We start from the raw sequence: 57,671 nt of genomic DNA on the forward strand, positions 1-57,671 counted from the left end.
CGCGGCCTGATGGAGCAGGAAGTGAATGCCGCGATTGACGGCGCGTTCGCGGGTGGCGCAACAGAAGTCGTCGTTGCCGACAGCCACGCGGCGATGGTCAACCTGCGCGCAGAGAACATCGACCCTCGCGCCCGGCTGGTACAGGGCAAACCGCGCGGCTATTCGATGATTGAAGGGCTGGAACAGCAGCAATTCGACGGCCTGATGTTCATCGGCTACCACAGCGCGGCGGGCGAGTTTGGCGTGCTGTCGCATACCATCAACGGTCGTGCATTCTACCGCGTGCGCATCAACGGTGAAATCATGGGCGAGAGCGACATCTACGCTGCCGCTGGCGTAGAACAGAAGACACCACTGTGGCTGGTTAGCGGAGACGACACGCTCCAGAGCTGGATCGCCCGCTACTACCCCGCCACTGACTACGCCTGCGTCAAACGCGCCATCTCGCAGCACGCGGCTGAATCCCTCAGCACCGAGCAAGCGCGTCAGGTGATTCGTGACGCGGCAAAAGCGGCGGTAGAAAAAGCCCACCAGACGCTGAATTCGCGGATTCAGGCGCCCTATCGTCTCGAACTGATGGTGGCAAAACCGGTACTGGCCGATCTATTCTGTCTGCTGCCGAGCGTTGAACGTTTGGATGCCATAACCGTAGGTTATACGGCGCAGAGCATGCGGGAAATCACCAGCCTGCTGGGCGCGTTTTCCTATCTGGCGACAACGCAAAACTGATTCCGGTCTATCCGCCTCTTTTAGAGAGCCGTAAACCGACTGAAAAGAGAATTTATCGCATGACGAAACCCGTGATTGTGATCCACGGTGGCGCTGGTGCGCTGACCCGCTCGGCCATGAGCCCTGAAAAAGAACAGCGCTATCTGGCCGCGCTGTCCGAGATTGTCGCCAGCGGACAACGCATTCTGGCCGAAAACGGCAGTGCGCTGGATGCCGTGACGGAGGCCGTCCGTCTGCTGGAAGAGTGCCCGCTGTTCAACGCCGGACACGGCTCAGTCTTCACCCACGCGGAAACCCACGAACTGGACGCCAGCATCATGGACGGACGTTCGCTGGATGCTGGCGCGGTGAGCTGCGTCAGCCATATCCGTAACCCGATTCTGGCAGCCCGTACCGTTCTCGAAGCCAGTCCGCACGTGATGTTTACCGCTGACGGCGCGGAAGCATTTGCAGAACAGCACGGTCTGGAAAAGGTTGACCCTGCATTTTTCTCCACCGACGAACGCCGCCAACAGTTGTATAACGCGCAGGCAGGCGCAGGCCGCGTCATTCTCGACCATGACGGCCAGAGCGACCCTATCGATCCCGACCGTAAATTTGGTACCGTCGGCGCGGTCGCGCTCGACAGCGCAGGAAATCTTGCGGCAGCCACCTCAACGGGCGGCATGACCAACAAACAGGCCGGACGCGTGGGCGACAGCCCGATTATCGGCGCAGGCTGCTACGCCAATAACCAGACGGTCGCCGTTTCCTGCACCGGTACGGGCGAAGTCTTTATGCGTGCTGTCGCCGCCTATGATGTCTCGGCGCTGATGGAATACGCCGGACTCACGCTACAGCAGGCCAGCGATCGCGTCGTGATGGAGAAACTGGTGCGGATGGACGGCAGCGGTGGGCTGATTGCCGTCGACAAAGCGGGCAATATCGCCCTGCCGTTTAACAGTGAAGGCATGTACCGCGGCTACGGCTACGTGGGAGAAGCCCCCATCGCCGATATCTATCGTTAAGCTATCAGCAGTCGAAACAGAGCCAAATCGCCCAATATCGGTGCAATCGCACCATTATTGGGCATCAAAATAGTGCACAAAGCGCCCTCATCGCTTATCTATCGACCATTCATCGCGGCCTTATACCCTAAATAATTCGAGTTTCAGGAAGGCGGCAAGAGAAGGAATCCCGATGAGCTTACTCAGGTAAGTGATTCGGGTGACTGAACGTAGCCAACGCACATGCAACTTGAAGTATGACGGGTATATAATCTGGCGTAATAATTGCAGAACTTTTGGTTATTACTCATACGATGCTCATCAGAAAGCGTCAGCCGGAGCCTGCACCATGCGATTACGCCATATTGAAATCTTCCAGGCCATTGTTCAGGCAGGCACCATCAGCGGCGCCGCCCGTTTGCTCAACGTTTCACAGCCCAACGTCAGTCGGGTATTGAACCACGCGGAACAGCAGCTCGGTTTTTCCCTGTTTGAACGTCGAACTCAGGGGATGGTCGCCACCGAAGAAGGGCTGCGCCTCATCCCGAAAGTGCAGGAGCTTTTCAGCCATCTGCAAAGCATCAGTTCCCTTACCGAACAAATCAAAACCAGCAAGGCACACTCCGTACGGCTGGGTGCAGCACACGCGTTCGGGCAGATGATCGTGGCGCCAACGCTGGTGGAATTTCATAAGCAAGCAGCCTCGGTTAACGTCGAACTCGTCACCGAACACTTCAGCACGCTGTGCCAGAACATCCTGCAAAACCAGCTCGATTTCGCGCTGATCTTTGGTCAGCAGGTGCCGTCCGAGCTACTGGCTGAACCACTGTTCCAATCCACGATGGTTGCCCTGCTGCCAAAAAACAGCCCGATAAACGGCCCGGTATCGCTGGAATGGCTGTGCAACAACAACCTGCTGATGATGCAGCATCAGGACCCGCTCGGTCAGGTGGTACACCGTGCGCTGCGCGACAAAGCGCTACAGCCGGCGGCGTCGCTCTATATCAAAACCTACTCGGTGATCGCCGACATGGTGCTGGCGGGCGGCGGTGCGGGCATTGTCGATCTCTTTACCGCCTGCCGCTATGCCGACCAGCTCAAAATCGTCCCTATCGACCAGCCGCTGCCTTTTGAAGTCACGCTGATCAGCCGTCGTGATAACCCGCAGTCACAGGCGACGCTGCAACTGAAACAGATGATGAAAAATCGCTGTCGCGACATCGCCAGACAAAACGAAGCCCTGCTTAACGCCGCCTGATTCACGACAGATACCACGGACGGTTTTTTCTATCCCCTGCGGGAGCCCAACGCTATAATCCCCTCATCATTTGCTTAACAGGTATGCACCAATGATTCGCAGCATGACCGCTTACGCCCGCCGAGAAATCAAGGGCAACTGGGGAAGCGCAGCCTGGGAACTTCGTTCCGTTAACCAGCGCTATCTGGAAACCTATCTTCGTTTACCGGAACAATTCCGCAGCCTCGAACCCGTCGCCCGTGAGCGCATTCGCGCCCGTTTGACCCGTGGCAAAATCGAATGCAACCTGCGTTTTGAGCTCGACCCGAGTGCGCAAAGTGCGCTGATTCTGAACGAGAAACTGGCGAAGCAACTTGTTGAGGCCGCCAACTGGGTCAAAATGCAGAGCGACGAAGGGGAAATCAACCCGGTTGATATTCTGCGCTGGCCCGGCGTAATGTCGGCGGAAGAGCAGGATTTGGACGCTATTAGCGCCGAACTGCTGACCGCACTGGAAGGCGCGCTGGATGACTTCATCGCCGCGCGTGAAAGCGAAGGCAACGCGCTGAAAGCGCTGATCGAACAGCGTCTGGCGGGTGTCAGCGCCGAAGTCGTCAAAGTACGTGCCCAAATGCCGAACATCCTGCTCTGGCAGCGCGAACGTCTGCAAAGCAAGCTGGAAGATGCGCAGGTACAGCTGGAAAATAACCGTCTGGAACAGGAACTGGTGCTGATGGCGCAGCGTGTCGACGTCGCCGAAGAACTCGACCGCCTCGACGCTCACGTCAAAGAAACCTACAAAATCCTGAAAAAAGAAGAAGCCGTCGGCCGCCGCCTCGACTTCATGATGCAGGAATTCAACCGCGAGTCGAACACGCTGGCCTCGAAATCCATCAACGCCGACGTCACCGCGTCAGCGATTGAATTGAAGGTGCTAATCGAGCAAATGCGGGAACAGATTCAGAATATTGAGTAACGTTTCACGCGATCTCGCGTTGTCTCGTCAAGATAAAAAGGCCATTGTAAATCATGGCCTTTTTTGTTTTATAGTGTCTTATAAAGTATCACTACAGCGCGTGTTTTATGTGTACATAGACGTGTACATACCGGCCGGATAACTCACCATCATATTTAAATCATAGAAGCAATAAACGGAATTATAAAAAATGGGCTTAAAGAAAATATTTTCGTATGTAGTTAAAGAATTTATTAACACATATACCACGATGGCTCTAATGATTGGTTTAGGTGTTTTATTCTACGAATTCATCCCTGAGCATTGGGGAAAACTGACTATTCTTACCATTGTCATTATTATCTATGTTGACGTGAAATTCTTTTCAAAAAAATCAGACCGAAAGTAAATTAGCCTTAATTATCAGTAGACAACATATCAAAGCATGCTTGTTCGCGTATGAACATAAACTCGCTCTGTTCTCCCACCGTTATTCATAATCAGACGGATAATGTCACGACCCATTTTTCTTTTCGTTACAGAAACACGCTACGAAACTCGTAGTATCTGAACTCGTAAAAAGCATCGACAATTGGCGGCACTGACTTTCAAGGAGGATCGCCAATGACCACGATAAATACTGCCGCTACCGAGAGTTCCATTACCATTTTCCGAGACCTGATCGCTTCGTTACCCGTTGAGCACCTTAGTCGTGCTCAACGCGACGATCTCAGCGCAATCGCCACAGAGTCAGTTGAAGGATTGTGCCACGGTCTGCAATATGCCAGCGAATCACTGGCGACAGAAACCACCACAGAAAATCTTCAACAACTCAGCGCCTATTTCAACGCATGTGCACACCTGATTCCGGCATTGCTGGTAATCAGCGAACAGGCCAAAAATCTGTTCATTTCACACCAACAAGCTGCTGTATTATCCGTTGAATGACGGAACCACCGAAACATACGGTTGAGGTGTGAATTCAGGAGAACACAGATGCAAATCGATACCTCAACCAACATCAGTAATACGGCATCTTCCAAACTGGATAACACAGTGGAAGCCACCCACAAAGGCATGAAACCTGCCGCTGCGGTTGGTAAAGAGGGCATAGAGGCGTACCAGAATGCCAAGTTAGACGCCGAATTTGCTCTCATCATGCGGCGCCACAGCCATACCATTGAAGCGCTGAACGACCGATGATGCATGCAACAAAATAGGACTGTATTCCTACAATAGCGCCAAAATCTACCCACGCTTTCATCGGTCACAGATTGACCAATTCTTAAATGACCAGTAGACTCAACCCATGTAGACCAACTTTTTTGAAGAATTTGACCAACTCTTCGGAGGACCTGTGCAAAAAATCAATCTCTACGAGGCAAAGACCAATTTCTCTAAAATTATCAACCATGTATCTGAAACGGGAGAATCCTATGTCATCGCCCGCAACGGTAAACCCGTAGCGAAGATCGTTCCCCTTACCGTTACTGAGAAAACGCCACGCATTGGTTTCATGAAGGGCCAAGTTTCAGCCCCAGATAATTTTAATGATTTGAATAAAGAAGAAATTATCGACATGTTTAATGGGAAATCATGATGACAATCAACAAGGACGATGTACCAAAACGACGCTCTGCTGGCTACTTGTTAGATACGCATGCGTTGATTTGGTTAGCAGGAGAGCCGGAAAAACTTAGCAGCGACGCCATCGCCATTCTTTCCGATGACAATAACCGTTTTTACTTTTCTTCCATCAGCATACAAGAGATAGCAATCAAAACTGCGTTGAACAAACCCCGCTTTAGCATTGATGCAGAGGCTATGACGAAAGGTTTATTATCAGCGGGTTATCTTGAGCTTCCTATGCAGGCAACTCACGCCTATAACCTCGCTGACTTACCAGAAATGCACCAAGACCCGTTTGACCGAATGTTAGTCTCTCAGGCAAAAATAGAAGGTCTGGCATTAATAACGAACGATGGAAATATCATCAAGTATTGCTCAGGGTACATCAACGTGATCGAGTGCTGTTAGTACACCAGTGAAAAACAGGGGAAAAACAACCGCCATGCGTTACCTCGTCCTCCCCGCCATTCTTCTTGTGTTAACCGGCTGCAAGGCGCTCACCACCTTCGATAAATACGCCACGATGCGTCTTTATGAAGTTTATGAAGCCGAGAATCTTTCTGCCTGTGATTACAAACCACAGTTTCGTGACTGCACCGTGGATAAGCGATCTTTTAACGTCAGAATTACTGACGATAAGAGCAAAATTGCGTTAGTGGTAGGAAAGCGTTATGCCTATTTCGGCTTCACGCGTGATGATTTTTCGCGCCAGACGCAGCCGCTTCGTGATTTCCTGATTTGGGCGGAAGATCCGAATGCGCAAGATAAACAGATCAAGCAATTACGTAAGGCCGGAAACGTTGGCGGAAGTCTGTTTTACAACACGGAGGTGGAATATCAGTTCGATTACCTGCACACGCGTGCCGATATTCCGCTGCTCGTCGTTAAACCGCATGAAAACGCGAATTCTTACGGTCTGACCGTCGAAGAAGTGAAAAACCTGCTGTCGGTGATGGATGCCTGGTATGCCAGCACGTTTTCCGGGAAACAGCTCACCTAAACATAGTGAAGGCGGCCAGACAGATCGCGTCTGGCCGAGTAGCAGCATTAAAACTTATGCACTCTGGAATCAAATCCACCGCAGTTTTTCAGCATCAAATCTTTGACGGGGCGGCGGTCGTAGTAGCCTTTTTCCGTCTTGAACACTTCGTAGACTTCAATGCGGCGTGGCGAATAAATATCAACAAATTTACCAGTAACATAATAGTAATTCCCCACCACGGGCTTAAAGGTCACGGAACTAAATCCACCATTCGCAGCAATCATTCTGACTGCAATATTGTGTTGCGCGCTGACCCAAAATTCACGAATCATCGTTGGTGTTTCTGGAATAGCTGGGAAGCCGAGTTCTTTATTATTGAGTTTAGTTTGGAACCCAAATGCATTATTGGTATAGCCATTTTCTGGCGCATCAATATTAATACATCTGTCAGTCGTCGGATAAACGCGAATATAGTCGAGATTGCGATTATCGAACGTGATACCTACACGGTCATCGCCCTGATAATCTTCCAGCTTATGGCTATAGGTTGCGACCGAACATCCGCTAAGTAATACCGCGCCCATTCCAATCAGAAGCATTTTCCCCAACATAACTATCCCTTACCTTTATAAAATCAGAACATCCTGATTATTTTACGTCGTTTTTTATTCGAAAATTTATTCTGTATTACCTCACCTTAAACACTATTAATAAACGAGGCAACATGGCAATTTCGCTCTATTACACCGCGCGACGCAAAAAATCCCTGAGCCCACAAGAGATCTCTGCCGTAAAGGAGATTATCCGACGCCATTCCGTTGACGAAAAAATTGAGAAATACCTGACGACCGGCGAGGGCCTGAATTGGGAATCCTTTGATTTCGCCCTCAACGTGAAAACCGGTAACGTATTCAGAAAAGGGATCGTGTTTTCTGGCTCAACCACACTTCCCGATAACGACGAGGAAGCCACCTGGGTTGGCGTGCAGCACTGGTGCCAGTGTTTATCCGAAATACGCCTCGCCCTGACACACTGTGAATGGTACGTCGCGGTCGACGACCACAGCATACCGTGGGACGTCGAGGCAAAGGCGTATGACCCCACGCGCTGAAATCTGAGCCTCTGACGCGTGCTGAAGAGGGGACGAAAGACGAATTTGGCCTGTGGTTCTTAGCCAAAGCCCCCGCAGGCGTGGTGTGGATCACGCCCGAGGGGCAAGAGATTTGGACTTAGCGCAGGCGGCTTACTCAGCCTTCTTATTCTCCACACTCTGAGGTTCTACAGCCCGATCATCTGCCGTTTGGTTCACCGCGGCATCGGCCTCTTCGGGAGTGATCGTACTCGCGTAAAGACGGCCTTCCTCGATAAAATCTTCGTCGATACCTTCAATATTTTCCTGATTGTCACGCCCGGACAGGATGTTCCAGCAGGCGATGAACAGCGCAGCAATCAGCGGACCAATCACAAAACCGTTAATCCCGTAGATTTCCATGCCGCCCAGCGTGGCGATCAGAATCAGGTAATCCGGCATTTTGGTGTCTTTCCCCACCAGAAGCGGACGCAGAATGTTATCCACCAGCCCAATCACCAGCACGAAGAACGCGACAATGAAGATCGCCTGCCAGAGCATATCCGTGGCGAACAGGAAGACCGCAGCAGGCACCCAGATAATCGCCGAGCCCACGGCAGGAATCAGCGACAGGAACGCCATCAGCGAGCCCCACAGCAGGCTACCTTCTATCCCTGCGATGGAGAACGCAATGCCGCCCAGCGTCCCCTGCACAATCGCCACCACGGCGGTGCCCTTTACGGTCGCCCGGGATACCGCGGCAAACTTCACCAGCAGGTGGTGCTTCACATGGGTGGAAAGCGGCAGCGATTCCAGAATCAGGTTTACCAGATAGGAACCGTCTTTCAGGAGGAAGAACAGCAGGTAGAGCATCACCCCGAAACCGATGAAGAAGGTGAAGGTGCCTTTGCCGATCAGTAACACGCTGCCCGCCAGATATTGCCCGCCTTTCAGCGCAACCTGAGACAGCTCTTGCTGTATTTTGGCGGCGTTATCCAGATTGTGCTCCGCCAAGAAATGCCGCGCCCACTTCGGCAGATGTTGAAGCAGCTCCGCCAGCACCACCGGGAATTGCGTATTGCTGTCCTGCAATCGGGTATAAACCCCGTTAATCTCAACCACCAGCGAGGAGACAATGACCCCCAATGGAATGAAGACGATCAGGAAGATGATCAGCACCGTCAGCAGCGAGGCAACACCGTTGCGATCGTTCAGTTTTTGCCGAATTTTGCTTTTCAGCGGATGGAAGATGACGGCCAACACCGCCGCCCACAAGATGGCGGAATAATACGGTGCCAGTATGTCAAAAAACGCCAGCGTGACGACAAATAAGATAAGGATGAAGAATCCCTTCGTAAGCCCTTTAATATTCACAACGATTTCCCCTTCATTCAATCTGCTCTCGAAATATAGAACGAAGTGGGGCGTTTGCAATACCGGAAAGAGCGCATAGTGCTGAGGAAACGGCTAGGCGAGCGCCTCATGAGTGGCAATAAAGTCATTTTTTAACTGGCTATACACGGCGGCATCATCGTCGCACGCCAGTGCAGCGGCGCGTTTTATTGCCGTGTACTCGGCACATACGGCTGGGTTTGCCCGCAGATAATCCCGGAAAGCCAGGTGCCGCTGAATATGCCCATCACCGACAACAAAAGCGTGAAGATGGTGCGTGCGCGCATAGCCACCTTTGGTGTAGTAACGACGTCCCGCTATTCCGTTTTCGCCACGAGGACGATAGCCCAGATCGACCATGACATGATCGAAGCTGTCCAAAGCGGATAACGAAACCACTTCCAGCAGCATATCAATCACCGGCTTAGCGGATAGCCCCGGCACGGCCGTGCTGCCGATGTGATGCACATTTACCGCAACTTCGCCGAGCGCCTGCGTGAGTTCCCTTGCCGCCGTTGCATAATTTGTCGCCCACTGTGGATCGTAATCCACTACGGTAATTGTCCGTCCACCCATTCACTGCTCTCCCAACACGGCCTTATCGTGTAAAGGGTATCAACGTTCAGGGGACGATTCAAAAGCCATCGGGAAACGCGGCGAGAGGAAACGTCTCGCCGCTTGATGGGAGCTTACAGGCCATCCAAACGCCGCTGAGTCGCCTGCACCAGCGAATCGGTGGTGATATCAGCAATCGACTTAGCACCCGTGAGCGTCATCGCCACACGCATCTCTTTTTCGATCAGGTTCAGCAGGTTAACCACGCCCGCTTCGCCCGCCGCCGCTAACGCGTAGACAAACGCGCGCCCGAGCATGACGCTGTCCGCCCCCAGCGCAATCATGCGCACCACGTCCAGACCTGTTCGAATACCGGAATCCGCCAGAATGGTGATATCGCCTTTCACCGCATCCGCGATGGCTGGCAGCGCATGTGCCGTCGATAGCACGCCGTCCAACTGGCGACCGCCGTGGTTGGAGACCACGATGCCGTCTGCACCGAATTTCACGGCTTCTTTGGCATCTTCCGGGTCAAGAATACCTTTGATGATCATCGGCCCTTTCCACATCTCGCGGATCCACGCCAAATCCTGCCAGGAAATAGAGGAATCGAAATTCTCCGCCAGCCAGCCGATATAGTTTTCCAGCGTCGTCGGCGTGCCGCGATAGGCGGAAACGTTGCCCAGATCGTGCGGTTTACCGTTCAGGCCAACATCCCATGCCCACTGTGGATGCACCATCGCCTGCAAAACACGGCGTATCGCCGCATTCGGGCCGCTCATGCCAGAGTGCGCATCGCGATAGCGCGCGCCCGGCGTCGGCATATCCACGGTAAATACCAGCGTCTTGACTCCGGCGGCCTGCGCGCGCTCCAGCACGTTGCGCATAAAACCGCGATCTTTTAACACATAGAGCTGAAACCACAGCGGCCGCTCGATAGTCGGTGCCACCTCCTCAATCGGGCAGACAGAGACGGTAGACAGCGTAAAGGGAATGCCCTTTTGCGCCGCGGCACGGGCAGCCTGCACCTCGCCGCGTCGGGCGTACATTCCGGTCAGGCCAACAGGTGCCAGCACCACCGGCATCGCCAGTTTTTCGCCAAACAGCTGTGTTTCCAGACTGAGGTCGGAGACATTTTTCAGGATACGCTGACGCAGCGCGATATCCGCCAGATCGGCGGTATTACGCCTGAGCGTGTGCTCGCCATACGCACCGCCATCGACGTAGTGGAAAAGAAATGGCGGCAGCTTACGCTGCGCCGCCGCCCGGTAGTCCGTTGAAGCAGAGATGATCATCGTCCTTTCCCATCCTTCTTCTTGTTGGTGTCATTCTTGCGGTCAGTAATGACCGTTACTGGAGCTGCTTTTAGTGAAATTGAAGGTACGCGACATGCGTTTGCAGGTATTCCTGCAAGCCGTGTTTGCCATCAGCGCCACCTACACCGGATTTACGCCAGCCCGCATGGAAGCCCTGCATCGCCTCGAAATTCTCACGGTTGATGTAGGTTTCACCAAACTTCAACCCTTTCAGCGCCTTCATTGCGGTGTTGATGTTTTGAGTATAGATCGATGACGTCAGGCCGTATTCGCTGTCGTTTGCCATTTTAATCGCCTCTTCCAGCGTGTCGAAGGTGGCGACGGGCAGCACCGGACCAAACACCTCTTCGTGCATGATCGGCATCTCCTGTTTCACGTCCACCAGCAGCGTGGGCGGGTAGAAATAGCCCGTACCGCTTTCGCGCTTGCCACCAAGCAGCACTTTCGCGCCCTGCGATACCGCTTTTGCGACTTTGTCTTCCACACGCTGTAACGCCGCCGCGCTGATCAGTGGCCCCATATCCAGCGCTTTTTTCTCCGCCGTATTGCCGAAGGTCACCTGCTCCATCGCGGCTTTAATACGCGCGATAAATTCGTCGTAAATGCCTTTCTGTACGTAAACGCGCTCGGCGCAGTTACACACCTGCCCGCTGTTGATGACGCGGGAACTGACAATCGCTTTCACGGCCAGATCGAGATCGGCATCGTCCATCACGATGGCTGGCGCTTTACCGCCCAGTTCCAGCGACACTTTGGTGACGTTCTGCGCCGCCGCCGTCATGGTCGCAATCCCCGCCGCCACGCTGCCAGTCAGGCTAACCATGCCGACTTTCGGGTTAGCGGCCAGCTCTTGTCCGACCGTCGGGCCGTAGCCGGTCACGAAATTGATGACGCCTTTCGGCAGACCAATCTTGTGAATGATTTCGGCGAAAATCACCGCATTATTCGGTGTGATTTCGCTCGGTTTGATGACGATGGTATTGCCGGTGATCAGAGCAGGCGCCGCTTTACGCGCAATCAGGAAGAAGGGGAAGTTCCACGGCAGAATACCGGTCGTGACGCCAATCGCTTTGCGGAAAACGAAGATGTTTTCGTTCGGTCGGTCACTCTGAATAATTTCACCTTCATAACGGCGCGCCCACTCCGCCATGTAGTCGAGGTAGTCAGCGGTGAACAGCACTTCCGTCTGCGCCAGACCGTGCGTTTTACCACCTTCCGCAATGATGGTATCGGTCAGTTCGGCTTCGCGCTCGCGGATACCGTCGGCGATCTTGTGCAGCCAGACGCCGCGTTCAACCGCAGGCAGCGCTTCCCAGCCCGGCTGTGCGGCCTCTGCCGCGTCTATCGCTCTCTTCGCATCGTCAGCGGAGCCTTCCGGGATCTGCGAAATGACCTGCTCTGTGGCCGGATTCACCACATCAATCCACTTCCCGCTGCTGTTTTCAACAAACTCACCGTTGATGTACATACGTTTCTGGGTGGTGCTCATGTCAGGCGTCTCCAAAGTAGGGTAAGGGAATACAACGCATAAACGAGTTGTTAAAAAAACACGTTTTTTTTGTGAAGTTTTGCCATGCTGCGCGATTTGCGCGGCATTTACCTTTTCATGGCTGCCATCTCAGTCTAGCAAGTGGCAAAAAAGCCATGCTAAGCACGCCTGACGTAACACTTTTGCAAAGTCTCGGAGAACGCTGGGGAGTAACGGCAATGGGGGAATAGGCGAAGCAGTGACAGACGCCGCATTCAACGACGGCGCCGTCTCTCAAGCAGGAAAATCTTAGGGTTCGTCGGTTTTAACGATCTCTTCCTTCTCCTTCCACGTGCCGCCCACCAGTTCGCGAGTGGTGGCCACCATCGCCTGTTTCTCTTCAGAGTAGGCTTCCGTGGTTTCGGCAATCAGGACGGGGTTATTGTTAGCAATCTGGTAGGTTGACCATTGGTGCCAGCAGCAGCCGCTTTTGGTAAACGTGGTGATGGTCTTACTTTTTTCATCGATCTCGAACAGGCCGAGGTTGGAGCTGGCTAATTCGGTCAGCGGCGCATTCTGGGTGAACTGCTGCTTTTCCACATCGAACAGGAACACATCGTAAGACGGCCCGCCGTAAGCGCCGCTATTACCATTGCGCAGCATAATATCCGCGTGGTGATCGAAGTTAGCGTCATCAATCACCAGCCCACTGTTGTTCTCACCATAAACCTCGACCAGATTCGCCGTCACTTCGCCTTTATTGTTCAGTTCGATGAACATATTTTCCATCGTGATACGCTGGAACAGGTCGCCGCGTCCTTTCTTAAAGATATCCAGCGTGCCGGGGCCTTCACAGGTTGAATAAGAAGAGTCGAGATCGCACGTCGCCACACTGAGCACAAAGTCCCACTGGTCTGATGCCTGCGTAATCAGGGAGATATTTTCACTACCGGACAGCGCCTGAATACGGGAAACCATCTCATTCCCCAGACAAACGTCATCCTGACAGCGATCACGTTCGGCCAACCAGGCGCGCTGCTCCTGACGCGCCTGCGCTTTGTCTGCTTGTTTCACGTAACCCTGATAGGCCTTGTTCAATACCGCATCAAGCTGCTGTAGGCGGCTGCTGGCGCAAATCATTTTCTCGCTGTCTGTACTGGCCTTGCTGCAATCCATCGCCCAGACGGACGAGGTGAAAAGGCACAGCAGGGATGAAACGGCCAGAGATAAATAACGCATAACGTATCGCTCCTTGAAAAATAAAAAACCTAACTAGCTGATAAAATGGGTAATGGTTATTTTTCTCTGCCCTTTCCCATCTTTTTAAGAAACCGCTGCTGCTCAACCAAAATCACCTTCAACGTAATGCATTGATAATCAATGCCATAACGCGGGGCGACGTCCGCAATAATTTTGGATAGCGCAGGATAGTGCCGATGATTCCAGTTGGGGAAAATATGGTGGGTCAGGTGCATATTGAGCTGCCCTAGCCAATAACCAAGCCAGGCGGGACGGGTAGACCAATCCACCGTGGTAGCAAAGGTGTGCTGATAGCGACCATGTCGGAATAACCCATCTTCCGGTGCCTGATAGAACGTTCCTTTTGCCCAGTGCGACCCCAGAATCAGGACAACAAAAATCAGCGACGACAGCATCTGGCTCAGCAGATACACCAGCAGCAGCGAGCCGACGCTAATGATGGTCGGCGACAACAGCCAGTAAGGGATCGCCAGCGCCAGCAGGGCATGCAGTGCTTTTGAAAGCAGGAAAATGCCCCAGCCCTTCACACCCTGAAGCGTCATATTGCGCGTCACCTGCGTTTTCCCCGCGCGATCGATCCAGTCAAAAAACCAGATGATGCAGGGGAAGGTCAGCGATGCCACCAGCGGCCAGTAATAGCGCTGGGCGCGCATAAAAAAGCGAAACCGATGGTAGGGCGATTGCCGCAAGACACCGTTCTCTTCGATATCGAGGTCGTAGTACTGCACATTCACGTGTGCATGATGGAAAATCACATGCCTCACTCGCCAGCAGTCGGAATCCATACCGAGCGGAATACTCACCACGATATTGAGCAGGCGATTCGCCCACGGCTGCCGGAAAAAGACGTTATGCGAGGCGTCATGCACCACGTTCACCGCCAGAAACATAGCGGTAAAAATAAAGCCAAAATAGCAGCCAGCAAAACCCCATAGCGTCGTCTGCCGGAGGCTGAAGCCATAAAACGTCAGACACAGCGCCACCAGAAACAGCATCTTGCCGATAAATCCGGCGTTGGCAAAACGGTGATCGCCCGTTTCTGCCAGATAGTCATTCGCCGCCTTCATTAGCGCCCGATGTAACGCCAGATCGCGACCTTGTTCATAGCGGAGCGGCTTCAGCGGTGCGGGCATCATCCTTCCTCCCTTCCCTCTTCCTCGGCACGTTGCGCTGTGCGTTGATCGCGACCTTCCCCCATCGATTTTAAAAACCGACGCTGGCTTGCTAATAGCTCGCGATAGGTAATGCAGCGATAATCCATACCATGCTCGGCGGCAAGGCGCCGTAAAATAGCGGCGAGCGCAGGGTAATGACGATGGTGCCACCCCGGAAAAAGATGATGCGTCAGGTGTAAGTGCAGCCCTCCCGTCCAGTGCGCAAGCCAGCGCGGCGTCGGCAGCCAGTCGCAGGCGGTCGCAAAGTTGTGCTGATACCAGCCCAGAGGCATGACCTCCGTATCGGTCACAGCATAGAATTCCGTTTCCGCCCAGTGCGACCCCAGCAGTAAAAAGACCACCAGCAACGAGGCCAACATCTGGCCCAGCAAATAACTTAACAGCACGACGCCCGGGCTAATGCCCTGTGCCGCCCCCACCACGATGGGAATCACCAGTAGCAGCACGATATGACCGACTTTACTGCCGATAAAAATCATCCACCCACGGTAGCCTGACTGCACGGAACGAGCGTTAACGGGGGTTTTACCCAACCGATCGGCCCAGTCAAAAACCCAGGCGATATAGGGGAGCGACAGTGAGGCCACCAGCGGCCAGTAAAGATGCTGATAGCGCATGTAGGCACGGTGGCGCTGGAAAGGCGTTTGACGAAAAATCCCATTCTCTTCCGTATCCAGATCGTAATGCTCCACATTCGGGTAAATATGGTGGAAGTCCACATGGCGCAACCGCCAGTAGTCAGGATCGATGCCTAACGGCAGCGTCACGATCCGCCCGACGATGCGATTGAGCGTTCGATTACGGAAAAACGTATTATGGGAGGCGTCATGATTCACGATGATATTCAATACCATCGACAGCATGATGAAAGAAAAATAGCTCAGGAAGAATGCCCATGCCGTCTGCTGTATCAAGCTCAGGGAATAACAGGCGATGCAGCCTAAAAAGAGTAATCCGGCCTTCACGAACTGACCGCTATCGGCAAAGCGATGATCGTGATTAGCGCGCAGGTAGGCCGACGTTTCGCGCTGTAACGCCCGATGAAAGGCCTGTTCACCCTGCGCCGGATACGGCCTGGCGGGAAGGTCATTAGCCATTGTCATGCTCTCCAGTCAGAGGATGTCGACCCCAGCCGAACGCCATCGCCAACCCGTGCAGCGCCAGTGCCAACATGGCGATCTTCCAGTAAAGCGCTTCCCAGCCCAGATAGACAAGAAACACCGCAGGGAATAGCAACACCACGAATAACCAAACGTAAATGCCCCAGCGCCGCCCTTCGGAAATTCCGCCCAACGCGACCGCCCCGCTCACCAGCAGCAGGAAAAGCGCCACCTGCGGCAGATTAGCGGACTCATAACCGTAGCCATACAGGTAGACATAACCGACGACCAGCGCAAACAGCAGCATCGCACCGGTAAGCAACGCCACTGGCGTACAGTGAAACGTTGCCCGACGCGTACGGCGCACCGACAGCTTCAGGTACTGCATAAAAGGCAGGTTACTGGCCCAAAACGGATTGTTTGATGGTCTGTCTTTGCCTGCGCCATAGCGAAAAGGCGTGTCGGGCAGCTGTGGGCAAAAGCTGCCGAACAGTTTGTCCCAAAAAATAAAGGTGCCGCCGAAGTTCTTGTCGGAATAAGCGCGATCGTTCACGTGGTGGACGCGATGGTGTGCTGGCGTCACCAGCACCTTTTCCAGCCAGCCCAGTTTGGGCGTCATGGCGTTATGGTTAAAGAGCTGAACGCTGTAATGCAGAATGGAGACGGTGATAAACACGTACAGCGGCACACCAAGCAGCGCCAGAATCAGGAAGAACGGAATCGAGGTCAGCGAGGAATACCAGGAGTTACGCACGCCCAGCGACAGATTGAAATGTTCGCCCTGATGGTGCACCACATGTACCGCCCACAGCACGCCAAAGGTATGGTGCAGGCGATGTAGCCAATAAAAGCCGAAATCCCAGGCGAGTAGCGCGAACAACCACATCAGCACCGGCGGCCAGGTTTCCACCCAGCCCAAACTGAAATGCGCCGCGACATAGCCATAGCAAAAAATCTCCACGCTGCGAAACAGCCACAGCATGATATGCCCTGAGTTCAGGTTGAACACCACGTCATGCCAGTTCACCGTCTCACGCCGCATCCACTGTAGAACCAGCGCTTCACCAATCACTACAACCAGCATGAAGACAATGGGTAATGCCAAATCGATCATGATTTCATTCCTGATGGCGCTTATCGTTAGGCAGCGGGGCTCGTGGGGAAACCGCCGTCACCGTCTCCCGGCTACGCAGAAAAATCCATCCGGTTATGCCCGCCAGCATCGCCCCGGTCACCAGATCGATGAACAGATGCCGACGTAGTTGCAGGATGGAAAAGGCAATCGCCATCCCCCACAGCAGATACAAACCGGTTTTCACCTTCTGCTGGCTATCGCTCATCGCCCATACCGCCAGCACCGTTAGCGCAATATGCAGCGACGGCAGACAATTCTGCGGTGAGTCGATACGCTGCAAAAGCTGTAGCAAACGAGTGGAAAAATCGTCCCCGACAGCCTGAGGATAAACCATCGTGGTCGGGAAAATCAGGTACACCGCGCCCGCGATTAACGCAGTGAGCTGCGTTGCCCGGCGTAACCCCGCCAGACGTGCTATCGGGCAGGATAAATAAGACAGCGGCACGATGATGAAAAAGGAGAGATACAGCCAGATAGCCGAGGGGCTAAAGGGAATCCATTCATCAATGAATGACGTCGGCAGCACCGTTCCCTGCCCCTGAAACTGCGCGCTTAGTTGATACACCACGCCGACCGATCCCCAGCCGAAGAGCAGCGCTTTCAGCCGTAATAGCATCGTGCTTTGAGGAAGTCGCATTATACGTCCTCCTTCAGGCGGGCAATCCGTCTGCGCTTTTGCGTCAATGCTGGCGCAATCTCACCGGCGATTAACTGCCACTGCAGACGCGACACCTCAATGCCCTGCAACGCAAACTGCTGCGCCAGACTGTCCCGACAGGCCTCCAGCTCCGGCAGGCTGCACGCGGCGGACAAACGCAGCGTCGTTTCCCCCTGCTGCACCAGCCGATAATCGGCATGCAGCGGCAGCGCATTGGCAATAATCCGGCTACAGAGATCCGCAAACACGGTCTGAGGCTCACCGTGACTATCCGGCAGTCGCAGGCAGTCATCGCTGCGCCCTTCGATGCGGGCAATCGCCATCGTCACCCGGCCACACGCACAGGGTGTTTTTTGCTTCACCAATACATCGTCCAGCCGATAGCGCACAATCGGCTGCGTGCTGCGGGTGAAATCGGTAATGATGGGCGTAAAGCGTTCGTCATCCAGCCACTGCGGCTCAATGTGCACAAATTCCTCGTTGAGATGCAGCGTACCGTGTTCACAGGTCGATGCCAGAAAGCCTTCCGTCGCCTGATACACTTCCCCCACCTGCCCGAAAACCTGCTGGAGCAATTGTTTATCCTGCGGTTCCAGCACCTCGGCCACGGAAATCACCTTTTTGACAGACAGGCGCAGTTCACCGCGCTGCACCGCCAGCGCCAACTCGCGCAGCACCTGTGCAGGAGCAACGATAATCGACGGCGACCACATTTCCAGCCGCGGAACATGTTCGGAAAACGGCGCAAACAGATCGTAAAACGACAGGCTGAGCCAGCGGTTATCCACGCTGTGATACAGATTGTTATCCGCCCGCAGAAACAGCGCTACCCGCTCGCCAGCACGTAAGCCGTCCGGCAGCATTTTCGCCAACATGCCCCCCGCCCACACCTGCTGTTCACGAGGGCTAACGACAAACAGCCCACGCTGCCCGGAGGTGCCGGACGACAGCCCGACGCTGAACCCGTTCACATTCGGCGTGAAGTCACGATCCTCCTCACTGCGGCGCGCGCAGGCGAGCAGTTCATCCCGCTTAAGCCCCGCGGTGTTCATCCGATCGAATTCGGCCATCATCACGGCTTTATCCATCATCGGCCAGGAGGTAATCGGAAGCTGGCAGTACGGACGGAAATAGGGACTACGCGCCAGCACCCGCCGTGCAAAGCGAGCAAGCTGGCGCTGTTGATGGTGTTCAAGCCCCTGACGAGTAGAAAAGGTGAGGCGTCTGGCACGGAAATAGTGCCAGAGGGTCATCAGCGGAATCATAGGTCGCCCTCATGGCACAGCCGAATCTCAACCTGTCCGTTCAGGTGCAACTGATGTAGCTGATCCAACGTGTGGTAATAGGCTTTTGGATCGTCCATCACCAGATTCGCCAAACGCGACGGCCCGCGGCCTTCGCGATAACTGTGCGGCGACCAGGCGGCATCGCTTGCCAGCAGCACCCAGCCGTTTTCAGTCAGCACAAACGCGCCGAGGTGTCCGGCGGCATGACCGGGCAGCGACACCAGCACGATCTCTTTATCACTACCCGGCAGCGCATAGCCTTGCGTAAACGGCGCCAGCTCGGCTGGCAGATCGGTAAGCGGGAAATTTTCGACAAACTGAAGCGCCTGCTCGAAATGCTCAGGGATCAGGGCAGGCACAAACGCCCGTTTCAGAGCGGCGAAACCGCGCAGATTCCGCGTCTGCTGCCATCCCAGTCCCGAACAGATAAACGGGACGTCGGGGAAATCCCGCAACCCTGCAATATGGTCGCCATGAAAATGGGAAATAATCAGGCCGTCGATGTCCGCAGGCTGAATCCCCTGCCCATGTAGCTGGTGAATCAGCGCGTCTTTCGTCTCAAAATGCACCGGCGTCATTCTGCGGTACAGCTGGAACAGGCCGGATCGCGTGGCATCGGTAAAATGCTGGGCATAGCCGGTGTCCCACAGCCAGCGCTTGCCCCGACTCTCCAGCATCCAGACGCGTGCCGGAAAACGGCATACCTTCCACCCCGCGCCACGCAGCGCCATACAGCCTGGATGCAGGCAGTATCCGACTTCAAACGTTGAAATATTAGCCATGTCCGTCCGTGCTCCGCTGTGCAAGATGCGCCCTGAACCAGTCGCCGGTCAGCTCAATGCCCTGCTGAAGGGAGAAACGCGGCTGATATCCCAGCTCCTGTTTGGCTTTCTCCGCGCTGAGCGTCATATCAAAATTCACCGCTCCCGCACTGTAGCGCGTTAGCAGCGGCTCTTTCCGACTAAAGCACGAGAGCAGTTCCATTCCACCCGCTACCGTGTGCAGCAGCGGATACGGCACCGCTTTGACGCGATAATGCATCCCCAATTGCCCTGCCAGCAGTTGCTCCAGCATATCGACGAGGCGTGCGGGCTCATGATTGGTGATGTTGTACACCGAACCAGACACTAACCCCGTTCGCTCGCTGGCAAGCGCCATCGCTTCCACAACGTTGCCGACAAACGTGAGATCCAGCAGCGCCTCACCACCGCGCGGAAGTCGCAACACGCCGCCGCCCACCGCGATCTGCTCCAGCACTCGCGGCAGAATCACGCGGTCATGCGGGCCAAATAGGCCACGCGGACGCAGAATCACGTAGGTGGTTTGCAGGTAGCGCGACGTCAGCGCCTGAAGTCGCTCTTCCGCCAGAAATTTGGTCTGCGCATAGTGATTGGCAAAACGCGCCGCGCGGTAGCTTTCATCAATATTCAGGTGGTGCTGGTAATCGAAGTAAATCGCGGGCGTGGAGATGTGCACAAAACGCGGGATAGCCAGCTGCCCTGCGGCGTCGGCCAGACGTGCCGTCACCTCGGTATTATTCTGATAAAAATCGCGATATTGCCCCCACGGTGATGATTTCGCGGCACAGTGCCAGACCACGTCACAGCCCGCCATCAGCGATCGAAACAGGTCTACCGAGGTTTCCACCAAATCGATACCGATGAACTGTGCGCCCTGAGCTTCAAGCTGTTGGCCTACCGTGCGATCGCGCCCGCACGCCAGCACCTGATGCCCAGCCTTAAGTAGCCAGTCCACCGCGTTACGCCCCAATCCGCTGGTTGCACCCGTGACGAAGACTCTCATGGGATCAGAACCATCCCGCCCAGCGTCAACCCGGCAGCCGTGCCGACCAGCATGGCGGGCTCCCCCTCAGGCAGGCGTTGCGTCACGATGGCATGATGCAGCGCCGTTGGAATTGAGGCCGCCACCTGATTACCGTGATAGCGGTAAATATCAATCAGTCTTTCCGTCGGGATCGCCAGTCGCTTACGCATGTGTTCCAGCGACAGGTGGCTGGCCTGATGCGGAACCACCGCCGCCATCTGCTCAAGCGTGAAACCACTCGCTTCCAGCAGCCGTTGCAGATAGCCCTCAATCAGTGCAGAAGCCTGCCTGAACAGCCGTTTTCCCTGCATATGGAACAGAAAGTCATGCAGTTCCATCCCTGCACGCGGGTTACGCAAGGTGCCGCCTGCGCGGATCTGGCACAGTTCATTGCCCTTCGGATACGTTTCCAGCAGACACGCCGCAATACCGCTGTGGCCATCACCGCGTTCGACAATCGCGCACGCGGCACCATCACCAAAAATCAGCGACGATTCTTCGTCATCCCAATCAATACCGCGCGACGCAAGTTCGGTAGAAACAATGGCAATGCGTCGATAAGCGCCGGTATTTAACAGCCCAGCCGCCACCTGAAGCGCAGAAATAAAGCTGACGCAGCTGCTATTAATATCAAAACAGGCTGTCCCTTTCGGCAAAGACGACGCTTTTAATACATGGCTGGCGCTATAAGGCAGCGCCTGAATGGGAATCGCAGAAGCAAACAGCAGCAGGTCAATGGAAGCCGGAGAAATAACGCCACGCGTCAGCGCATCATTTAATGCCGCGACACCGAGTTCGGCCTGGCTGGCATGATTGTCCGCATGGTGGCGATAGAGAATACCGGAACGGCTTTCGACATAACCAGCAGGTTTATTGAGCCGCACATCTAATTCAGCCGAGGTCACCCGCTGCGCAGGAAGCGCACTGCCAGTAGAAATAATCTTTATTGGAACCAATCCCTTAGTGAATGCGTGACGTTGCATCTTCAATATCAATCCTTTCCAGATTTATTATCGTTTTACCTGCGTACGATAAGGCTATCGTGCGTAGTATTTATTCATTCTTCTGCTAAGAATAACGAAATCACCACGAATTGAAATCTTAAGCTGTGCGGTAGCACTATTCCATCCCGATACTTTTTCGCTATTCTCTGTGCATTCACGATGCTTAATTAAGCCAGAAGTTATACTTATGTCATTGTTTATCAAATCGGTTATTGGCGCGTTGATCGTATTGCTCATCAGCGTACTGGCGAAAAGTCGAAACTATTATATTGCCGGGTTGGTGCCGCTATTTCCCACATTCGCGCTGATTGCCCATTATATCGTTGGCACCGAGCGCGGGCTGGAGGCGCTGCGCGCCACTATCCTGTTTGGCATTTGGTCCGTTATTCCTTATCTGGTTTATCTCATCTCACTTTATTACTTTACCGCGTGGATGAAGTTGCCACAGGCGCTGCTCGCCGCGGTCGTGTGCTGGAGTGTGTCAGCGGCACTGCTGATCAAGGTCTGGACGTGGTATCAGGGGAATTAGCTTCTGACTTCTTTATTAGGATAGCGCAATGATAAAAACGACGTACCCCGGCACGGTTCATCGCCCCATTCTTTCCGAACAGGAAGCGAGTCGCTTCACGCGACTGCACTATTTTACTCCGCACCGCACTGATACTGACGTCTGGCTTCCCACGCCCATTGCGGTCGAACTGGCTACACCGTGGGTTGTCGGGCCACGGATCGGGGTGGATGGCGCAACACACACTCATGTTCAACAGGCGATCAACGCCGCGTTGCGGGCACCGCAGGGTCAGTCGCACATTACGATTAAATTGCTGCCAGGCATCTATACCGGCACGGTCTACATCCCCGCCGATGCGCCACCGCTGACGTTATTTGGAGCGGGAGAACAACCGAATGACGTGGTGATTCAACTCGCGCTTGATTCGATGTTTTCACCAGCAACCTACCGGGAAGCGGTGAATCCTCACGGTGAATATCAGCCCGGCGATCCCGCCTGGTATATGTACGATCTCTGTGCGTCAAAGCAGAACGCAACGATTGATACCATTTGTGCCGCCGTGGTCTGGTCGCAAAGCGACAACTTCCAGATGAAAAACCTGACGGTAGTGAATACCTTGCTGGATTCGGTAGATGGCCGCGCGCATCAGGCCGTCGCGCTGCGCACCGACGGCGATAAGGTGCAGCTTGAAAAGGTCCGCCTCATCGGTCGTCAGGATACGTTTTTCGTCAATACCAGCAACCTTCGCAACGAGTACGTCACGGATCGCTACAGCCGCGCCTACATTACAGACAGCTACATCGAGGGGGATGTCGACTACGTTTTTGGGCGGGCAACCGCAGTATTCGAGCATGTCCACTTTCATACGGTTTCCAGCCGTGGAGCGAAAGATATCCATGTCTTTGCGCCTGACAGCATGCCGTGGGTTCAATATGGTTTTCTGGCAACGCAGTGCCGCTTTACGGGTGACGAAGGCTTCAGCGGGGTAAGAAAGGCCAGATTAGGTCGCGCCTGGGATCAGGGTGCAAGGCAAACGGGATATCAGCCGGGTCAGACGGCAAATGGCCAGTTAGTGATTCGCGACAGCACGATTGACGCCAGCTATGACAGAGAACAGCCGTGGGGAGCGGCCGCAACCACTGCGCGTCCTTTCTCGGGTAATGCGGATTCAACCCGCAATCTCGACGATGTGCATTTCAACCGGCTGTGGGAATACAACAATATCAACGAAGCATGAGGGAGCGCGAAGGCGAGCACAACATGAAGAAAAATGTTGCAGGTGCAGAAATCAGATTAATCTTTCTAATGTGATGGAGCATAAGATCGCTCAGTAAAGCGTCACGGCTGTAGATAAAAAAAATCGCCGATTTTTATGATGTTATTGATGAAGTCGACTGAATTAACATTCCCTGATGTTAGCCAATCATCAACAGAATTTAAATGCATATGAATTATGTTAATTACGTCTGCAGACTTATCTTATAATTGTACGTTTTTTCACTCACCAATAACAATTAGACTTAGGTACAGGTGTAGGTATATACTTTTCTATTACAAGGATGTTGATTCTTCAGACTGAGGTCATGAGATGTCGCCATTATTCACCGATAGCGAAATAATAAGCAGGGTAATTAAAAAGCATTTCAACAAAAACCTGGATCGCTACGACGGCATAAAATTCTCTTTTATGGTTCTCAATAAGAAGAACCCTTCTCAAATGATCATCATTTCCAGTTATCCCGATGAATGGGTTAACCTCTATAAAGAAAACAAATACCAGCATATCGACCCTGTTGTTCTTGCATCATTTAATAAGATATCGCCTTTCTCTTGGGAGAAAAGTCTCGTTATTAACACCCGGTTGCAACTGGCCAAGATATTTGATCTCTCTAAAAAATATAATATTATTAACGGATATACTTTTGTGCTTCACGATCATGGTGACAATTTGGCTATGTTATCGATTATCGTAGACAGTTCATATCCAGATAATGTTGAAAAATTCATTGAAGAGAAGAAAGACACCTTTCAGATGCTGTTAATTGATGCATATGAAAAAATCATCTCTCTTTGCAGAGAGATGATTGAAAGTAAGAAACAATTAAATAATAAAGAAATGTTCTCTCAACGAGAAAATGAAATTCTTTACTGGGCCAGTATGGGTAAAACCTACTTGGAAGTTGCGATTATTCTCGGCATAAAAACCAGTACGGTAAAATTTCATATCGGCAATGTTGTGAAAAAACTTGGAGTCCTGAATGCCAAGCATGCCATCAGGCTCGGCGTTGAATTACAACTCATTAAGCCTGTACAATAGCGGCAGGCACTCGTAGAGGCCATTGCTTCAGTTCGTTGCCCATGAATGTTCCACTGCGGTTAATACGACGCGCCAATGCTTCCTGATTCTCATCATCAACGGGAAGGAAAACTAAATACACTCTTTCCTGCTTTTCTGATAAACCTTGCTCGACAACGCGGATTCCCCAGCCAGAACGTTTTAATATCGTTAGCATAGGGTGACTCACTATCGTATATATTCCATCATAACCTTTATCCCTTGAATAATTAATCATTGAAAGAAACAGCATAGAACTAATTGGATATTCATTGCCGAGGATATCTTTTGCTCGTGATTTATCCACAAAGAACCGGCTAGATTCCAGATAATTCCCTTCAGGAATATTGATCTCCTTGAAGTAAGGGAAAAATGTCCCGGTAATCATGTTAGGGTATTTTGTTTCGATAAATCTCAGACTACAAATAACCGTGTTATCTTTTATGCCAAAAAGATAAGTCGTATTATTATTATCATACTGATCGAATTCCATTCCATCAGTACAATTCACAGCCCAATTCAGTCGATCTTTAAACGTCTCTTTTCTGAGGGTAAATAGCTCTTCTGATTTCGTTTCTGACAGCAAGGCGTGATTTACATCAAATATCTCTAACATTTTTCCTCCATTGAAAAGTTAATACATAACCCCAAAAACGACATCCCATCTCATAGATCCTTCGCCTTCAGACTATTACTCTGGCTGATTATTTATAGGTATTTTGTCCCTTTCCACGACGGTTGTACAGATGCAACCTGCATTGTCAGCAAGAGTTCATACATGAAAAAACGCCGCGAGAAAACCAAACATAAATATATGATAAACAGATAAAAAAAATCCGGAAACGCGAGACGATTCCGGATCCTTATATTACTCAATCTGCACGTTACTTCTCTGTTTTATCCTGCAGTTGGCCTACCTGTGGCAGACCCGTGCTGGCGGAGGAAGAGAGCAAGCCCGTTTCAACATAATTAAACAGTTTTTCACGCGTATCCGTGATATCCAGATTGCGCATGGTCAGCTGACCGATACGGTCATCCGGCGAGAAGACCGAGTCGCCTTTCTCCATGGTCAGACGCTCTGGTTTGTAGGTCAGATTGTCAGACACGGTATTCATGATGGAGTAATCATTGCCACGGCGCAGTTCCAGCGTCACTTCGCCAGTGATGGCGCTGGCGATCCAACGCTGAGAAGCATCACGCAGCATCAGCGCCTGGGAATCAAACCAGCGTCCCTGATACAGGAAGCGACCCAGCTGACGACCATTGGCGTGGTATTGCTCGATGGTATCTTCGTTGTGGATACCGGTAACCAGACGCTCATAGGCAATGTGCAACAGCGCCATTCCCGGGGCTTCATAGATGCCACGGCTTTTCGCTTCAATGATACGGTTTTCGATCTGATCGCTCATCCCCAGACCGTGGCGTCCACCGATACGGTTCGCTTCCAGCATCAGTTCGACATCATCAGCAAAGGTCTTGCCGTTCAGCGCGACCGGATGACCACGCTCAAAGCGAATGGTTACTTCTTCTGCCGGAACTTTGACATTCTCATCCCAGAATTTTACGCCCATAATCGGGTTAACGATTTTGACGCTGGAATTCAGGAATTCCAGATCCTTCGCTTCGTGCGTCGCACCCAGAATGTTGGAGTCGGTAGAATAGGCTTTCTCGGCAGACATTTTATAGCCGAACCCTGCCTGCGACATGAACTCGGACATCTCCTGACGGCCACCCAGTTCATCAATGAAATCGGTATCCAGCCACGGTTTATAAATCTTCAGTTCAGCATTGGTCAGCAGGCCGTAGCGATAGAAACGCTCAATATCGTTGCCTTTATAGGTGCTGCCGTCACCCCAGATGTTCACGCCATCTTCTTTCATCGCAGCAACCAGCATCGTACCGGTAACGGCACGGCCCAGCGGCGTAGTGTTGAAATAGGTCACGCCTGCCGTCGTGTTGTGGAATGCGCCACATTGAATCGCAGCGATACCTTCAGCAACCAGTTGCTTACGGCAATCGATAAGGCGGGCATTTTCTGCACCATATTCCATAGCCCGACGAGGGATTTCCTCGTAGTCATCCTCATCTGGCTGCCCCAGATTTGCGGTATACGCATAAGGAACCGCGCCCTTTTGACGCATCCAAAGCAGCGCGGCGCTGGTATCCAGACCACCCGAGAACGCAATACCAATACGCTGACCAACCGGAAGATGCTTGAGAATCGTTGTCATAAATATATCCCTGCTCGAAAGATCTATGGATAGAAGCCTCGCAGCCCACACCATTATGTTACGCCATGCATTAATGAGCGTTTGGGCCCTGTGCACATCCTACATCAAACGGGCCGGTCGATAACCAAAATCGACACACTCACAAATGCATATTTATGCAAAATAAGTGAGTGATAATTTAAACATCTTTTTGGCGGGACAGGAAGAGAAGAGTCATGCTTTCGTGTAAAAAAATTCGTGGCCGATTCACGACCAAGTTAGCAAGTATAGCGCTATCTTCGCTTCAGGCTAAGTAGCAAAAATCGTTTACGCGACCCACTCGACATTAATAAAACATCGTTTCATTTTGTCGGAATTTCTTTGCTATCCTCTTGCGGTTAACACCTTCCCTTGCATATTGCTGGAGATGCTATGTCTAAGAAAGTCGCCGTTCTGCTGGCTCCTGGGTTTGAAGAAGCAGAAGCGATCATGGTGATTGATGTACTGCACCGAATGAAGATAGAAGTCACCATGCTGTCATGCTATGACAGACTGGAACTGCACAGTTATCACAATATTCGTATGTTTGCCGATTCTCTGCTGGAAAGAAACCAGGACACGCTGTTTGATGCCGTGGTCATTCCCGGCGGCCCACAGGGAACGGTAAACCTGGCTGCCAACCCAATGGTCGTCGAGTTTATCCGTCGCCATGACGAGGCGGGAAAACTGATTTGCCCATTGTGCTCTGCGGCTGCACGCGTACTGGGTGGTAACAACCTGCTAAAAGGCCGTCGCTACGTTTGCTCCGGCAAGTTATGGCAGGATGTGACCGATGGCGTTTATGTTGACGAGAAAGTCGTGGAAGACGGCAATCTGATCAGCGGCAAGGGGTTAGGCGTGACATTCGATTTTGCCTTTACCATCGCCAGCCGTCTGACTGGAGACAAAGAGAACGCCAACTTCCAGGTTGAGCATATCGATTACGATTACTGGCGCGTGCCGGCGTAACCGCTCACCAGACTCTCCTTACTACTCCAATGATAAGGCGCGCACCGCCGCGCCTTCCTGAGCCAATCCATTTAATAACCTTCGCCATAACGCTCGCGGTACTCCTTCGGCGTGATGTCATACCCTTTCTTAAAGACGGCATAAAAATAGGGCAGCGAAGGGTAGCCGCACATTAGCGAGATCTCGCCAATCGAGAGTGAAGTCGATATCAGCAGGTTGCGCGCCCGATCCAGCTTCTCCGCGTGAATCACACCGTGAATCGTCTGGCCGACTTCATCTTTAAAGCGCTTTTCCAGATTCGAGCGGGAAATCCCGACCGCATCCAGCACCTGCTCGACCTTAATCCCTTTACAGGCGTGATAGCGGATAAAGTGCATGGCCTGAATAACAGCAGGATCGTGCACAGAGCGATAATCCGTTGAGCGACGTTCCACCACCCGAACCGGCGGTACCAAAATACGTTGCAGCGGCAAATCGGTCTGGTTCAACAACAGCTGATGCAGCAACTTCGCTGCGCGATATCCCATTTGGCGCGTGCCCTGCGCTACCGACGAGAGCGCGACGCGTGACAGGTAGCGAATCAGATCTTCGTTATCGATCCCGATGACGCACAGCTTTTCCGGTACGGCAATATTCAGGTGTTCGCAAACCTGCAACAGGTGGCGCGCGCGCGAATCGGTCACCGCGATAATCCCCGTCTGCGGCGGAAGCCCCTGCACCCAGTCGGCCAGTCGGTTTTGCGCGTATTGCCAGTTATCCGGCGACGTTTCCATTCCCTGATACACCACGCCTTGATACTTTTCTGCAGCAACTAGCTGCCGGAAAGCGTATTCCCGCTCCTGCGCCCAGCCTTTCCCGCCCGATACCGGCAGGCCATAAAAGGCAAAGCGGTTCAGCCCTTTCTCTTTGAGGTGCATAAACGCGCTTTCCACCAGTGCATAATTATCTGTCGCAATATAATGCACGGGCGGGTAATCCTCGGGACGATGGTAGGAGCCACCAACGCCTACCAGCGGTACATTCACATCCTGTAGCAGTTGCTTGATCTCACCATCGTCAAAATCGGCAATCACGCCGTCTCCCAGCCACTCTTTGATGTTATCAATGCGGCAACGGAAGTCCTCTTCGATGAAGATGTCCCAGTCACACTGAGAAGCCTGTAAATATTCGCCAACTCCTTCAACCACCTGACGGTCATACACTTTGTTGGCGTTGAACAGCAGCGTGATGCGATAGCGTTTTTCAAACATGGCAGTCGGCACTCATTAATCGCAAGTTCCTTGAAAGTCTTCTTCTTTGAATAGCACAGCGCCCCCAGAGGCCAAAATAATTTGCTGATTATTGCGAGCCGCCACGTATTTCCTCCACAACCACCACATCAGTCATACGCGCCGCTTTGTTGCGGTATCCATCCACACCGCCAATAGCAGGATTCCGCCTTTTACGACGTATTGCCAGAAGGTCGGTACATCCAGCATGCTCATCCCGTTATCCAGCGACGCCATGATAAATGCCCCCATCACCGCGCCCGCCACGCTGCCGATACCGCCCGCCAGACTGGTGCCACCAATCACGCAGGCGGCAATCGCATCCAGTTCGGCAATGTTCCCGGCGGATGGCGAACCAGCCCCCAATCGCGAGCTGAGAATCAGCCCGGCGACCGCGACCATCAGACCATTAATCGCGAACACCGCCATTTTGGTGCGCTCGACATTCACACCCGATAAGCGGGCAGCATCGATATTCCCGCCCACGGCATAAATGCGGCGGCCAAATGCGGTTCGCGTCGCCAGAAAAATACCGCCCAGCATCAACAGCGTCAGCACCAGAACCGGCGTTGGCACACCGCGATAGTCATTCAGCAGATAAATCGCCCCCAGCACCACGAGTGCCGTCACCGTCTGGCGGCCAATATCTCCCGCGGGTGGGTTTATCGGTAACCCTAATCGCGCACGGCTGCTGCGCCGACGCCACTGCCAGGCAATAAACACCATCAGCCCGATAGCACCGAACATAAAACCGATGCCGGAAGGCAGATAGCTCTGCCCAATCTGCGACATCGCTTCACTCGTCGGGGAAACCGTCGTCCCATTGGTAATGCCGATCAGAATGCCGCGAAAAGCCAGCATCCCCGCCAGCGTCACGATAAAAGAAGGGACTTTCCGGTAGGCGACCCACCAGCCATTCCACGCGCCAAGCAGCAATCCCAGCGCAAGTGTCACAACGATGGTCAACGGTAAAGGCCAGCCAAACCAGACATCAAAAATCGCCGCCGCGCCGCCCAATAGCCCCATCATCGAACCAACCGACAGATCGATCTCTGCGGAGATAATGACAAACACCATACCGACCGCCAGAATGCCGGTGATCGCCGTTTGCCTTAACAGGTTGGAGAGGTTACGCGCACTGAGATATGCCCCATCGGTCATGTAGGTGAAAAAGAGCATGATGGCGATGATGGCGGCAATCATCACGTAGACCTGAAGATTGATGCTTTTCAACCGTTGCAGCATCGAGACAGAGCCAGCGACATGTTGTTGTTCAGACTGTGATGTTTTCAGCACGATGTTCACTCCTCAATGCAGCTTCCATAACCTGTTCCTGGGTTAAATCACGATTGATCAAATCCGCTTTGATACGCCCCTGATGCATCACCAACACCCGATCGCTCAGCCCCAGCACTTCGGGCAGCTCAGAAGAGATGACAATGACGGCAATATGCTGTTTTACCAGCGCGTTAATGAGCTTGTAGATTTCATACTTGGCACCGATATCAATGCCGCGCGTGGGTTCATCGAGAATCAGAATGCGGGGTTTCAACAGCAGACATTTCGCCAGCACCGCTTTTTGCTGGTTACCGCCGCTAAGCCGGGCGATCGCCAGTTCCGGGCTGGAGGTTTTCACCTTCAGATTCGCTAGAGACTGCCGGATGATGTCCTGTTCACGCGCATCGTCCAGCATGGAAAATGCCCCAGTGAATTGATCGAGTGCCGCCAGCGTCATGTTCTGCGCGACGCTCATCACCGGAACAATGCCATCCTTCTTACGATCCTCCGGCACCATCGCAATACCCTGCGCCATCGCCTGCTGGCAATTGCTGATGGTCACCTGCTCGCCGTCAATAAAGATGTCGCCCTGCCAACGACCGTGATAGGCACCAAACAGGCATTGCACCGTTTCCGTACGCCCTGACCCCACCAGTCCGGCAATGCCGAGAATCTCACCTCGATGCAGTGCAAACGAGACATCATCCACCCGACGAATGTGGCGATTAACTGGGTGCCAGGCGGTAAGGTGTTCTACGCGCAGCACTTCTTCACCAATGGTATGCGGTTCATTGGGATAGAGTTCCGTCAGCTCCCGTCCCACCATCATGGCAATGATCTGGTCTTCGCTCAGCTCGACCGCAGGGCGCGTGCCAATAGGTTTCCCATCACGAATCACGCAAATCACATCGGAAATGGCTTTAACTTCGTTGAGCTTGTGCGAGATATAGATGCAGGCAATACCGTGATCGCGCAGATCCTGGATGATCTCCAGCAGGATTGCGGTTTCACGTTCGGTCAATGACGCAGTGGGCTCATCCAGCACCAACAGACGCACCTGCTTGTTCAGCGCCTTGGCAATTTCCACCAGCTGTTGCTGGCCTAATCCAAGCTCACCCACTTTGGTATTCGGATCGACGGCCAGCTTGACCTGCTCCAACATACGCTGGCAGCGAAGGTACATATTGTCGTAATCCATTACGCCAAAACGCGTCCATTCGTTACCCAAAAAGAGGTTCTCCAGCACCGTCATCTCTTTCACCAGCGCCAGTTCCTGATGAATAATCGCAATGCCTTTTTGCTCCGTATCGCGAATATGGCTAGCGCGCAGCTCGTCACCGGAAAACACGATCTGCCCCTCATAGCTGCCATGCGGATAGATGGCACACAACACCTTCATCAAGGTAGATTTCCCCGAGCCATTCTCGCCGCACAGCGACAAAACCTGACCTGCCTCCAGCGTCAAGCTGACATTATCGACGGCTTTCACCGCGCCAAACGCCTTGGTGATGTTTTTCATTTCCAACAGATGTGGCATCACGGCCTCCGTGATTCAGGTATCTCAGACCTCGTCTGCGACAGTGGCGAGCCACAACCTCGTGTCGTGGCTCGATGAACGTCTTTCCTGCATCCTGAACTCTAGTGGCTGCGACGTGCGTTAATACACGTCCGCTTTTTTGTGGAAGCCATCGGCAATGACGGTGGAATCGATATTGGATTTATCGACGGGAATCGGCGTCAGTAAGAAGGAAGAGATATCTTTCAACCCATTGTTTAATTTAGCATTAGACTCCGGCGTTTTGCCGGAACCCAGCGCCACAGCGATATCTGCGGCATCTTTGGCCAGCTTGCTGATCGGTTTATAGACCGTCATGGTTTGCGTGCCTGCCACAATACGTTTGATTGCGGCCAGATCGGCATCCTGACCGGAAATGGCGACTTTCCCAGCCAGTCCCTGTGCGGCAAGCGCCTGAATCGCCCCGCCCGCCGTCGCATCGTTCGATGCGACAACAGCATCAATCTTATTGCTGTTCGCCGTTAGCGCATTTTCCATAATTTTCAGCGCATTCTCTGGTAACCAGGCATCAACCCATTGGTCGCCGACCACTTTTATTTTCCCATTTTCGATCAGCGGCGTGAGCACTTTCATTTGCCCCTGACGAAACAGCTTCGCGTTATTATCAACAGGTGAGCCGCCCATTAAGAAATAGTTTCCGCCGGGCACCTTATCGACGAGATATTTCGCCTGTAGCTCACCAACCTTTTCATTATCAAATGAAATATAAAAATCCACATCCGCATTATTAATCATGCGGTCATAAGCAAGCACTTTTATTCCCTCACGTTTTGCTTCCGCAATAACATTGCCAAGCACTTGACCGTTATAAGGAATAATAACCAAGACATCGACACCGCGATTGATCATGTTTTCTATTTGAGAAATCTGCGTGGCCTCATTGCCGTTTGCTGATTGAACAAACACATCAGCACCCTGCTTTTTGGCTTGCTCAACAAAAAGATCGCGATCTTTCTGCCAGCGTTCAAGACGTAGATCGTCAATCGCCATGCCTATTTTAACGTCCTTCGCGAATCCGGGCTGACAAGCTAAAGTGAATACGGCACAAGCTGAGAGTAAAAAATGTTTAACTTTCATCATAGCGTACCTTTTTTTATTTAAGATGCAGGGCCTAAGACTCCAATAGCAATAGCCAGATGAGTATTGTCGCTAAACATCCCCCCATCAATTACAGATTTTTATCCTCCAATTATGTTTTTTGGTTTAATTTCCATTTTTTGATACGGGTCATATTTTATTGTCGAGTCACATTTTCACCTTGTTACACCTTGCGAAGCGTATTCAGAGTAAATACCGTTATTTTTTGCGACGCAGCGCACATTTAATAATTCTCTGAATTTCAGTGTGAAATAACGTAATTGAGGAAACCTTCATCCACTCCGAAAATTAATCCCATTCCCGTCTCTTCCGTCTGGGTGGTTTCTAAGGAGTTAACGATGCAAGCCTATTTTGAACAGATCGAAAAAGTCCGTTATGAAGGTAGTCAAAGCGACAATCCCTTCGCCTTTCGTCACTACAATCCCGATCAGGAAATTCTTGGGAAACGAATGGCAGACCATTTGCGTTTTGCCGTCGCGTATTGGCACACGTTCTGCTGGAACGGCGCGGATATGTTCGGCGTCGGCTCTTTTGCTCGGCCGTGGCAACAGTCAGGCGACGCGCTGGAGCTAGCGAAGCGCAAGGCGGACATCGCATTCGAATTCTTTCAAAAGCTGAGCGTGCCTTACTACTGCTTTCATGACGTCGATATCGCACCGGAAGGAAACTCACTGAAAGAGTATCTGCATAATTTTGCGGTTATCACCGATGTGCTGGCGGAAAAGCAGCAGGATAGCGGCGTGAAGCTGCTGTGGGGCACCGCCAACTGCTTTACCCATCCTCGCTATGGCGCAGGCGCGGCCACCAACCCTGACCCAGATGTCTTTGCCTTGGCGGCTACGCAGGTGTTCACGGCAATGAACGCGACCAAAAAACTGGGTGGCGAGAACTATGTGCTGTGGGGCGGGCGTGAAGGGTATGAAACCCTGCTTAATACCGACCTGCGTCAGGAGCGTGAACAAATCGGCCGCTTCATGCAGATGGTCGTCGAACATAAACACAAAATCGGCTTTCAGGGCACGCTGCTCATCGAGCCGAAGCCACAGGAGCCAACCAAGCACCAGTACGACTACGATGTCGCCACCGTTTATGGTTTCCTGAAACAGTTTGGGCTGGAAAAAGAGATTAAAGTCAACGTGGAAGCCAACCACGCTACGCTGGCAGGCCATTCATTCCATCATGAAATCGCCACCGCTGTCGCACTGGGCGTATTCGGATCTGTCGATGCGAACCGCGGCGATCCGCAGCTCGGCTGGGACACCGATCAGTTCCCTAACAGCGTGGAAGAGAACACGCTGATCATGTATGAAATTCTCAAGGCGGGTGGCTTCACGACGGGTGGGCTGAACTTTGACGCCAAAGTTCGTCGCCAAAGCACCGATCGCTATGACCTTTTCCACGCGCATATCGGCGCGATGGATACAATGGCACTGGCGCTCAAGGCCGCAGCCAGAATGATTGAAGATGATAAACTCAATCAGCTGGTTGCTAAACGCTACGCAGGCTGGAACGGAGAACTGGGTCAGCAAATCCTGCAAGGCAAGGCCTCGCTGGAATCACTTGCCCACTATGCAGAAAGCCATCAGTTGGCACCACAGCACCAGAGTGGTCAGCAGGAGTTGCTGGAAAACCTGGTTAACCGCCACCTCTTTGGTTAAAAACGATACGTTCATCTACTGCGGCAGGCTCAACCCTGTCGCAGAGGCTTATCAGGAGCCACTATGTATATCGGTATTGATCTGGGTACGTCCGGTGTGAAAGCCATCCTGCTGGATGAAGCAGGCGAGGTGATTGCCAGCCATAGCGCCGCATTGAACATTTCCCGCCCACATCCGCTCTGGTCAGAGCAAGCACCTGAAGATTGGTGGCAGGCAACCGATCGGGCGTTACAGGCATTGGCAGCGACGCACAACCTTCGCGCGGTGAAAGCACTGGGGCTAACCGGGCAAATGCACGGGGCGACCTTGCTGGACGCCCGCCAGAACGTGCTACGCCCCGCGATCCTCTGGAATGACGGACGTAGCGCGGCCCAATGCCGAACGCTGGAACAACAGGTGCCAACATCGCGCCAGATTACCGGTAACCTGATGATGCCGGGCTTTACCGCGCCCAAACTGAAATGGGTGCAGGAAAACGAAAGCGAGATCTTTCGCCAAATCGACAAAGTCCTGCTGCCAAAAGACTATCTGCGCTGGCGTCTGACGGGAGAGTTTGCCAGCGATATGTCCGATGCAGCCGGCACACTCTGGCTGGATGTCGCCAAACGAGACTGGAGCGACACGCTGCTGGAAGCCTGCGCGCTGAGCCGCGAACATATGCCCGCACTGTATGAAGGCAATCAGATTACCGGTTATCTGCGGCCTGATATCGCCAGCCGCTGGGGCATGGAACCCGTCCCCGTAATTGCTGGCGGTGGGGACAATGCGGCGGGAGCCATTGGCGTTGGGCTATATCAAGCTGGACAGGCAATGCTGTCTCTCGGCACATCCGGCGTTTACTTTGCTGTCAGCGACGGCTTTCTCAGCAACCCACAGCATGCCGTCCACAGTTTCTGCCACGCGCTGCCGAATACCTGGCACCTGATGTCCGTGATGTTAAGCGCTGCATCCTGCCTCGACTGGGTCGACCGTCTGACGCACGCAGAGAGCGTACCCGCGCTGTTGCAGGAAGTCGCCTCGACACCAGTCGATGACACAATAACGCCAGTGTGGTTCTTACCCTATCTCTCCGGCGAACGTACACCGCACAATAATCCCGATGCCAAAGGCGCATTCTGGGGGCTAACCCATCAACACGGTCGCCCGGAACTGGCAAAAGCGGTACTGGAAGGCGTGGGATTTGCGCTTGCCGATGGCATGGATGCACTGCATATGACCGGGCTAAAACCCGATAGCATCACGCTGATTGGCGGCGGTGCTCGCAGCTCCTACTGGCGACAAATGCTGGCGGATATCAGCGGTCAAACGCTGGAATACCGCACGGGAGGAGACGTTGGTCCGGCGCTGGGGGCAGCACGTCTGGCACAGATCGCCATGCATCCGCATACGCCACTGGCAGACCTGCTGCCGCCGCTACCGCTGGAACAGGTTCATCAACCCAATCCCCAACGCCATGACGACTATGCCGAGCGGAGACGCACATTTAAAGCTCTCTACCAACAGCTTAGCCCGCTGATGTGACACCGCTCGTCCGAATCGTCAGCTCACCCAGCGCCGCACATCGATTTTCTGTAGCGCCATCGACAGCAACAGGCTGGCACCTAGTGCGATGGCGAAAACATACAAAATGTCGAGAACTGGGTGGGATGGCAGTGCCACGTCATGCGTTCGCAGATAATGAATGATCAACGCGTGGAAGCCGTAAATTGCCAACGAATGGCGCGAAATAGTGGCAAATCCCGGTAAAATCCGCTGGCTACAGTAATGTTTAAACACCACGAGAAGGCTGACTGCAGCCAGAAACACCAGCGGGCCACAGTAAATGTAAAATGTCTGAGTAAACGTATCGTTCAATAATGTGTGGTGCTTCGTCCCCATTGCGACCAGCGCGACACAGGCAATAAAGAATGGGATAGCGGCCAGCACGACTTTCTTTGGCACATCCAACATCCCCAACGCACGCCCTAGCGCGGCATACAGCACATAGTAAAACGTATCGCCGTAAATATAGAGATTCACAGGCAGTAACTTAAACCCTTCAAATTCCACCCGCCCCGTATTGGGGTTAGCGACAACGGCCAATAAGACAATCAAGACCGCTAAATATTTGCCCGATACTGGCTTGATGGTAATAAGCGGGGAGAGCAGATAAATCACGATAATGGCGTAGAAAAACCATAAGTGATAAAAGACCGGTTTTTGCAGTGCATGGTGCAATGAATTCAAGCCATTAATCGGCGTGAGCGTCGCAATATAGATCAGCGCGACCGTACTATAAAAAAGCAGGCATAAACCGATACGCAGGAAATGCTTTTTCCCCGCGCTGCGCTCGCCAAAAAATAAGTAACCCGAGATCATGAAAAACAGCGGAACGCAGACGCGCGAGGCAGAGTTCAGGATATTCGCCACATCCCAGTGTCCGTCGCCCGGCGTGCCGCCCGCAGTAATATAGTAGGTGGTGCTATGAATCAGAACGACCATCATGCAGGCCAACGCCCGCAGGTTATCAATCCAGCCGATCTTATCCGTCATGCACAACCTCTTGAAAGCAAAGCGCTATTCAAAACAGCGTAGCCGTTGTTAAGCGTTGAGACAATCTATTATCAACGACCCGCTATTATCAACGACTTGCTACTATCAACTACCAGCGCTCAACAATCGGGCAAATCTGAGTGATAAGGACGGATTCATACGGGAAACCCGCATCAATTACGCTATGTCTGCGCACCTACACAGGCAGGCGCGCAGGATTTGAAGGACGTATGCCGTTAGAACAGCCCCATCGGCTTATCAGAGTAACTCACCAGCAGGCACTTGGTTTGCTGGTAATGTTCCAGCATCATTTTATGGTTTTCACGCCCGATACCGGACTGTTTGTAACCCCCGAACGCCGCATGCGCCGGATAGGCGTGATAACAGTTGGTCCAGACGCGTCCGGCCTGAATACCACGCCCCATTCGGTAGGCGATGTTACCGTTACGGCTCCACACGCCAGCCCCCAGACCGTATTCCGTGTCGTTGGCTATCTCCAGTGCGTCATCCATCGTTTTGAAGGTCGTGACCGCCAATACCGGTCCAAAAATTTCCTCCTGGAAGACGCGCATGCTGTTTTTACCGAACAATATCGTCGGTTCCAGATAGTACCCCTCTGCCAGCCCACCAGGCATCGCCTTGCGCTGACCGCCCGTGAGCACCCGTGCGCCCTCTTTCTTACCAATATCAATGTAGTTAAGGATGGTGTCGAGCTGGCCTGCTGACACCTGTGCACCCATCATGGTGTTGCTGTCCAGCGGGTTGCCGATGCGGATAGCCTCAACGCGCTTGATTGCCCGTTCCATAAAGCGATCGTAGATCGATTCCTGCACCAGCGCGCGACTCGGGCAGGTGCAAACCTCTCCCTGATTGAAGGCAAACAGCGTGAAACCTTCGAGCACTTTGTCAAAGAAGCTGTCTTCTTTATCCATCACATCAGCAAAGAAGATGTTCGGCGATTTGCCGCCCAGTTCCAGCGTTACCGGCGTCACGTTCTGCGCCGCATAGCTCATGATCTGCTGGCCCACTTCAGTCGACCCGGTGAAAGCAACTTTCGCAACGCGTTTCGACGTCGCCAGGTATTCACCAATTTCACTTCCCGACCCGTTAACGACATTAATGACACCCGGCGGTAGCAGATCCTGAATCAGTTCCATCAAAATCAGCACCGACATCGGCGTCAGTTTGGCGGGTTTCAGCACAATACAGTTACCGGCGGCCAGCGCAGGCGCCATTTTCCAACAGGCCATCAGCAGCGGGAAATTCCAGGGAATGATTTGCCCGACAACGCCGAGAGGTTCATGAAAATGGTAGGCCACGGTATCGCCGTCAATTTCACTGATCGCCCCTTCCTGCGCCCGGATACAGGCCGCGAAATAGCGAAAGTGATCAATCGCCAGCGGCACATCCGCTCCGCTGGTTTCGCGTATCGGTTTGCCGTTATCCCAGGTTTCCACCTTCGCCAGAAGCTCAAGGTTTTGTTCCATTCGGTCGGCAATACGGTTCAGCACCAGTGCCCGATCCTGCACCGACAGGCCACCCCATTCCGCTTTCGCCTTGTGCGCGGCATCCAGCGCATGGTCAATATCTCGCGTTGACGAACTGGCTACTTCACACATCGGCTGACCCGTTACTGGCGTCAAATTGACAAAATACTGACCCGCATCAGGTGGAACCCAGGCTCCGCCGATAAAATTGTCATAGCGTTTTTTCAGGTTGAGAGAGCCGTATTCATCAGATGCGGCTCGGCCTTCAAAATTATCGTGCGCCATTTCAGTCTCCTTTTCATTTCCGGATGAGCGGCCTTGCCGCAGTGAAAAAAGAGGCAAACAGTAAGCAGTTAAATTAAGCCTATACGGGGTATGAGGTTAGCGACAGGATTCGGCCAGAGAAGAAGACAACTCTTCGAGTTGACGCACAGTTTCTTGCGAGAAAAAGTCGCATCCCTTCAGACGCGGTGAGGTATACCCTAAATAATTCGAGTTTCAGGACAAAACGTATTCGTTTTGAATAACGCGAAGCGTTAGCCCTTTAGGGCGATGCTCATCAATGAGCATCGTAACGCGGCAAGCGAAGGACAAATTCGTCGGGAACGAATTTGACCAGCCATTGGCTGGCCTTCGGTGAGAGACAGGATGTCTCTCATTTCATCCCGATGAGCTTACTTGAGTAAGTGATTCGGGTGATTGACAAATCTGCCAGAGGCAGGTTTGAACGCTGCTTGCAGCGGCCCCAACGGGGTGAGACACACGCTAGTGTGTCGAGTAACGCAGCCAACGCACATGCAACTTGAAGTATGACGGGTATAATACTTTTAATTTCCAAGGTTACTAACATGCAGGTATTTCAGGTGGAAGGGGTTCATTTACGCGCGGATACCGCCCTTGAAGGCGCAACGCAACATTCGGTCTATCATCCTGACTCGCTGCATCAGCCGCAGCCTGACTGGCTGGCAGAAGAGGTGCCCGTTGCCTTGGTCTACAACGGCATATCGCATGTCGTGATGATGGCATCGCCGAAAGAACTGGAACTGTTCGCCCTCGGGTTTTCCTTATCTGAAGGCATTATTCAATCACCGGCAGATATCTACGGGATTGATGTACTGCCCGCCTGTAACGGCATCGAAGTACAAATTGAGCTTTCCAGCCGACGCTTTGCCGGGCTAAAAGAACGACGCCGGGCAATGGATGGCCGCACAGGCTGTGGCGTATGTGGCGTGGAGCAGCTCGCGGAGATCGGCAAGCCGGTGTCCCCCCTGCCCTTCACGCAGACCTTTTCCCTCAGCAAACTTGAAAACGCACTGGTACGGCTGCGCGATGTGCAGAAGATCGGCCAGGTAACGGGTTGCACCCATGCCGCAAGTTGGGTTGCGCCAGACGGCACGCTGTGCGGGGGGAGCGAAGACGTCGGTCGCCATGTCGCGCTGGATAAACTGCTGGGTGCTCGAGCAAAACAAGAGTGGCAACAGGGCGCCGCGCTGGTCTCCAGCCGCGCCAGCTATGAAATGGTTCAGAAGTCCGCCATGTGCGGCGTGGAAATCCTGTTTGCTGTCTCGGCGGCAACGTCACTGGCGGTTGAGGTCGCCCAGCGCTGCAACCTGACGCTGGTCGGTTTTTGTCGGCCAGGACACGCGACGATCTACACGCATCCGCAGCGCCTAAGCGAGTAAACGACGCCGTCAGGGTTAGCGTGGTTTACAGGCGGTAGGGTATAGATTAATTTGTTTTTACATCATGCAATAATGACATAACCGTTTGTTATCATGAGGTAAAGCAATATGGTTCATGGCATCAGAACGAGAATAATCATTTTCAATATCATTTAATTAACTATAATGAACGTATTGCTTACGCGGTACTCATAGAACAGTGCCGTAACATTTTTTTTACCATGGAGATGCTAAACATGAGTTATTCACTGCCATCGCTGCCTTATGCTTATGACGCACTGGAACCGCATTTCGACAAAGAGACGATGGAAATTCACCATTCCAAACACCATCAGGCTTACGTCAATAATGCTAATGCCGCGCTGGAATCTCTGCCTGAGTTGGCTAAATTGTCTGTTGAAGAACTGATCGCTCAACTGGATAAAGTCCCTGCTGAGAAAAAAGCAGCACTGCGTAACAACGCAGGTGGCCATGCTAACCACAGCCTGTTCTGGAAAGGCCTGAAAGTAGGCACGACGCTGACTGGCGACCTGAAAGCCGCCATCGAACGTGATTTCGGCAGCGTTGATGCATTTAAAGAGAAATTTGAGCAAGCAGCCGCAACCCGTTTTGGTTCTGGTTGGGCCTGGCTGGTGCTGAAAGACGACGGCAAACTGGCTGTTGTCTCTACTGCAAACCAAGACAGCCCGCTGATGGGTGAAGCAATTTCTGGTACTTCTGGCTACCCAATCGTCGGTCTGGACGTATGGGAACACGCTTACTACCTGAAATTCCAAAACCGTCGCCCAGATTACGCGAAAGCATTCTGGAACGTGGTGAACTGGGACGAAGCAGCAGCTCGTTTCGCCAGCGCGAAAAAATAAAACCGTTGGATGCCTGATCTCATCAGGCGCCTTCTGCGTTTGAATAGAAACTGGAATAACAGTCTGTTATTCCAGTTTTTTTATATCCGTCATACTTCAAACCGCATGCACGTTGGCAATATTTGGTTCATCATTGTCCCTTGCCCGACAGGCCGCCGCTGACTGGCGCGTAAAGTTCCAGAGTAAAGTGCCGATATCTACTGCGGGTTTTTATCATGTTGTTTTGCAAAAATAGGCTTGGCAAGCGGTAATCCGAGATGCTAGCACCGCTAATCAAGTGTGCATCAGGATAGTGAATTTGACTCAATAAGATATAGTGGTGGGATGTGATGGCTATGAATTTTGACAATCTAAAAGTCGGTAAAAAATTAGGATTAGGCTTTTTCCTGATTCTGCTGATGACCATGGTGATTGCCGGTGCGGGCATTATGCATATTAGCTCGCTGAAAGACAGTATTGATAAAGTTAATTTAAGCAACAATATCAATGATGAAATTAACCAGGCTAAATATTACCGCGCATTATACGGCACCACTTATAACCCAGATGATATAAAAAGGAACATTGAGCATATTGCCAGCGTCAGTAAACTCGCTGAAAAAGCAAAAGAATTTCACTGGCCTGAAAGCGACGCCAAGAAAATAGCCAGCATCCCCACATTAATTACCAGCTATCAGGAAAAACAAAATAATTATATTAATGCCGTGAGCAAAAAGGATGCCGTAAGAAAAAGCTGGAATATTTCAACCACGGAAAAACCCCTACAAGATCTTAACGATCAATTAAAGACAGACAACAACAGTACGAACCTGCAATTATTACTTTCCGACCTGAACCAAAAACTGATTGCCGTCCGCTACCACGTTCGTGGTTTATTACTTTCTACCAATAAAGAATCCGAAGAAAAACTGACGGATGCCATCAACACGGCACAAACGTCATTGACCTTCCTGTATCAGAGTCTGTCTGCCGAACAGCGTGAAACGCTGGCACCGGTTATGACGATCATGAACAACTATGAAGAGCAGGTTCTGGCCTATATGCCAGCCTATCAGGAGGAAATGGCGCAGGCGGGGCAAATGCAGGCTGTCGCCGAACAGCTGAACATCGTGGTGAAATCCCTGCTTAGCGATCAGTTGGCGGCGTCACAGGCTGATATTCACAATGCCACGCTGCAAATGAGCATCGCGGCGCTGATTACGCTGCTGCTTGGTCTGCTGATTTCCTGGTTCATTTCACGCCAGATCACCACACCGTTGGGCAACACATTGAACATGGCTGAAAAAATCGCGACAGGCGACCTCACCATGTCCATCAACACGACGCGTAAGGATGAGCTGGGTCAGTTGATGAGTGCAATGTCGAAAATGAACGACAACCTGCACAATATGATCGACGACATTCGCGTCGGCGTCAGCCAGATTTCTAATGCCTCCAGCGAGATCGTCGCAGGCAATACGGATCTGTCATCACGCACCGAGCAACAGGCTGCCGCCGTTGAACAAACCGCCGCCAGCATGGAGCAGCTCACCGCGACAGTTAAGCAAAACGCGGATAACGCACACCACGCCAACAAACTGGCAATTAGCGCTTCCCAAACGGCCAAACAGGGTGGCGAGCAGGTGAATAACGTGGTGCAAACCATGACCGCGATTGAAAATAGCTCTAAACGTATCGCGGAAATCACGTCCGTCATTAACAGCATCGCCTTCCAGACCAACATTCTGGCATTGAACGCCGCGGTGGAAGCCGCTCGCGCCGGTGAACAGGGCCGTGGCTTTGCCGTGGTTGCCAGCGAAGTCCGCAATCTGGCGCAGCGCAGTTCTCAAGCCGCGAAGGAAATCGAAGGCTTGATCTCTGAATCAGTTAATCAGGTATCGCACGGTGCAACGCTGGTCGGCAATGCTGGCAAAACGATGAACGATATCGTCACCTCGATCACACAGGTGCATGACATCATGGGTGAAATTGCCACCGCATCGGATGAGCAAAGCCGGGGTATCAGTCAGGTTAGCCAGGCGATTGTGGAGATGGACAGCACCACGCAGCAGAACGCCGCGCTGGTTGAACAATCTTCTGCTGCCGCCGACTCGCTGGAAGAACAGGCACGACTGCTGAAGCAGGCGGTTTCCGTCTTCCGTCTGGCCAACACGCAGCACGATGAGACGCCTGCCAGTATCGCATTTACCAACCCAACGCATCGTCTGCACGCACCGCGCTAATATCCAAACAGCGACGTACCAGAAACAACAAAGCCCCTGTTAAACAGGGGCTTCATCAACGAATCCATTACGCTAACGCGCCCATCATCAGCTTCTGTCGGCGCAGAGAAACAAACCTCAGAACGGTTTCGGCGCGTAGCCCGTCATCTCTGTTAAGCCCATCTCGCGCCCCAGTGCGGTCATCGGGTGCACCACCACCAAACCGCGAACGCTTTTCTTCAACGTCCCCATATCAGCCTGCTCTTTTTTAGTAATCGCACGGCTGAAAGGCAGCTTCGCCAGTTTCTGCGCTTCTTTGCTGAGTTTCTGTTCTCTCACGTTACGCAGGCGCTCAATTTCGACCGTTAGCTTCTCACGCGCTTCCATATTGAGGGCGATAGCTTCGGCATCACCTTGTGCCAGCAGCGTGGCCTGCTTACGCGTCAGCTTATCCAATTGGTCGCTAAGGCGTTTAATCTCTGCTTTTTCCTGCTCTTTCATAAAAGATAACCTGTATAACGGGAGAATAATGCGGAGCACAGCATACACTATACTCTTGGCTGACGCAGTGACGTGATACCGAGGAATAGGGTTAAAACGCCTTTTTCAGGCTAATTTGCGCAATCAGTGTAGTTAGAGATAACACCAGCGTGGAACGCACCATCTGCTGATAGCGCTGCTGTTGCATGTTCACCAGAAGCGGATCGGCAGCGTCAGCTCCCTGCGGCAACGCTGGCTCTGCGGGCAGTGCCGTAACGCAATGCAGTTCGCCGATGGGCCCCAGAATTTCATCGTCGGTAAAACGGTAATGCCGATCGTCATGCGCCAGCTCTTCACCCAGCGCCATTAACAGCTCTGCATCTTCGTACTCTTTACGACTGATCATCCCCAGACCATAAATCAGCTTCAGGCGCACGGACAGGTCACCCAGCGGGCCCGTTCCCGTCATTAAGGGTTCAACGGCATATTTCACCGCATAGTCGTCTTTACGGAATACCTGCAACATCAGGATACTGACCGCTTCAGCCAGCAATTCAACGGCACAAAGCATAAAATCGCGCACGGTCTTCCCTGAGTTCAGCGCTTCCAGAACCCGGTTTTCAAACGCCTGTGTTTCTTCCATCGTCACTTCTCGACCCTTTAAACCCGCACACAGCATACCCCATCTCGGTAGCATGCTTACCGGCAGGTGTGGCGACATCCCATCCCCGACGTCGCCTATACCTTTTACACCGTGTCGAAAAGACCGGTGACGAGACGCGCCGATTACTGCATGGCGTTATACACATTCACTGCTTGCGCGACAACCTCGCTGTCAGCATCCAGACCAGAAATCTGCGCCAGCGCCGCTTGTGGCCCCTGAGCACGGAGTAACTCCGCCAGTTCCAGCGCCTGCGGATCCTGCTCGCTGCGATAATGCATCGCGGCGGCAATGCCGGTAATCAGGTTGTCATGCGGCAAATGGTACTCCAATGTTCCCAGCAGCGGCTTGATCAGACGGTCGCCTGCGCTCAGTTTACGCAGCGGCTGACGGCCAACGCGTTCTACATCATCATGCAGATGAGGGTTTTCAAAGCGGCTGAGAATCTTATTGATATAAGCAGCATGTTTATCCGCATCAAAGCCGTAGCGCTTGATGAGCACTGCGCCACTCTCTTCCATTGCGCCTTTGACTACGGCTCTGACTTTTGTGTCAAGAATCGCATCGCGAATCGTTTGATGACGCGCCTGCTGACCGAGGTAGGCCGTAATCGCATGGCCGGTATTAAGCGTGAAGAGCTTACGTTCGACAAACGCCATCAGGTTATCGGTCAGTTCCATACCGGGAATCGCTGGCGGCTCACCGCAGAACTGGGTTTTATCGACAATCCATTCGCTGAAAGTTTCTACCGTCACCGCCAGCACATCATCACTGCCCGCTTCGGAAGGAGGAACGATGCGATCCACTGCGGAATCGACAAATCCCACGTGCTCGACCACCCATTCTTGATGGCCCTCCGGCAGCAGTTTCAACACATGCTGTTTTAACTGGCTGGTGCCGCGCACCATATTTTCACAGGCAATAATGTTCAACGGCCGGGTAGTGCCGTCGTTATGACGTTTAACCAGCCCCTGAGCGATAGTTCCGGCGATTTTTTCCAGAATCTGCGGCCCGACAGCAGTGGTCACCAGATCGGCCACGGCAATCAGCGCGACAGCATCCTGACTACCGCTGTGAACGGCACTCACGTTGCTAACGGTATCAAGGCGTGTGTTATCGCCCACAATCCGCACTGTATAGCTTTTACGGCTGTTCAGGGCATCCAACAACGGCTGATTGACGTCAGCGAATGTCAGTTCGACGTTGGCATCCGCCAACAACTTCCCAATAAATCCACGGCCAATATTACCCGCGCCAAAATGTAATGCTTTCATGAGACATAACCTTAAAGAGACATAAAAAGAGGCCGCCCGAAGGCGGCACTAGCCACATCAATTAGGCACTCTTTTTACCGGAGAGTAAGTCGAGTACTTCCTGAACATCCTGCGTGTGCGCCAGACGTTCAATGACAGCGTCATCATCCAGTGCGTTGGTCAGGCTGGTGATGACCTGAATGTGTTCGTTGTTACGGGCAGCGATACCGATAACCAGACGTGCAACCTCATCTTCTTCATCGCCAAAGCGAACCCCTTCAGGGTATTGGCAGAAAACCACGCCCGTTTTCAGTACGCGATCTTTCGCTTCAATCGTACCGTGCGGTACCGCGATCGATTCGCCCAGATAAGTAGAGGTCAGCTTTTCGCGCTCCAGCATCGCTTCAACATACTCAGGTTCGACGTAGCCGCCTTTCACCAGTTGCTCACCAGCGAAACGGATTGCCTGCTCTTTGTGTGTCGCGTGCTGATTCAGGAACACATTACCCGCCCCCAGTTGGAACAGGTTCGTCTGCGTATCGGCTACAGCCGGCGCAGGCGTCGCGACGGTTTCAGGCTTAGCGGCACCCTGCGCAGCCACCAGACGCGCTGCCAGGTCGCTATACAGGCCGCTATCAAGGAAGTTGGTCAGTGAAATATGCTGTGCCTGCGGCGCATGACGCATCGCACGCTCGGTCAGGTCGCGGTGCGTAATCACCAGATCGACATCGTCCGGCAGACTATTGATCGCGCTATTGGTCACCGAAATGTTGGTCAGCCCGGCATCCTGCACTTTCTTGCGCAGCACGCCAGCACCCATCGCACTGGAACCCATACCGGCGTCACAGGCTACGATGATTTTACGCACGGTGCTCATATCGCCGCTGACGCCAGCGCTCGCCGCCGTACCTTTCGCAGAGGCTTTCATTTCCTGTACGCGGCGCGTTGCGTCGCTCAGGTCTTCTTCTTTTTGCTTAGTGCTTTTCAGCAGAATCGCCGACACGATGAAGGACACCGCGAAGGCCGCCGCAATGGCCGCAAGGTTAGCGAAGTAAGCACCTTTTGGCGTCATTGCCAGCACTGCCAGAATGGAGCCCGGAGACGCAGGAGAAACCAAACCGCCGCCCAGCACGCTCAGCGTAAACACGCCGGTCATCCCGCCCAGAATCACCGCGATAATCAGACGCGGATTCATCAGGACATAAGGGAAGTAGATTTCGTGAATCCCGCCCAGGAAGTGGATAATCGCTGCCCCCGGCGCTGACTCTTTCGCGTTACCACGACCGAAGAACATATAAGCCATCAGCACGCCCATACCTGGGCCTGGGTTCGCTTCGATCAGGAAGAAAATAGATTTGCCCGTTTCCGTCGCCTGCTGAATGCCCAGCGGTGAGAAAATACCGTGGTTAATAGCGTTATTCAGGAACAGAATTTTCGCGGGTTCAACAAAGATGGACGTAAACGGCAGCAGGTTGTTCTGTACCATCAGGTTAACGCCGGAAGCCAGCACCTGAGAGAACACTTCAACCAGTGGACCGATTGCCAAAAATGCCAGAATTGCCAACAACATACCGATAATACCGGCAGAGAAGTTGTTGACCAGCATTTCAAAGCCGCTCTTGATTTTACCGTCGACCACGCGGTCAAAACGTTTGATCGCCCAGCCGCCCAATGGGCCGACGATCATCGCGCCGAGGAACATCGGGATGTCGGTCCCGACGATCACACCCATCGTCGTAATTGCACCAACCACGCCACCACGCTCGCCGAATACCAGGCGTCCGCCGGTATAACCAATCAGCAATGGCAGCAAATACGTAATCATCGGGCCGACGAGCTTCGCCAACGTTTCATTGGGAATCCAGCCGGTAGGAATAAACAGAGCGGTAATAATACCCCAGGCGATAAAAGCGCCAATATTGGGCATGACCATATTGCTGAGGAAGCGACCAAAGTTTTGCACTTTGATCTTAATATCTGGTGAAAGCATAAAAACACACCCCTATTGAAACGCGCTGACAATAAGAGCGCGTGGTAATTATCGTGAGACGGCGTGGCAATATGTGTTAGTTGCAGCGATGGTTAGCAACAACGACCGACAGTCTTATTTTTTACCGAGCTATCAGCGGTGACCAAAACCTCGGCTGTTATAGACATATCGGTTACAAAAACACCGATTGCTTCCGTCAGTATTACTGTATGCAGCGCGGACTCTAACACGCTGTTTTCATACCGCAACTCCATGGCGGGAACGTGACAAAAATCACACAACCACCCTACATCAACGATACAAATAGGTGATTTACTTCACAAAAAACCGTTAAAAATGAAAAACTAAACCAAATTTCAGATAAACACAGCCCCTTATATGTGATACGCATCACATTTTAGTGAGCTGTATTTGTTTTATTTATGTGATGTTAGTCACAATTTATTTTTACCCTCTCGCCAGCCCATAGTCCTCTTATCCAGAATGTCTCTCTGTCACCGCGCATCGCTAAAACGACACGGTTAGGGATAATTCACGCCATTTACCCCTCTGAGCGCATTTATTAAATTCTGCTGTTGCATCGGTAACGCCGCCACCATGCCGTTATATTGCGCTACCTGCTGCGGCGTACGGAATTGCACAGACGCACCATTGAACACAGCCTGATCGCCCTGAGCCTGAAGGAAATCGCCGATTTGAGTCAGGCTCTGTGCGAAGGCAATGGCATTCGGAATGGCGGGTAACAGCGCGTTGGTTGGCTGTATTACCGTGCGTGCATACAACCGCTCATAGGGTATCTGCACCTCTTCAGGCTGCTTGAGCGTCCGATGAGCATTGTCTGCCTGCACTTTCGCCGCCTGCACATGCTGACTCAGCAGGTTCATTGCCCCGATAGATTGCCGCAGGCCATCACGCTGTGTCAGATAGTCTTTAGGGACACGAATACGGGAAATTTGCCCCAGCATCGGCGTCAGACTGCCGGATACGGCTTGATTAAACTGCTGAGAAAAGGTGGTTAAAATCGCATAATCGTTGGCAAAATTGCCAAAACTCTTCTTCTGCTCTTCCGTCAATACTGGCAGCGTCCCATCCTGCTGCGACTGTGCGCTTTGCAGGAATGCAATGAATGCCTTCCGCTGCTCCGCTTCGCTGTCACCACAGGCAGCCAACTGTAATGCCGCCAGAATAACCAGAACTGGCAGCAGCCAGCGTGAACGGTACATCATCAGCCTTCTCATTCCCTACTCCTGTTATGCTTACTGCCCCGCCCGCCGTGCCTTCTTCAGACAGAAACACGCTGACGTTGGATTTTCCATGACAAGATTTTCTACGACATAAGCATAGTCGAATCAGGCTGGCTGTGCAGAAAAAGGCCAGGACTGGCGTTCAAGAGAAATAAAAACCAGTATGGTTATTGTTTAATCGAACACATATTATTAAAATTGCGTTTCATCTCGCATTTTTCATCCGAATAATAAAAATCGCCAAAATATGAGGTTACTCGACAATATGAAAGAATAGATTGCAAAATGAAACTATTAACAAGGTAACGAATATACAATTTACTACCTTAAATAAATAAAAAGTGACTCTTTTAGCACGATAGCTTTATTTTTAATAAACGGACAATTTGACTACTCTATGCTTAGTATATTACCCCTTGACACATGGTTTTTTATTGCTGTAATCCTTGCCTACTTCATTTATAGCAACTGGAATTTTACCGAGAAGAAAGCCCATGAGTCACCAGGGATCCTCATTACTATAGGAATATTGGCAACCTTCCTTGGGATTGCGTTAGGCTTGGCATCATTCGATATGAATGATGTGGAAAATAGCTTACCTACGCTGATTAATGGCATCAAAACTGCATTTTGGGCCTCTTTTGTAGGTGTTGCTTGCGCATTGATTATAAAATGGCGCTATGCGTTTCGTGGTGTAAGGACAAAAAACAATCAACCGATACCCACTGATTCAACAATTGACGATATTGTTCAACACCTACAGTTTTCTACAGAATCGATTAAACTATTACACTCTACTACAGAGAAAAATAGTATTTCTCTGCTAGCAGAGCTACAAAAAATGAGCAGTAGTCAAAGTACTCAACTGACCAATATACATAATGCATTTACTGAGTTTGCAAAAAATCAAACTGAAAACAACTCAAAAGCATTAATTGAAGCGTTAAAAGAAGTTATTCATGATTTTAATGAGAAAATTGGTGAGCAATTTGGCGATAACTTCAAACAGTTAAATGAAGCTGTCGGTAAAATAAATGGATGGCAACAACAATACAGTCTGCAAATGCGAGAGATGATTGAGCAACAAACTCAAACAACTACGAATATGCAGCAAGCGGCCCAATCCTTTACCGAAATAATGACACAATCCGAATCGTTTACTCAAGTTGCAAGAGATATTCATCAAACGATTGGTACAGCCTCCAGTTTAGAAAAAGGTATAGAAGAAAATCTAAAACAATTAGCAGAATTAATTGAATCATCAAAAACAGGCATCCCCGAAATAGAAAAAGGAATCATGGCTATTATAGAGGATGTGAGAAACGGAGCTACAGCCTCTGCCACAGTCATTGGAGATAGTATTTATACTGTAACGCAAACATTGGAATCCTCAGCAGCAGACTTTAGCAACCAGATGATAGGTAGCTCGAAAGCTATGTCCGATGCGATAAAAAATCAAAATCAGGAAATGCAAAAATCTGTTCAGCAAACAGGAAAAGAGCTACAAGAACAAATAGTACGTCTTTCTCAAGATCTCACTAAATATATGCAGCGACACAATGAAGATGTTACGAATAATATTGTCGAGCTGAGTAAGAAAACGGAACAACAAGTTCAAACATTAGATGCAGCCTTAGCTGCTGCGCTGAAAAAATCTCTCGATAGCCTCGGGCAACAATTAGGAGCGCTGTCCTCTAAATTTGTACAAGATTACGATCCTCTAACAGAAAAACTAAGAGATGTCGTACGTCTATCAGAGAATTTAAGGGGATAACAGATGAGTAACCCATTACTGGCTCGCCCAAAAGCAGATAAAGAGGATTTTTGGATTAGCCTGAGTGATTTAATGACCTCCCTGATGATGATATTTTTACTTATCTCCGTTGTCTATATGATAAAAGTACAGGAGATGGTTAAAATCCCATCAGTATATAAGAATACCCTACAAGGGCTCGGCCAAGCCTTACAGCATGAATTCAAGGACGATCTAAAACGTTGGCACGCGACAATCGACGAAGATCTAACAGTGCGGTTTCAAGAGCCAAATATTTTATTTACGACCAGTTCCTCTGAGCTAAAACCGGAATTTAAAAGTATCTTAGATGAATTTATTCCTCGCTACCTTAGTATTATGACTGATAAAAAATATATCAATAATATTGAGGAAATACGCATTGAGGGACATACATCAACGATGTGGCGAACTGGTGTAAGTGAAAATGATGCTTATTTCCATAACATGGAACTGTCTCAGTCAAGAACTCGGACAACTCTGTCATATATTATGAATATGCCCGCTGTTTCAGGTTCTAAAAGTACCTTAAGTTGGTTTAAAAATCACGTTCGCGCCATTGGGTTTTCTTCAGCAAAGCCCATTGATAAAGAAGGGAAAACGATCACATCCCCAGAGCAGGTTGAAGATAGTGCGCGTTCTCAACGAGTAGAATTTCGTGTCAGGACGAATGTTGAACGCCAGGTAGCCAATATTGTAGAAAAAGGGAGTAAAATATAATGGATTCGTTTCTCGTCTCTCAACTTCCCGATTTTCTTGAATCGCCAATTTTCAATAAGCTACGCAAGGAAATGAAAGCGGAGATTATCCCACCAATTGCTAATATAAAAATGGACGCACTTGTTCTTGATAAAATACTTTCAACAACAGGAAAAGACATTGATATATTAGAAATAGAAATTAATAGTGACAACACTATTAATTATAAAGATAAACGCGTTATTCTTCATATAAGAGATGTTGCATCTTATGGTGGGAGTATGAGTTTGCCAAAATATCACTTGGCAAACTGTAAAACATTACAAAGAATGTGGGAAAATAATAAAAGTGGAAGATACGTTGCAGCCACCCGCAGTGACGGTATTTTTACAATAAAATCACAGAATACTGAAAAAACAGAGTGGATCACTAGAGAGGAAAGTTTAGATGTATGTAAATTTTGTCTCGAAACATTAAATTGGAAAAACTACTCTAGAAAATATCAGGATAGAGAAAATATTTTTTCTACTTTTGATCTAAGAGAATTTTTTAGCGTTTATCCAAATTCAGCAACGACGTACAATGTCGAGCATAATGACGTTACTGCTCCGATTAATGATTACTCCAAAGATTTCCAGATAATATCAAAACAATATCGAGAGTCAGTTAATTGGCAATGTGCAATTTGCAAAATAATTCTTGAACGTAAAGATTTAAATAAATTTTTACATGTCCACCACCGCGATGGACAAAAAAATAATAATAACAAAAACAATTTACAAGCACTTTGCATTGAATGTCATTCAAATCAAGACAATCACGGCCATATGAAAAATAGTCCCCAACTAACATCATTCATTCAAATAAAAGGTGAAATGGCCTTCGCTGCAAGCTAAACGATCTTTCCCCGAGCCCGTTTCCAACCCGGGGAAAGATTACGTAACGCTATCGTCGTTATTGCAGCACGGAAATATCAGCTACCTGCAAGAACAGCTCACGCAGTTGGCTCAGCAGCGTCAGGCGGTTCACACGCACCTGCTCATCTTCTGCCATGACCATCACCTGGTCGAAGAATGCATCGACAGGTTCACGCAGTGAGGCCAGCTCAACCAGCGCTTCCTGATAGCGACCTTCGGCGAACAGTGGCGTCAGTTTATCGCGCAGCACAACAAGGTGAGTTGCCAGCGTAATTTCCGCCGCGTCTTTCAATACGGCAGCGTTGACGCTCTCGTTCAGCGTATCGGTGGATTTCGCCAGAATGTTGGAAACGCGCTTGTTAGCCGCAGCCAGCGCTGCGGCAGCATCCAGCGAACGGAAGTGGCTGACAGCTTTCACGCGGGCATCGAAATCTGCCGGACGAGTTGGACGACGCGCCAATACCGCCTGAATGGTATCTACGCTGTGGCCTTCTTCCTGATACCAGGCGCGGAAACGGCCGAGCATAAACTCAATCACGTCATCCACAACGTTGGCGTTAGTCAGCTTGGCGCCATACAAACGCACCGCTTCTTCGGTCAGCGTCTGCAAATCCAGCGGCAGGCGTTTTTCGACGATGATGCGCAGTACACCAAGGGCGGCACGACGCAGCGCAAACGGATCTTTGTCGCCTTTTGGATGTTGGCCAATGCCAAAAATCCCTGCCAGCGTATCCATCTTGTCGGCAATCGCCAGCGCACAGGCCACCGCAGAAGACGGCAGTTCATCACCCGCAAAGCGCGGCTGATATTGCTCATTCAGCGCAACGGCAACATCTTCGGCTTCGCCATCATGGCGCGCATAGTGCATTCCCATCACGCCCTGCGTGTCGGTGAATTCAAACACCATGTTGGTCATCAGGTCACACTTGGACAGCAGACCCGCACGCGTCGCGTGATTCACATCAGCACCAATCTGACCAGCAACCCAGCCAGCCAGCGCCTGAATGCGATCGGTTTTGTCGCGCAGCGTACCCAACTGCTGCTGGAACAAAACGGTTTCCAGACGCGGCAGGTGATCTTCCAGACGCTTTTTGCGGTCGGTATTGAAGAAGAATTCAGCATCTGCCAGACGCGGGCGCACCACTTTTTCGTTACCGGAAATAATCTGCTGTGGATCTTTGGATTCAATGTTGGCAACAAAGATGAAGTTCGGCAGCAGATTGCCACTGTTGTCGTAAACCGGGAAATACTTCTGGTCACCTTTCATGGTGTAAACCAGCGCTTCGGACGGCACAGCGAGGAATTTTTCTTCAAATTTCGCGGTCAATACCACTGGCCATTCCACCAGCGAGGTGACTTCTTCCAGCAGGCTGTCGCTCAGATCGGCATTACCGCCAATCTTGCGTGCGGCTTCTTCCGCATCGGCTTTGATTTTCGCTTTACGCGCATCGTAGTCGGCGACGACTTTGCCGCGCTCCAGCAGAATCTGCGGATACTGGTCGGCGCTATCAATCGTGAATTCAGCCTCACCCATAAAGCGGTGACCGCGAAGGGTACGAGCAGAATGGATACCCAATACCTGACCGGGGATCAATTCGTCACCCAGCAGCATAGTTACGGTATGTACCGGACGCACAAACTGCGTTTCTTTGTCGCTCCAGCGCATCAGCTTTGGAATTGGCAGCTTCGATAATGCGGTGCTTACCATGCCAGCCAGCAGCGCCTGCGCCTGCTCGCCTTTCGCGTGGGCGCGATACAGCAGCCACTCGCCTTTATCGGTCGTCAAACGCTCAGCTTGCTCAACGGTGATACCACAGCCACGCGCCCAGCCTTCTGCCGCTTTGGTGGGTTTACCTTCAGCATCAAACGCTTGTGCAATCGCCGGGCCGCGTTTTTCTACTTCACGATCGGGCTGAGAAGCGCTTAAGCGTGCCACTTTCAGCGCCAGACGGCGCGGCGCAGCAAACCAGCTCACCTCACCGTGCGCCAGATTGGCGGCATCCAGCTCCGCCGTGAAATTAGCGGCAAAGGATTCTGCCAGATTACGGAGAGCCTTCGGCGGCAGCTCTTCCGTGCCAATTTCCACCAGAAAAGTCTTGTCAGTCATGGCTGCCTCTTAGCTCTCTTTCTTATTACACATCGGGAAACCCAGTGCCTCACGCGAGGCATAGTAGGCTTCCGCAACCGCTTTGGTCAGGGTACGAATACGCAGAATGTAGCGCTGGCGCTCGGTAACCGAGATCGCTTTACGCGCATCCAGCAGGTTAAAGCTGTGCGCCGCTTTCAGAATACGTTCGTAAGCCGGTAAAGGCAGCGGTTTTTCCAGCGCCAGCAGGTGCTGCGCTTCTTTCTCATATTGCTCGAAGCAGCTGAACAGGAAATCAACGTCAGCGTGTTCAAAGTTGTAGGTCGACTGCTCGACTTCGTTTTGATGGAACACGTCGCCGTAGGTGGTTTTACCTAACGGGCCATCGCTCCATACCAGATCGTAAACGCTATCAACGCCCTGAATGTACATCGCCAGACGTTCCAGACCGTAGGTGATCTCACCCGTCACCGGTTTACATTCCAAACCGCCAACCTGCTGGAAGTAGGTAAACTGCGTGACTTCCATACCGTTCAGCCAGACTTCCCAGCCCAGACCCCAGGCACCCAGCGTCGGGTTTTCCCAGTTGTCTTCCACGAAACGAATATCGTGAATGGTCGGATCCATACCCAGCTCTTTCAGAGAACCGAGGTACAGCTCCTGAATATTGTCCGGTGATGGCTTAATGACGACCTGAAACTGGTAATAATGCTGTAAGCGGTTCGGGTTTTCGCCGTAGCGCCCATCGGTCGGACGACGAGAAGGCTGCACATAGGCGGCGGCCATTGGCTCCGGCCCCAGTGCCCGCAGGCAGGTCATAGGATGTGAAGTGCCTGCGCCGACTTCCATGTCCAATGGTTGAACAATGGTGCAGCCCTGGCGAGCCCAATAATCCTGTAATGTCAGGATCAGGCCCTGGAAGGTCTTGGTATCAAACTTTTGCATGTTGGATTCGCGCGCGATACAAGTGGATTTATAAGGAATGCGTCAGTATACCCTCTGACCGCAAGATATACAGCCAGAATGCGGTAACAAGTGCAAATCCCCGTTATCATCTTTCAAATTCCGGGATCAACCGGAAAAAACGGTCTGCAACATCTTCAGGCTTAGCAGCAGTAACAATGCCGCAAAGGCCTTTTTCAGTGTTGCCACAGGCAGACGGTGCGCCAGACGGGCACCGACAGGTGCGGTGAAAAAGCTGACGGCGGAAATCAGGAAAACGGCGGGCAGAGAAACATAGCCGACGCTGTAGTCAGGCAATCCGGTCGTCGACCAGCCGTTGATCAGGTAGCCCAGCGCGCCGGAAACGGCAATCGGTAGCCCAACCGCTGCGGATGTGCCGATCGCCTGCTGAATACGAACGTTGCACCACGTCAGGAACGGCACCGTGAGCGACCCACCGCCGATCGCCACCAGCGCTGATATGCTACCAATCACCAACCCCGCCAGCGAAATGCCTGCCGTACCGGGCAACTGGCGCTGCGGTTTTGGCTTGATATTCAGCACCATTTGCAGCGAAACGTAAGCCATAAAACAGGAGAAAAAGATCGCCAACGCCCGCGTCGGCAACAGCGTCGCCAGCCAGGTGGCCGCGAATGTCCCGATCAGGATGGCCGGCGTAATCCTCATCACGACAGGCCACAGCACCGCCTGATGTTGATGATGCGTGCGCAAGCTGGAAATCGCCGTGACGACAATCGCCGCCATTGATGTTCCCAACGCCAAATGCACCAGATGTGTATTCTCCACACCTTGTGCAGCAAACAGCGCCGTCAGCACCGGCACCATAATGCCGCCGCCGCCAATGCCCAATAAGCCCGCCATAAAGCCTACCACCGCGCCTAATGCCAGATAGGCTGCAATCCACTCCACTGCCATTCCCTGTACCCCTGTGTCTGCTTTTCTTATTTTTGATTTAACAACCCTGCCCCAATGAGCAGCCCTGAGCGAATAAACCGCTCTGGGCTGCTGGCAAAACATTATTCATGATTCCACGACGACTTTCCGCCCCATACGCCAGCGATCTTTCATATCTGCGAGCACGCCCGCAAAACACTGGTTGCCCATACAGCACTTTAAGTGCCATCATCACACCACATTGCGACAGACCGCCTTACAATCAACGGCATCACCATAATCAGGAGAAAGGCATGCAACGCTGCGGCTGGGTTACACAAGACACCTTATATCAGGATTACCACGATAACGAGTGGGGAAAGCCCTGTACCGACAGCCAGAAGCTGTTTGAGTTACTGTGTCTGGAAGGCCAGCAGGCAGGCCTTTCCTGGATCACGGTTCTGAAAAAACGCGAACACTATCGCCGTTGTTTCCACCAGTTCAACCCTGAGCAAGTCGCACAAATGACGCAGGATGACGTAGAACGGCTGGTGCAGGACAGCGGCATTATCCGCCATCGCGGGAAAATCGAGGCCATTATCACCAATGCAAAAGTGTGGGTGGCAATGGAGAGCCAGGGAGAGAGCTTCTCGCACTTCATTTGGTCTTTTGTCGGACACCAGCCACGTCTCAATCATCCCGCGTCACTGGCAGAAGTCCCAGCTAAAACGGACGTTTCAGATGCCATGTCCAAAGCCCTGAAGAAACGCGGCTTCAAATTTATCGGTTCGACTATCTGCTATGCCTTCATGCAAGCAGGTGGATTGGTCAATGACCATGTCACCGACTGTTTTTGTCATCAGGAAAGCACGTCATGATCCGCCCTTACTGCGACAGTGATCTCAAACCGCTGATGCAGCTTTGGCTAAAGAGCACCATTCTGGCGCATCCGTTTATTCGTGAAGATTACTGGCGAGAGAGCGCCAGTGCGGTACGCGACGTCTATATTCCCCAGTCGCGAACCTGGGTTTATGAGGAGCAAGGAAGCCTTATCGGCTTTATCAGCGTGCTGGAGGCTCGGTTCATCGGCGCACTGTTTGTGGAACAAGCCTATTATGGAAAACAGATTGGTACAGCGCTGATCCAGCATGTTCAGGCACAGTTTCCCTTACTCAGTCTGGAAGTGTATCAGCAGAATACGCGCGCCTGCCGATTCTACCATAAGCAGGGATTCGTCATCGTTGAG

55 protein-coding genes (2 of these 55 running past the window's edge) are annotated in these 57,671 nt (G+C 51.9%); 25 read left to right on the plus strand and 30 right to left on the minus strand.

Features of this window, described 5'->3' with window-relative positions; genetic code table 11:
• The 9 genes from I2D83_RS21345 to I2D83_RS21385 form a co-directional block, all read left to right on the plus strand.
• Window positions 1-729, plus strand: the 3' portion of a protein-coding gene (locus I2D83_RS21345) for a M55 family metallopeptidase (RefSeq protein WP_205947262.1). Its footprint begins 93 nt before the window's first position; 729 of the gene's 822 nt are visible here — the last part of the coding sequence; its start codon lies beyond the left edge, outside the window; its stop codon occupies window positions 727-729.
• A 59-nt stretch (window positions 730-788) separates the two neighbouring features.
• Window positions 789-1,736: an isoaspartyl peptidase/L-asparaginase family protein gene (locus tag I2D83_RS21350; RefSeq protein ID WP_205947263.1), complete on the plus strand. Its 948-nt coding sequence runs from the start codon at window positions 789-791 to the stop codon at window positions 1,734-1,736.
• Between the two features lie 328 nt (window positions 1,737-2,064).
• Window positions 2,065-2,973 carry a LysR family transcriptional regulator gene (locus I2D83_RS21355; protein WP_015842203.1) on the plus strand — a complete coding sequence of 303 codons (909 nt, stop codon included), beginning with the start codon at window positions 2,065-2,067 and terminating at the stop codon, window positions 2,971-2,973.
• Between the two features lie 91 nt (window positions 2,974-3,064).
• Window positions 3,065-3,928: a YicC/YloC family endoribonuclease gene (locus tag I2D83_RS21360; RefSeq protein ID WP_015842204.1), complete on the plus strand. Its 864-nt coding sequence runs from the start codon at window positions 3,065-3,067 to the stop codon at window positions 3,926-3,928.
• Window positions 3,929-4,531: 603 nt separating this feature from the next.
• Window positions 4,532-4,855, plus strand: coding sequence for a hypothetical protein (locus I2D83_RS21365; RefSeq protein ID WP_181845515.1), 324 nt, complete (start codon window positions 4,532-4,534; stop codon window positions 4,853-4,855).
• Between the two features lie 48 nt (window positions 4,856-4,903).
• Window positions 4,904-5,110 carry a type II toxin-antitoxin system prevent-host-death family antitoxin gene (locus I2D83_RS22460; protein ID WP_241007250.1) on the plus strand — a complete coding sequence of 69 codons (207 nt, stop codon included), beginning with the start codon at window positions 4,904-4,906 and terminating at the stop codon, window positions 5,108-5,110.
• Between the two features lie 154 nt (window positions 5,111-5,264).
• Entirely contained in the window at window positions 5,265-5,507 is a 243-nt protein-coding gene (locus I2D83_RS21375) for a type II toxin-antitoxin system Phd/YefM family antitoxin (protein ID WP_095701176.1), read from the plus strand.
• Window positions 5,504-5,944 (plus strand): type II toxin-antitoxin system VapC family toxin, encoded by a 441-nt coding sequence (locus I2D83_RS21380; RefSeq protein ID WP_205947264.1) that lies wholly within the window; start codon window positions 5,504-5,506, stop codon window positions 5,942-5,944. The genes I2D83_RS21375 and I2D83_RS21380 overlap by 4 nt, the downstream gene beginning before the upstream one ends.
• A 34-nt stretch (window positions 5,945-5,978) precedes the next feature.
• Window positions 5,979-6,536 (plus strand): hypothetical protein, encoded by a 558-nt coding sequence (locus I2D83_RS21385; RefSeq protein WP_205947265.1) that lies wholly within the window; start codon window positions 5,979-5,981, stop codon window positions 6,534-6,536.
• Between the two features lie 47 nt (window positions 6,537-6,583).
• Here I2D83_RS21385 and I2D83_RS21390 read toward each other — a convergent pair whose 3' ends face one another.
• Window positions 6,584-7,129: a hypothetical protein gene (locus I2D83_RS21390; protein WP_205947266.1), complete on the minus strand. Its 546-nt coding sequence runs from the start codon at window positions 7,127-7,129 to the stop codon at window positions 6,584-6,586.
• Window positions 7,130-7,242: 113 nt separating this feature from the next.
• Here I2D83_RS21390 and I2D83_RS21395 point away from each other — a divergent pair, with 113 nt between their 5' ends.
• Together I2D83_RS21395 and I2D83_RS21400 are read left to right on the plus strand one after the other, a co-directional pair.
• Complete coding sequence (locus tag I2D83_RS21395) at window positions 7,243-7,629, plus strand: hypothetical protein (protein WP_015842215.1); 387 nt, start codon at window positions 7,243-7,245, stop codon at window positions 7,627-7,629.
• A 50-nt stretch (window positions 7,630-7,679) separates the two neighbouring features.
• Window positions 7,680-7,751 (plus strand): DUF596 domain-containing protein, encoded by a 72-nt coding sequence (locus I2D83_RS21400; protein WP_230458275.1) that lies wholly within the window; start codon window positions 7,680-7,682, stop codon window positions 7,749-7,751.
• 10 nt (window positions 7,752-7,761) lie between these two features.
• Here the strand turns inward: I2D83_RS21400 and I2D83_RS21405 are convergent, their stop codons facing one another.
• From I2D83_RS21405 to I2D83_RS21465, 13 genes are all read right to left on the minus strand, one after another.
• Window positions 7,762-8,961 carry an AI-2E family transporter gene (locus tag I2D83_RS21405; RefSeq protein ID WP_180778812.1) on the minus strand — a complete coding sequence of 400 codons (1,200 nt, stop codon included), beginning with the start codon at window positions 8,959-8,961 and terminating at the stop codon, window positions 7,762-7,764.
• 93 nt (window positions 8,962-9,054) lie between these two features.
• On the minus strand, window positions 9,055-9,555 hold the full coding sequence (locus I2D83_RS21410) for a GrpB family protein (protein WP_182100929.1): 501 nt from the start codon (window positions 9,553-9,555) through the stop codon (window positions 9,055-9,057).
• A 113-nt stretch (window positions 9,556-9,668) separates the two neighbouring features.
• Window positions 9,669-10,829, minus strand: coding sequence for an FMN-dependent L-lactate dehydrogenase LldD (lldD, locus tag I2D83_RS21415; protein WP_205947267.1), 1,161 nt, complete (start codon window positions 10,827-10,829; stop codon window positions 9,669-9,671).
• Between the two features lie 70 nt (window positions 10,830-10,899).
• The gene (aldA, locus tag I2D83_RS21420; protein ID WP_015842219.1) at window positions 10,900-12,339 is read right to left on the minus strand and encodes an aldehyde dehydrogenase; all 1,440 of its coding nucleotides are present in this window, start codon (window positions 12,337-12,339) and stop codon (window positions 10,900-10,902) included.
• A 288-nt stretch (window positions 12,340-12,627) separates the two neighbouring features.
• Window positions 12,628-13,557, minus strand: coding sequence for a lysozyme inhibitor LprI family protein (locus I2D83_RS21425; RefSeq protein ID WP_180778809.1), 930 nt, complete (start codon window positions 13,555-13,557; stop codon window positions 12,628-12,630).
• A 56-nt stretch (window positions 13,558-13,613) separates the two neighbouring features.
• Window positions 13,614-14,711, minus strand: a complete 1,098-nt coding sequence (locus I2D83_RS21430; RefSeq protein ID WP_205948226.1) for an acyl-CoA desaturase — start codon at window positions 14,709-14,711, stop codon at window positions 13,614-13,616.
• Window positions 14,711-15,850, minus strand: a complete 1,140-nt coding sequence (locus I2D83_RS21435; protein ID WP_205947268.1) for a fatty acid desaturase family protein — start codon at window positions 15,848-15,850, stop codon at window positions 14,711-14,713. Before I2D83_RS21435 ends, I2D83_RS21430 begins: the two co-directional genes overlap by 1 nt.
• A complete protein-coding gene (locus I2D83_RS21440) occupies window positions 15,843-16,967 on the minus strand; it encodes a sterol desaturase family protein (protein ID WP_205947269.1) in 1,125 nt (374 codons plus the stop codon). The genes I2D83_RS21435 and I2D83_RS21440 overlap by 8 nt, the downstream gene beginning before the upstream one ends.
• A 4-nt stretch (window positions 16,968-16,971) precedes the next feature.
• Complete coding sequence (locus I2D83_RS21445; RefSeq protein WP_180778806.1) at window positions 16,972-17,625, minus strand: phosphatase PAP2 family protein; 654 nt, start codon at window positions 17,623-17,625, stop codon at window positions 16,972-16,974.
• The gene (locus tag I2D83_RS21450; RefSeq protein ID WP_205947270.1) at window positions 17,625-18,911 is read right to left on the minus strand and encodes a F390 synthetase-related protein; all 1,287 of its coding nucleotides are present in this window, start codon (window positions 18,909-18,911) and stop codon (window positions 17,625-17,627) included. Before I2D83_RS21450 ends, I2D83_RS21445 begins: the two co-directional genes overlap by 1 nt.
• Window positions 18,908-19,714 (minus strand): MBL fold metallo-hydrolase, encoded by an 807-nt coding sequence (locus I2D83_RS21455; protein WP_181830123.1) that lies wholly within the window; start codon window positions 19,712-19,714, stop codon window positions 18,908-18,910. The genes I2D83_RS21450 and I2D83_RS21455 overlap by 4 nt, the downstream gene beginning before the upstream one ends.
• A complete protein-coding gene (locus I2D83_RS21460) occupies window positions 19,707-20,735 on the minus strand; it encodes an NAD-dependent epimerase/dehydratase family protein (RefSeq protein ID WP_205947271.1) in 1,029 nt (342 codons plus the stop codon). Before I2D83_RS21460 ends, I2D83_RS21455 begins: the two co-directional genes overlap by 8 nt.
• Entirely contained in the window at window positions 20,732-21,739 is a 1,008-nt protein-coding gene (locus I2D83_RS21465; protein WP_180778802.1) for a 3-oxoacyl-[acyl-carrier-protein] synthase III C-terminal domain-containing protein, read from the minus strand. The genes I2D83_RS21460 and I2D83_RS21465 overlap by 4 nt, the downstream gene beginning before the upstream one ends.
• A 208-nt stretch (window positions 21,740-21,947) precedes the next feature.
• Here I2D83_RS21465 and I2D83_RS21470 point away from each other — a divergent pair, with 208 nt between their 5' ends.
• The 3 genes from I2D83_RS21470 to I2D83_RS21480 all read left to right on the plus strand — a co-directional run bounded on the left by I2D83_RS21470 (window position 21,948) and on the right by I2D83_RS21480 (window position 24,588).
• On the plus strand, window positions 21,948-22,289 hold the full coding sequence (locus I2D83_RS21470) for a GlpM family protein (RefSeq protein ID WP_015842229.1): 342 nt from the start codon (window positions 21,948-21,950) through the stop codon (window positions 22,287-22,289).
• Between the two features lie 28 nt (window positions 22,290-22,317).
• Window positions 22,318-23,508, plus strand: a complete 1,191-nt coding sequence (gene pemB, locus I2D83_RS21475) for a pectinesterase PemB (RefSeq protein ID WP_205947272.1) — start codon at window positions 22,318-22,320, stop codon at window positions 23,506-23,508.
• 351 nt (window positions 23,509-23,859) lie between these two features.
• On the plus strand, window positions 23,860-24,588 hold the full coding sequence (locus tag I2D83_RS21480; protein ID WP_015842233.1) for a helix-turn-helix transcriptional regulator: 729 nt from the start codon (window positions 23,860-23,862) through the stop codon (window positions 24,586-24,588).
• On the opposite strand, the gene carI is transcribed toward I2D83_RS21480, so the two are convergent.
• Together carI and argG are read right to left on the minus strand one after the other, a co-directional pair.
• Window positions 24,572-25,222 carry an acyl-homoserine-lactone synthase CarI gene (gene carI / locus I2D83_RS21485; protein WP_015842234.1) on the minus strand — a complete coding sequence of 217 codons (651 nt, stop codon included), beginning with the start codon at window positions 25,220-25,222 and terminating at the stop codon, window positions 24,572-24,574. The two genes, I2D83_RS21480 and carI, sit on opposite strands and share 17 nt — an antisense overlap.
• Window positions 25,223-25,490: 268 nt before the next feature.
• Window positions 25,491-26,837: an argininosuccinate synthase gene (argG, locus tag I2D83_RS21490; protein WP_015842235.1), complete on the minus strand. Its 1,347-nt coding sequence runs from the start codon at window positions 26,835-26,837 to the stop codon at window positions 25,491-25,493.
• Between the two features lie 411 nt (window positions 26,838-27,248).
• Between argG and I2D83_RS21495 the strand changes: the two genes are divergently transcribed.
• Window positions 27,249-27,824 (plus strand): DJ-1/PfpI family protein, encoded by a 576-nt coding sequence (locus I2D83_RS21495; protein ID WP_180778800.1) that lies wholly within the window; start codon window positions 27,249-27,251, stop codon window positions 27,822-27,824.
• Between the two features lie 71 nt (window positions 27,825-27,895).
• Here the strand turns inward: I2D83_RS21495 and xylR are convergent, their stop codons facing one another.
• From xylR to xylF, 4 genes are all read right to left on the minus strand, one after another.
• Window positions 27,896-29,074 carry a D-xylose utilization transcriptional activator XylR gene (xylR, locus tag I2D83_RS21500; protein ID WP_015842237.1) on the minus strand — a complete coding sequence of 393 codons (1,179 nt, stop codon included), beginning with the start codon at window positions 29,072-29,074 and terminating at the stop codon, window positions 27,896-27,898.
• Window positions 29,075-29,206: 132 nt separating this feature from the next.
• Window positions 29,207-30,337, minus strand: coding sequence for a xylose ABC transporter permease XylH (xylH, locus tag I2D83_RS21505; protein ID WP_220274049.1), 1,131 nt, complete (start codon window positions 30,335-30,337; stop codon window positions 29,207-29,209).
• A gap of 28 nt (window positions 30,338-30,365) precedes the next feature.
• Entirely contained in the window at window positions 30,366-31,907 is a 1,542-nt protein-coding gene (locus tag I2D83_RS21510; protein ID WP_205947273.1) for a xylose ABC transporter ATP-binding protein, read from the minus strand.
• A 120-nt stretch (window positions 31,908-32,027) separates the two neighbouring features.
• Entirely contained in the window at window positions 32,028-33,023 is a 996-nt protein-coding gene (xylF, locus tag I2D83_RS21515; protein ID WP_181830118.1) for a D-xylose ABC transporter substrate-binding protein, read from the minus strand.
• 359 nt (window positions 33,024-33,382) lie between these two features.
• On the opposite strand from xylF, the gene xylA reads away from it, so the two are divergent.
• Window positions 33,383-34,702: a xylose isomerase gene (xylA, locus tag I2D83_RS21520; RefSeq protein ID WP_205947274.1), complete on the plus strand. Its 1,320-nt coding sequence runs from the start codon at window positions 33,383-33,385 to the stop codon at window positions 34,700-34,702.
• A gap of 63 nt (window positions 34,703-34,765) precedes the next feature.
• Entirely contained in the window at window positions 34,766-36,223 is a 1,458-nt protein-coding gene (xylB, locus tag I2D83_RS21525; RefSeq protein WP_205947275.1) for a xylulokinase, read from the plus strand.
• Window positions 36,224-36,241: 18 nt separating this feature from the next.
• On the opposite strand, the gene I2D83_RS21530 is transcribed toward xylB, so the two are convergent.
• Together I2D83_RS21530 and exaC are read right to left on the minus strand one after the other, a co-directional pair.
• Complete coding sequence (locus tag I2D83_RS21530; RefSeq protein WP_180778795.1) at window positions 36,242-37,234, minus strand: acyltransferase; 993 nt, start codon at window positions 37,232-37,234, stop codon at window positions 36,242-36,244.
• 236 nt (window positions 37,235-37,470) lie between these two features.
• Window positions 37,471-39,006, minus strand: coding sequence for an acetaldehyde dehydrogenase ExaC (exaC, locus tag I2D83_RS21535; protein WP_180778794.1), 1,536 nt, complete (start codon window positions 39,004-39,006; stop codon window positions 37,471-37,473).
• Between the two features lie 563 nt (window positions 39,007-39,569).
• Here exaC and fdhD point away from each other — a divergent pair.
• The 3 genes from fdhD to I2D83_RS21550 all read left to right on the plus strand — a co-directional run bounded on the left by fdhD (window position 39,570) and on the right by I2D83_RS21550 (window position 43,488).
• Window positions 39,570-40,403 (plus strand): formate dehydrogenase accessory sulfurtransferase FdhD, encoded by an 834-nt coding sequence (gene fdhD, locus I2D83_RS21540; RefSeq protein ID WP_015842245.1) that lies wholly within the window; start codon window positions 39,570-39,572, stop codon window positions 40,401-40,403.
• A gap of 236 nt (window positions 40,404-40,639) precedes the next feature.
• Window positions 40,640-41,266 carry a superoxide dismutase [Mn] gene (sodA, locus tag I2D83_RS21545; protein ID WP_015842246.1) on the plus strand — a complete coding sequence of 209 codons (627 nt, stop codon included), beginning with the start codon at window positions 40,640-40,642 and terminating at the stop codon, window positions 41,264-41,266.
• Window positions 41,267-41,595: 329 nt separating this feature from the next.
• Entirely contained in the window at window positions 41,596-43,488 is a 1,893-nt protein-coding gene (locus tag I2D83_RS21550; RefSeq protein ID WP_205947276.1) for a methyl-accepting chemotaxis protein, read from the plus strand.
• 117 nt (window positions 43,489-43,605) lie between these two features.
• Here the strand turns inward: I2D83_RS21550 and I2D83_RS21555 are convergent, their stop codons facing one another.
• The 5 genes from I2D83_RS21555 to I2D83_RS21575 form a co-directional block, all read right to left on the minus strand.
• A complete protein-coding gene (locus I2D83_RS21555; RefSeq protein ID WP_015842248.1) occupies window positions 43,606-43,968 on the minus strand; it encodes a YibL family ribosome-associated protein in 363 nt (120 codons plus the stop codon).
• A gap of 91 nt (window positions 43,969-44,059) precedes the next feature.
• Complete coding sequence (locus I2D83_RS21560) at window positions 44,060-44,626, minus strand: MltR family transcriptional regulator (protein WP_015842249.1); 567 nt, start codon at window positions 44,624-44,626, stop codon at window positions 44,060-44,062.
• A 107-nt stretch (window positions 44,627-44,733) separates the two neighbouring features.
• Window positions 44,734-45,882: a mannitol-1-phosphate 5-dehydrogenase gene (locus I2D83_RS21565; RefSeq protein ID WP_205947277.1), complete on the minus strand. Its 1,149-nt coding sequence runs from the start codon at window positions 45,880-45,882 to the stop codon at window positions 44,734-44,736.
• Between the two features lie 61 nt (window positions 45,883-45,943).
• Window positions 45,944-47,851 carry a PTS mannitol transporter subunit IICBA gene (locus tag I2D83_RS21570; protein ID WP_015842251.1) on the minus strand — a complete coding sequence of 636 codons (1,908 nt, stop codon included), beginning with the start codon at window positions 47,849-47,851 and terminating at the stop codon, window positions 45,944-45,946.
• 521 nt (window positions 47,852-48,372) lie between these two features.
• A complete protein-coding gene (locus I2D83_RS21575) occupies window positions 48,373-49,077 on the minus strand; it encodes a DUF3053 domain-containing protein (protein ID WP_080516322.1) in 705 nt (234 codons plus the stop codon).
• 415 nt (window positions 49,078-49,492) lie between these two features.
• On the opposite strand from I2D83_RS21575, the gene I2D83_RS21580 reads away from it, so the two are divergent.
• From I2D83_RS21580 to I2D83_RS21590, 3 genes are read left to right on the plus strand one after another with little or no spacing between them, the layout of a single operon-like run.
• Window positions 49,493-50,869 (plus strand): hypothetical protein, encoded by a 1,377-nt coding sequence (locus tag I2D83_RS21580; RefSeq protein WP_205947278.1) that lies wholly within the window; start codon window positions 49,493-49,495, stop codon window positions 50,867-50,869.
• Window positions 50,870-50,872: 3 nt separating this feature from the next.
• The gene (locus I2D83_RS21585; protein WP_205947279.1) at window positions 50,873-51,607 is read left to right on the plus strand and encodes an OmpA/MotB family protein; all 735 of its coding nucleotides are present in this window, start codon (window positions 50,873-50,875) and stop codon (window positions 51,605-51,607) included.
• Window positions 51,607-52,482, plus strand: a complete 876-nt coding sequence (locus I2D83_RS21590; RefSeq protein ID WP_205947280.1) for a hypothetical protein — start codon at window positions 51,607-51,609, stop codon at window positions 52,480-52,482. The genes I2D83_RS21585 and I2D83_RS21590 overlap by 1 nt, the downstream gene beginning before the upstream one ends.
• Window positions 52,483-52,540: 58 nt before the next feature.
• Here the strand turns inward: I2D83_RS21590 and glyS are convergent, their stop codons facing one another.
• From glyS to I2D83_RS21605, 3 genes are all read right to left on the minus strand, one after another.
• Window positions 52,541-54,610, minus strand: a complete 2,070-nt coding sequence (glyS, locus tag I2D83_RS21595; RefSeq protein WP_181845536.1) for a glycine--tRNA ligase subunit beta — start codon at window positions 54,608-54,610, stop codon at window positions 52,541-52,543.
• A gap of 9 nt (window positions 54,611-54,619) precedes the next feature.
• Window positions 54,620-55,534 (minus strand): glycine--tRNA ligase subunit alpha, encoded by a 915-nt coding sequence (glyQ, locus tag I2D83_RS21600; RefSeq protein WP_010286428.1) that lies wholly within the window; start codon window positions 55,532-55,534, stop codon window positions 54,620-54,622.
• Window positions 55,535-55,660: 126 nt separating this feature from the next.
• Complete coding sequence (locus tag I2D83_RS21605; protein WP_015842254.1) at window positions 55,661-56,467, minus strand: sulfite exporter TauE/SafE family protein; 807 nt, start codon at window positions 56,465-56,467, stop codon at window positions 55,661-55,663.
• Between the two features lie 272 nt (window positions 56,468-56,739).
• On the opposite strand from I2D83_RS21605, the gene I2D83_RS21610 reads away from it, so the two are divergent.
• Both I2D83_RS21610 and I2D83_RS21615 read left to right on the plus strand, forming a co-directional pair.
• Entirely contained in the window at window positions 56,740-57,303 is a 564-nt protein-coding gene (locus tag I2D83_RS21610) for a DNA-3-methyladenine glycosylase I (RefSeq protein ID WP_205947281.1), read from the plus strand.
• On the plus strand, window positions 57,300-57,671 hold the 5' portion of the coding sequence (locus I2D83_RS21615; RefSeq protein WP_181830113.1) for an N-acetyltransferase. 102 nt of this gene lie beyond the right edge of the window; 372 of the gene's 474 nt are visible here — the first part of the coding sequence; its start codon is at window positions 57,300-57,302; its stop codon lies beyond the right edge, outside the window. Before I2D83_RS21610 ends, I2D83_RS21615 begins: the two co-directional genes overlap by 4 nt.

The sequence above is a fragment of the Pectobacterium aroidearum genome (genome assembly GCF_015689195.1).
Taxonomy (GTDB): Bacteria; Pseudomonadota; Gammaproteobacteria; order Enterobacterales; family Enterobacteriaceae; genus Pectobacterium; species Pectobacterium aroidearum.

What these genes read in the sequence shown, in the direction of transcription:
- xylH (WP_220274049.1), bottom strand. Translation starts at nt 30,337, where the DNA reads ATGCTGCAACGGTTGAAAAGCATCAATCTTCAGGTCTACGTGATGATT.
- pemB (WP_205947272.1), top strand. Translation starts at nt 22,318, where the DNA reads ATGATAAAAACGACGTACCCCGGCACGGTTCATCGCCCCATTCTTTCC.
- aldA (WP_015842219.1), bottom strand. Translation starts at nt 12,339, where the DNA reads ATGAGCACCACCCAGAAACGTATGTACATCAACGGTGAGTTTGTTGAA.
- I2D83_RS21550 (WP_205947276.1), top strand. Translation starts at nt 41,596, where the DNA reads ATGGCTATGAATTTTGACAATCTAAAAGTCGGTAAAAAATTAGGATTA.
- I2D83_RS22460 (WP_241007250.1), top strand. Translation starts at nt 4,904, where the DNA reads ATGCAAATCGATACCTCAACCAACATCAGTAATACGGCATCTTCCAAA.
- I2D83_RS21430 (WP_205948226.1), bottom strand. Translation starts at nt 14,711, where the DNA reads ATGCCCGCACCGCTGAAGCCGCTCCGCTATGAACAAGGTCGCGATCTG.
- xylF (WP_181830118.1), bottom strand. Translation starts at nt 33,023, where the DNA reads ATGAAAGTTAAACATTTTTTACTCTCAGCTTGTGCCGTATTCACTTTA.
- I2D83_RS21350 (WP_205947263.1), top strand. Translation starts at nt 789, where the DNA reads ATGACGAAACCCGTGATTGTGATCCACGGTGGCGCTGGTGCGCTGACC.
- I2D83_RS21585 (WP_205947279.1), top strand. Translation starts at nt 50,873, where the DNA reads ATGAGTAACCCATTACTGGCTCGCCCAAAAGCAGATAAAGAGGATTTT.
- I2D83_RS21365 (WP_181845515.1), top strand. Translation starts at nt 4,532, where the DNA reads ATGACCACGATAAATACTGCCGCTACCGAGAGTTCCATTACCATTTTC.
- I2D83_RS21605 (WP_015842254.1), bottom strand. Translation starts at nt 56,467, where the DNA reads ATGGCAGTGGAGTGGATTGCAGCCTATCTGGCATTAGGCGCGGTGGTA.
- xylA (WP_205947274.1), top strand. Translation starts at nt 33,383, where the DNA reads ATGCAAGCCTATTTTGAACAGATCGAAAAAGTCCGTTATGAAGGTAGT.
- I2D83_RS21410 (WP_182100929.1), bottom strand. Translation starts at nt 9,555, where the DNA reads ATGGGTGGACGGACAATTACCGTAGTGGATTACGATCCACAGTGGGCG.
- I2D83_RS21390 (WP_205947266.1), bottom strand. Translation starts at nt 7,129, where the DNA reads ATGTTGGGGAAAATGCTTCTGATTGGAATGGGCGCGGTATTACTTAGC.
- glyQ (WP_010286428.1), bottom strand. Translation starts at nt 55,534, where the DNA reads ATGCAAAAGTTTGATACCAAGACCTTCCAGGGCCTGATCCTGACATTA.
- I2D83_RS21560 (WP_015842249.1), bottom strand. Translation starts at nt 44,626, where the DNA reads ATGCTGTGTGCGGGTTTAAAGGGTCGAGAAGTGACGATGGAAGAAACA.
- carI (WP_015842234.1), bottom strand. Translation starts at nt 25,222, where the DNA reads ATGTTAGAGATATTTGATGTAAATCACGCCTTGCTGTCAGAAACGAAA.
- glyS (WP_181845536.1), bottom strand. Translation starts at nt 54,610, where the DNA reads ATGACTGACAAGACTTTTCTGGTGGAAATTGGCACGGAAGAGCTGCCG.
- I2D83_RS21565 (WP_205947277.1), bottom strand. Translation starts at nt 45,882, where the DNA reads ATGAAAGCATTACATTTTGGCGCGGGTAATATTGGCCGTGGATTTATT.
- I2D83_RS21425 (WP_180778809.1), bottom strand. Translation starts at nt 13,557, where the DNA reads ATGCGTTATTTATCTCTGGCCGTTTCATCCCTGCTGTGCCTTTTCACC.
- I2D83_RS21480 (WP_015842233.1), top strand. Translation starts at nt 23,860, where the DNA reads ATGTCGCCATTATTCACCGATAGCGAAATAATAAGCAGGGTAATTAAA.
- I2D83_RS21445 (WP_180778806.1), bottom strand. Translation starts at nt 17,625, where the DNA reads ATGCGACTTCCTCAAAGCACGATGCTATTACGGCTGAAAGCGCTGCTC.
- exaC (WP_180778794.1), bottom strand. Translation starts at nt 39,006, where the DNA reads ATGGCGCACGATAATTTTGAAGGCCGAGCCGCATCTGATGAATACGGC.
- I2D83_RS21570 (WP_015842251.1), bottom strand. Translation starts at nt 47,851, where the DNA reads ATGCTTTCACCAGATATTAAGATCAAAGTGCAAAACTTTGGTCGCTTC.
- I2D83_RS21385 (WP_205947265.1), top strand. Translation starts at nt 5,979, where the DNA reads ATGCGTTACCTCGTCCTCCCCGCCATTCTTCTTGTGTTAACCGGCTGC.
- fdhD (WP_015842245.1), top strand. Translation starts at nt 39,570, where the DNA reads ATGCAGGTATTTCAGGTGGAAGGGGTTCATTTACGCGCGGATACCGCC.
- I2D83_RS21580 (WP_205947278.1), top strand. Translation starts at nt 49,493, where the DNA reads ATGCTTAGTATATTACCCCTTGACACATGGTTTTTTATTGCTGTAATC.
- I2D83_RS21495 (WP_180778800.1), top strand. Translation starts at nt 27,249, where the DNA reads ATGTCTAAGAAAGTCGCCGTTCTGCTGGCTCCTGGGTTTGAAGAAGCA.
- I2D83_RS21380 (WP_205947264.1), top strand. Translation starts at nt 5,504, where the DNA reads ATGATGACAATCAACAAGGACGATGTACCAAAACGACGCTCTGCTGGC.
- I2D83_RS21450 (WP_205947270.1), bottom strand. Translation starts at nt 18,911, where the DNA reads ATGATTCCGCTGATGACCCTCTGGCACTATTTCCGTGCCAGACGCCTC.
- I2D83_RS21530 (WP_180778795.1), bottom strand. Translation starts at nt 37,234, where the DNA reads ATGACGGATAAGATCGGCTGGATTGATAACCTGCGGGCGTTGGCCTGC.
- lldD (WP_205947267.1), bottom strand. Translation starts at nt 10,829, where the DNA reads ATGATCATCTCTGCTTCAACGGACTACCGGGCGGCGGCGCAGCGTAAG.
- I2D83_RS21610 (WP_205947281.1), top strand. Translation starts at nt 56,740, where the DNA reads ATGCAACGCTGCGGCTGGGTTACACAAGACACCTTATATCAGGATTAC.
- I2D83_RS21470 (WP_015842229.1), top strand. Translation starts at nt 21,948, where the DNA reads ATGTCATTGTTTATCAAATCGGTTATTGGCGCGTTGATCGTATTGCTC.
- I2D83_RS21575 (WP_080516322.1), bottom strand. Translation starts at nt 49,077, where the DNA reads ATGATGTACCGTTCACGCTGGCTGCTGCCAGTTCTGGTTATTCTGGCG.
- xylB (WP_205947275.1), top strand. Translation starts at nt 34,766, where the DNA reads ATGTATATCGGTATTGATCTGGGTACGTCCGGTGTGAAAGCCATCCTG.
- sodA (WP_015842246.1), top strand. Translation starts at nt 40,640, where the DNA reads ATGAGTTATTCACTGCCATCGCTGCCTTATGCTTATGACGCACTGGAA.
- I2D83_RS21590 (WP_205947280.1), top strand. Translation starts at nt 51,607, where the DNA reads ATGGATTCGTTTCTCGTCTCTCAACTTCCCGATTTTCTTGAATCGCCA.
- I2D83_RS21355 (WP_015842203.1), top strand. Translation starts at nt 2,065, where the DNA reads ATGCGATTACGCCATATTGAAATCTTCCAGGCCATTGTTCAGGCAGGC.
- I2D83_RS21395 (WP_015842215.1), top strand. Translation starts at nt 7,243, where the DNA reads ATGGCAATTTCGCTCTATTACACCGCGCGACGCAAAAAATCCCTGAGC.
- I2D83_RS21435 (WP_205947268.1), bottom strand. Translation starts at nt 15,850, where the DNA reads ATGGCTAATGACCTTCCCGCCAGGCCGTATCCGGCGCAGGGTGAACAG.
- I2D83_RS21460 (WP_205947271.1), bottom strand. Translation starts at nt 20,735, where the DNA reads ATGAGAGTCTTCGTCACGGGTGCAACCAGCGGATTGGGGCGTAACGCG.
- I2D83_RS21440 (WP_205947269.1), bottom strand. Translation starts at nt 16,967, where the DNA reads ATGATCGATTTGGCATTACCCATTGTCTTCATGCTGGTTGTAGTGATT.
- I2D83_RS21455 (WP_181830123.1), bottom strand. Translation starts at nt 19,714, where the DNA reads ATGGCTAATATTTCAACGTTTGAAGTCGGATACTGCCTGCATCCAGGC.
- I2D83_RS21360 (WP_015842204.1), top strand. Translation starts at nt 3,065, where the DNA reads ATGATTCGCAGCATGACCGCTTACGCCCGCCGAGAAATCAAGGGCAAC.
- argG (WP_015842235.1), bottom strand. Translation starts at nt 26,837, where the DNA reads ATGACAACGATTCTCAAGCATCTTCCGGTTGGTCAGCGTATTGGTATT.
- xylR (WP_015842237.1), bottom strand. Translation starts at nt 29,074, where the DNA reads ATGTTTGAAAAACGCTATCGCATCACGCTGCTGTTCAACGCCAACAAA.
- I2D83_RS21510 (WP_205947273.1), bottom strand. Translation starts at nt 31,907, where the DNA reads ATGCCACATCTGTTGGAAATGAAAAACATCACCAAGGCGTTTGGCGCG.
- I2D83_RS21555 (WP_015842248.1), bottom strand. Translation starts at nt 43,968, where the DNA reads ATGAAAGAGCAGGAAAAAGCAGAGATTAAACGCCTTAGCGACCAATTG.
- I2D83_RS21465 (WP_180778802.1), bottom strand. Translation starts at nt 21,739, where the DNA reads ATGCAACGTCACGCATTCACTAAGGGATTGGTTCCAATAAAGATTATT.